Consider the following 57,671-nt stretch of genomic DNA (forward strand, 5'->3'; position numbering starts at 1 on the left):
CTATCAGCAAGTCGCCATGGTTTGGGCGCTCGTAGAGGCATCTACTGGCTCACAGAGCACCGTGGCAGGCCGTATCGCCAGCACTTACCCACTCACGCTTACCATTCGCCGTCGTACAGATGTGGCGGAGGGGTGGCGGGTGGAGCGAGATGGACAGAGCCTCAGGGTAAAAGCAGTTCTCCCACACTCAGAGCAAGCTCCCTTCATGCAGATCCTTTGCGAGCAGGAGGAGGGCGATGATGGGGGAACTTGAATTCCGCAAAGCCCTGTTTCAGGCAATCCATGCCAAGGCCTCCCTGACACCTTATCTGGGAGATCCCAAGCGGGTGTTCGACGGCGTGCCAAGGGGGGCAGCACTACCCTATGCAACGCTGGAAGCCGTCACCACTCAATTGCTGACAGGTCATCTGGACGATGGTGGCAGGCTCACTGGCTCCATCGGCATCTACTCGCGCCATGCAGATCGGGCTCAAACTCAGGAAATCCTGCAGATCTTCAACGAGCTGCTGGAGGCTGGTGTCACGTCATCCGCTGGAACCGAGGCAGCAGGCTTGACCATGACCGAAACCAGCTGCCGCCGCCTGAGTGATGGCCGCACATGGTACGGACGCATCAAGTTCTCCGTCCTGCTGCAACAGACTGCTTAACACCAACCTTTGAGAGGAAAACAGATGGTCGCTCAGGCCGGAAAAGACCTGTTGTTGAAACTGGACACAGTGGGGGACGGCACCTTTGAAAGCGTGGCAGGCTTGCGCTCAAGACGCCTCGCCCTAAATGCCACGCCCATCGATATCACCGATGCAGAAAGCACAGGTCGCTGGCGGGAGCTGCTGGCAGGGGCTTCCACCCGCCACGCCTCACTCTCTGGCAGTGGTCTGTTTCGCGATAAAGCCTCCGCAGAAAAAGTCCGCACCGCTTTCTTTGCTGGAGAGCTGCGTGCATGGCAGATAATCCTGCCCGGCTTTGGAACACTGGAAGGCCCGTTTCACTTGTCTGCATTGGAATACTCCGGCGACTACCGATCTGAAGTCACCTTCGAGATCTCGCTGGAATCCGCCGGTGCTCTCACGTTCACCCCGCTAACTTGAGGAGCATACGATGCCATCAAAAACCTATGACCGGGGCGTTAATCGCAGGCGCGGTGAAGTCCTCGCGGACCTCGGCGGTCAAAAGCACATATTGGTGCTCACACTTGGGGCTCTGGCTGAGCTGGAAGACGCGCTCAGTTGCAGCACATTGCAGCAGCTGAGCGAGCGGTTTTCCTCTGGTCAGCTGAGTGCTGCCGATATCATCAAAGTGCTGGGTGCAGGCCTTCGCGGTGGTGGATTGATCATTGAGAACGAAGAAGTTGCCGAACTCTCCCATGAAGGCGGTGTAGCAGCCCTTGCCAAGCTGGCAGGTGAGCTCCTGGTGGTCACGTTCTCTCCACCTCAGCAGTCTCAATCGTGAAGCATGAGCAATCTGAAAACCAACCGGTGCCCTGGCATGACCTGATGCACAAAGCCTGCCGGGAGCTTGGCTGGTCACCAAACACCTTCTGGCAATCAACACTGATTGAGCTGGAAATGGCCTTCATCCCGCCGGGAAACCGCAGTGCACGCACAATCACGCGGGGCGTGTTGGAGGAGCTGGTATCCCAATTTCCAGACAATGAGGACCAACAAACACCATGACAGATAGTTTTAGTGAAACGCTGAACGTAGAAGATGCACGCGAGCTGGAAACAACCATGCAGGAGGTCAATACCCTTGCCAAAGAATTCTCTTCAGAGCTTGGCAAAGGTCTGCAAAGCGCAGTCACTTCTGGCAAAGACCTGCAATCGATCCTCTCACAAGTCGCGCTCAACATGTCCAGCTCTGCTCTCAACAGTGCCTTAAAGCCGCTTGAGAACCTGCTTTCTGCCGGAATTTCATCAGCCATTGGCAATGTGGCAGGCGTAACGCCCTTTGCAAAAGGCGGTGTCGTTTCCAGCCCAACCATGTTTGCTGCAGGCAACACAGGCTTGGGGGTGATGGGAGAGGCCGGAGCAGAGGCAATCCTGCCTTTGCAGCGCGGCAATGATGGTCGTCTGGGCGTTGCCATGAATGCGGGCAACACGCAGCCCAGCGTCACAATAAATGTGGCGACACAGGATGTGCGCAGCTTTGAAAGATCTCAGGGGCAGATTGCGATGATAATGGCCCGCGCCACCGGACGGGGGCGACGCGGGCTATGACGTCGGCATTGAAGAGGAGGGACTCAAGGACCGACGTGGCTTTGCTACCGGACGGTGGTAGCAAACTTTTTGGAAAAGACCGTTGCTTTGCAAAGAGGGAGGAGCATCGACAACGGGTCTACGCAAATCACGCAGATAACTTTCCCATATCAAATCTATTAGATGCTTCGCGGGCGCCCAGCCTTGAGCCAAGTCAAACAGGAGGGTGAAATGCAACCATGTTTTGTTGATGAATCATTCCCACTTGGAATTTCCCTAGGGGCTTCTGTCAGAGTAGAAAAACGCAGTCAGGTCACAAGGTTACTCAATGGCGCCGAAACCCGAAACGCCATCTGGAAGGGAACGCGACGGCATTTTGATGTGGGGACCGGATTGCGCAGCTCAGCAGACCTGCAACGAGTACTCTCCTTCTTCGAAAAAGTGGGTGGTCGCCTCTGCGGATTCCGGTTTCGTGACCCCATGGACCATAAATCCTGCAGCTTTGACGCAACTCCATCTGCAACCGATGTGACAATCGGAACAGGCGACGGGACAACAACGTCTTTCCAGCTCATCAAACCAGTCGGTGCTGCAAGCGTCACCTGGCAGCGTAGGATCACGAAACCAGTGGCCGGAACCGTGTCTGTTGCAGTCGCTGGTCAACTGAAAACCGTCGGCAGCGATGTGCTGCTCGATCCGTTAACAGGCATCCTGGAATTTCAAGCAGGCCACATTCCCTCAAACGATCAGGTGATCACGGCGGGTTTCCTGTTCGACACGCCCACACGCTTTGAAAGCGATCAGCTGGAAATCAACCTCCTGCACTTCGAAGCGGGGCAGGTGCCGTCCATCCCACTCGTCGAACTTCTCATCTGAAACCAACTCCGCGAGTAAACTCATGTTCAATGCTGCTTTGAAAGAACACCTGACCGGTGAAGGCACAACCGTGGCCTACTGCTGGTGCTTAACCGCCCCATCTGGCCTCAGCCTTGGTTTCACCACACACGACCACTCCATTACATTGCTTGGCAAATCCTATGAGCCCGGCATCGGACTGGATGGCACGCAGGCCATGGCTCAATCCGATTTTCAGGCCGGGCAGGAAGAAGCGCTGGGCTTCCTTTCTTCCGACAGCTTGAGCGAAAAGGAGTTGAGTGCGGGCCTCTGGGACAATGCCGAAGTTGAGGTCTATCTGGTCAACTGGCAAAATCCAGAACAACACCAATTGCTCCGACGCGGCTCTCTTGGCGAAATCACTAGAGATGCTGATGTGTTCCGCGCCGAATTCCGCTCATTGGCTGCCAAACTCTCTGAGCCAAAGGGGCGGCAACTCTCTCACCAATGCCATGCGGATCTGGGAGACGCCAAATGCGGGATCGAGCTGAACACAGCCACCTATTCGAGACAGGTGAGTATCATAGGCAAAGAAGACGGCAATCGGCTGATCATTCAAGCCAACACGGATATCAGCACAAATTGGTGGTCCTTCGGCAAACTCACCTTTCTGTCCGGCCCCTACGCCAATCAACCCCTGCGCATAGCCAGTCACTTCATAGAACAAGGCAAGCACAAGCTCACGCTCTGGGCACCCTTGTTATTGGAGCAAACCTATCCGGTATCTGCATCCGTTTCCGCAGGCTGCGATAAAGGCTGGGGCAGCTGCCAGACGAAGTTCCAAAACACCGAGAACTTCCGAGGCTTTCCTCATATGCCTGGCAACGACTTCATCCTCGCGGGGCCAGAAAGCCAATCGGCTGCCAACAACGGCGAAAAGCTGGTGGGGTAATCATGCAGCAATCTCCCCACACCCTCCTAAGGGAAGCGCACAGCTGGGTTGGAACGCCTTACCAGCATCAGGCAACAACCAAAGGCGCAGGCTGCGATTGCCTCGGTTTTATCCGCGGCCTCTACCGCTTTTTGCATTACACCGAGCCGCCCATTCCCACCAGTTACGCACCAGAATGGGCAGAGCTGAAGGGGGAGGACCAACTGCTCAATGCCGCGCACCAGTATTTGCATGAGATGCAAGGGCTTTTGCAGAAACCAAAACCAGCGGAGGTCATCCTGTTTCGCTGGGTGCCGCAGGTTCCCTGCAAACACCTCGGCTTCATGACAAGCAAAGACCACTTCATCCATGCCTATGAGGCTGTCGGAGTGGTTGAAAGCCCGCTGGTGCCCATGTGGCGCAACAAGATTGCAGGGCGTTTTTCATTCTTCTCAAGTGAGTGATCTGGAAAGGACAGGACCATGGCAACAATGGTGCTTTCAAGCGCAGGTGCAGCCGTTGGCGGTGCACTTGGCGGTCCTATGGGCGCTATCATAGGGCAAACACTGGGCGCTCTGGGAGGAGCATGGATCGACCAGCAAATCTTCGGCGAAAACAGAGAACTCTCCGTCGGTAAGTTAGGTGACCTGCAATTACAGACTGCTGCTGAAGGGGCGTCATTGCCCTTTGTCTATGGCCGCGTGCGTGTCACCGGCAACATCATCTGGGCCACACGGCTGGAGGAGGTCGTCTCCGAAGAAAAGCAGGGCGGAAAAGCCACTGGTTCTTCGACCACAATCACCAGCCACAGTTACTTCGCCAACTTCGCTGTCGCCCTGTGCAAGGGCCCTATCACAGCGGTGCGCCGTGTCTGGGCCAACGGTAAGGAGCTGGACACCAGCGCAATCAATATGAGGGTGTATCTGGGGGCAGAAAATCAACAACCCGACCCACTGATCGAAGCCAAGCAAGGCACCGCGCCAGCCTATAAAGGCACCGCGTATGTGGTGTTCGAACGCCTCCCTCTGGCAGAGTTCGGGAACCGCATCCCCCAACTCGCCTTTGAAGTACTGCGCTCTATTGAACCACTGGAACAGCAGATCAAGGCTGTCACGCTTATCCCCGGAGCCGGAGAGTTTGCCTATCACCCGCAGGAAGTTATCGAGGAGCTCGCTCCCGGCAACACGCGGAGCGTCAACCGCCATGGCAAGGGCGAGGAAACTGATCTGGTCCGTTCCTTGGATGAACTTCAGGCCCTCTGCCCAAACCTAAAAAGCGTTGCGCTCGTCGTCGCTTGGTTTGGTGATGATTTGCGCGCTTCTAAGTGCACCATTCAGCCCAAAGTGACCTACCAGACCACAAAGCATCTACCTGAGAACTGGAGCGTTGCAGGGCTAACCCGAGCTGAGGCGCAAGAGGTCTCCCGCATCAATGACAGACCAGCCTATGGCGGCACACCATCAGACATCTCGGTTACAGAAGCCATCAAAGAACTGAAGCGCCGCAGCCTTGCCGTCATGTTCTACCCCTTCGTGATGATGGACATTCCGGACGACAACCAGCTGCCCGACCCATACGGTGCCACCATGCAGTCCAGCTTCCCCTGGCGCGGTCGCATCACCTCTGACATCGCATTGGGCCAACCCGGAACACAGCAGGGAACCAACGCAGTTACACCGCAGATAGACGCTTTTGTTGGCACAGGCAGCGACTGGCGGTTCCACCGTTTTATCCTGCACTATGCCAATTTGGTGAAGGAGGCAGGCGGAGTAGAGGCGTTCCTCATCGGCTCAGAAATGCGAGGTCTCACCCAATGTTGGGCAGGCGGCAACGCGTTTCCGTTCACTGATCGCTTGCAAACGCTGGTCTCAGAGGTTCGCCAGATCGTCGGCAGCCAGACCAAACTTTCCTACGCAGCCGATTGGAGTGAATATGCGGGCCTCAGTCCCCAATCTGGTGACCTGCGTTTTCCCCTGGATCCGCTCTGGGCACATGCAGACATTGATTTCGTCGGTATCGACAACTACCTGCCCCTAACGGACTTGCGTCAAAGCGACGACCCGCAAACAGCCTACAACCTCAAGGAATTGCGAGAGGGGATAGCCTCGGGTGAGTATTATGACTGGTACTACGCAAGTGACAATGACCGCTCCGCAAAGGCCCGCAGCCCGATTACAGACGGAGCCTACAACAAGCCGTGGGTGTTCCGGCAAAAGGATCTAAAGAACTGGTGGCAAAACCAGCACTTTGAACGCAGTGCAAGTACGCAGCAAAACGCACCAACTCCATGGGTACCTCAATCAAAACCCATCTGGTTCACCGAGCTCGGCTTTCCTGCTGTCGATAAAGGAACGAACCAGCCCAATGTCTTCGTAGATCCTAAATCTGCTGAAAGCGCCTTGCCGCATTTCTCTAATGGGCAGCAAGATGACCTTGTCCAACGGCGCGCGCTGGAAGCAAGCCTCAGTTATTGGGGAGCAGACCACCCGGACTGGCCGCAGGGCGACAACCCAGCCTCAAGCACCTACGCAGGTACGATGGTCGATGCAGATAACTCCTTCCTCTGGACATGGGACGCCCGCCCATTCCCCGAGTTCCCGACATATTCTGATGTGTGGGCAGACGGACAGAACTGGCAGCTTGGTCACTGGCTGACAGGCCGCTTCGGCGCAACCTCTGTCTCAGGCCTTATCCGCGCCATGCGTAATGATTTTGGACACACACAAGAGTTGACAGAGATCGCTGAGCTAGGCGAAACCATCGAAGGCCTGATTGTGACAGGTCCAACCTCCCTGCGTTCAGCCCTCTCTCCCATCCTGCAACTCGCCGGAGGCATCGCCGTTGATCGCGGAACCCATCTGGCAATCCTCCCCAAATTCGCCAAGGCCACCCCCAATGGGAAACTGAGCCTTGCTGACCTGTTGGAAGCTGAAGAGGAGGAAGGCTACATCTCCATCAGCCGCAATGATGGCAGTGATTTGCCAGCAGAACTCCGACTGCGAGGTATGGACCCTAATAACAATTATGAGGCTCTTGTTGTCTCTTCCCGCCGTCTGGAGGGCATGGATCGGCGCACGTCCAACATCCAACTCCCCATCACAACTTCGCTCCCCTCTGCCCAAAAGCTGGTTCAAAAAATGCACCAGGGCTTATGGCTGGATAGGGAGACCCTTCAGTTCAGACTTGCTCTGAGCAAAATCGATCTGAGACCGGGGGATATACTGGAACTTCCTGGCGAGCTTCTGGGTGATGACACGACTTCCTTGCAGTGCCGGATTGATCAGATCTCATCAGGAGCCCATCTGGACGTTCAGGCCGTACGGCTCAATGGACATCCTGTTACAGCCGCAACAGCAATCTCGGATGGGGCATCACAACGCTCTTTCAACGACACCACCTCAGGTCCACCAATTGTCAGCATCTTGGATCTGCCAAGGTTTCACGGTGAGGGAGCGGACGATGGAAGCCCGGTCATCGCTGTCTACAATGCGAACTGGCCGAGTGCCTATCAGCTCTATGCTTCCAGTTCGGGAGAGGAGTTTACGCCGCTATTGCAAGTGACTGAACCCGCCACCATGGGAAATTTGCAAGAGCCTCTCATCTCTGGCCCACTTTGGCGCTGGGATCTGGCCTCCCATATCACGGTAAAACTCTATGGAGGCCAGTTACAAAGCCGAAAGCTGCTCGATGTGCTCTCAGGCGCAAATGCCTGTGCTGTTCGCAAGAATGAGGAGTGGGAAGTGATACAGTTCTGTAAAGCAGAACTGATCGCCCCCATGACTTACAAGCTCACGCAGTTACTCAGAGGGCAATTGGGCACGGAGCATCTGGTTGCTTCGTCGAGCGCTGAGAACGCTGAGTTCATCCTGTTAGATCAATCCCTGCTGAAACTGCCATGGACCAGTGACAAAGCCGATGTTGCCCTCTCATACCGGGTAGTGCCAGCTGGTAAGCCTCTGGGCTTTAAATGGGCAGAGAACACAAGCCATGCTGGAAAACAAAGCTCACTAAAGCCATTCGCACCCGTTCATCTGAGTGCAAGTCAAACAGATAATGGGGATTTGGAACTTAAATGGATTCGCAGAGCCAGATGGGAGGCGGACAGCTGGGCAATTCCAGATACTCCTCTCCAAGAGGATAAACTTCAGTTTTCGGTCACGCTTTATCGTCAGGATAGGAGCGAAAATGAACGGACAGTTTTGCGTGAATACGAGCCGACACAGGAAAGCCTGATAATCCCGCATACCGAGTTACAATCGCTCCTTGACGCAGGTCAGCATCTTCTGACGTGTGAAGTTGCTCAAAACTCAACGAAATTCGGTTTGGGGACAACTTCAGATTGCTTGGTGAGTGTAACACTTTAACAATTGCTTTTACCGGATTATTTGCAAACCAAGCCAAGAAACATCACAGACCCCAGAGAATCTGCTAGGTCTTTGTTTTGAAATAAATAACACCTCGTTCATGTGAGGTTCAGCCAGTGCCAGTTAGAAGACGCCCTATGAGACACCAATTCCACAACCTCTTTTTTCGCTCATTGATGGCACTGGCTTTGGCAGCAACGGTTTTTACATGGTCGGCACCTGCGCAGGCCGCGTGTTTGTCCTCCAGTCAGACAAGGCAGGCTGTCGCCAGCGGTCAGGCGCGGCCTCTGGGCTCGCTGCGGGTCAATGGGCAGATACTCTCAGCTAAGCTCTGTCAGCAAGGAGGGGGATTGGTCTATGTGCTTTCCGTACTCAACAACGGCAACGTCTCGCAAGTGACGCTGGACGCACGAACAGGGCGCCGGTTGTAACCGAGCTGAGAAGAACTCTGGATAGAGATTTTTCTGCCTGAATTTGAACGAATTTTAAAAGCGATATTAGGCAACAAAAGCCTGAGTGTTGGTGTGGGGTAGATCTTATGCGAATGTTGATCGTTGAAGATGATCGCGATTTGAACAGGCAACTGTCTGAAGCGTTGGAAGACGCAGGCTACGTTGTCGATAAAGCATACGACGGCGAAGAAGGTCATTTCCTCGGCGATACTGAACCCTATGACGCTGTCATTCTGGATCTTGGCCTGCCGCAGATGGATGGTCTCAGTGTGCTGGAACGCTGGCGCAGAGACGGCCATTCCATGCCGGTCCTCATCCTGACAGCGCGCGACCGTTGGAGTGATAAGGTCGCTGGCATTGATGCTGGTGCAGATGATTACGTTGCAAAGCCGTTCCATATGGAAGAAGTGCTGGCACGGGTGCGGGCACTGGTCCGTCGCGCAGCTGGCCTGGCCTCAAACGAGATCTCCATTGGCGACATTGTTCTGGACACCAAAGCAGGCAAAGTGACGAAAAACGGCATGTCCGTAAAACTCACTTCACATGAGTTCCGTCTGCTGTCTTATCTCATGCACCACAAAGGCCGTGTAATCTCCAGAACAGAGCTGGTTGAGCATCTGTATGATCAGGACTTTGACCGCGACTCCAATACGATTGAGGTGTTTGTAGGACGACTGCGCAAGAAGTTTGGTAGTTCACTCATCGAAACCGTTCGCGGATTGGGTTACAGGCTACAGGAAGAAAATGCCTGATAAGAACAGCTCAGATACCAACGACCTGCAAGGGCTCCTTAGCTGGAACCCCATCAGGTTCATTCGCAAGAAACAGCAGGCGTCATTGGCATGGCGTCTGATTTTTGTTGCGGGCCTGTGGGCTCTTGTTAGTCTGGTGGTTGCTGGTGCCATTCTTGTTGCTCTGTTTCGCGAAGCAGGTGAAAAGGCACTGGATGAGCGCCTTGAAGTGCATATGACAGCAATTGTCAGTGCGCTTGCGGCGGAAGGCGACCAGCAAAACCCTGCATTACGACGTATCGGTGATCCACGGTTCAACATGCCGCTGTCGGGTTGGTACTGGACCGTGCAACGCGGTGGCAAAGTTCTGTTTGAAAGCGAATCTCTTTTTGGTGACACGCTACGCCTGCAAAACATGAAGGGTGAACTGGAACTCAAGCAAAACGTTACTGGTCCAGCTGGTCGGGATCTGCGTCTGCTGCAAAAACGCATCCAGTTCGGTGGACTTCAGCCGGTGACAATAGCAGTCGCAGGAAGCACCCGCGAGCTGGGCGAGAGTACGGCATCCTTTGCATGGCAAGCGGCGATCACACTTGGTGTTCTTGGGCTTGGGCTTGTCGCTGCCATCTTCTTGCAGGTGCGCTTTGGTTTACGTCCGCTAACTGAACTTCAGGAGAGTCTTGGTCGCGTTCGTCAGGGAAAAGAGGAAGAAGTTCAGGAAGATCTGCCCAAAGAGCTGAAACCGCTTGCTGTTGAACTCAATGCTCTCATCCATTCAAACAGAGAAGTCGTGGAACACTCCAGAACTCAGGTGGGAAATCTTGCTCATGCCCTGAAAACGCCTCTGTCTGTTATTACCAACGAGGCTAGAAGTTCAGATGAACCGCTCGCCCTGAAGGTTTCGGAGCAAGCGGATCTTATGAGAGGGCAAGTTCAGCACTATCTGGAAAAAGCACGGATGGCGGCTCAGCGCCGGGTGATCGGAGTGTCGTGTGAGGCCGCTCCTGTCGTGTCGCGCATGGCACGCGCTATGGAAAAAATCCATCGCGACAAAGAGCCAGAGATCACGGTTGATATGGATGAGACTCTTTTGTTCCGCGGGGAACAACAAGATCTGGAAGAAATCCTTGGGAACTTGTTGGATAACGCCTGCAAATGGTGTGATAAAAAAGTGTCAGTGACGCTGAAAAACAACAATTCCTCTGCGTCACTCATCGCTTTGATCGTAGAAGACGATGGTCCTGGACTGGGTGCTGAAGAGAAAAAACGTGCACTGCGCAGAGGGCAAAGATTGGATGAAACTGTCCCCGGAACGGGGTTAGGTTTATCCATAATTGTTGACATTGCAGGTATTTACGGTGGTTCATTTGAACTTGGCGATAGCGAGTTAGGTGGATTGAAGGCAACGGTGATCTTGCCGTCTCTGACAATCTGATCTGTTTTGGGGCAGGGGTTGCATCTGTTTCAAACAGTACTGATAGTAAGTGTAACTGTGTTTTAAGGGGTTGCTCCACGAAAGTGTTTTCAAGCTAATGACGCTGCTTTGGTTTGAGGCCTTACTGGAAGACCTTGGAAGGGACGAAAGTGCCTTTCCGGAAAACGGATAAGTCGCAGAAGCGACAAAGAGGATGCATGTTGGTGCGAAACTGGAAAAAACTGATGGTCTTACCTGTCGTTGTTGGCGGTTTAGCCAGCTGTGCGACATCCGATCATGTCACCAGTGCTCAAACCGATGCGTCTTCCTCATCGATTTTCGGTTTCTGGTCTTCTGACAGTGAGCAAAACGCGGCCGCCCAGGCTGCAATCGACAGCGCCACAGAAGGCGAGTTGAAGCAGCTGCTCAGAAGCGGTGATCTCGACACTGTCTATAAAGCACAGAGCAAAGCGTTGAATGCGTCTGATGCAGGCAACAAAGTTGTCTGGCGCAACCGATTCTCTGGTGCACAAGGCACAGCTAAGTCTGGTCCCGTTTATTACGTGAATGATCGTCGCTGCCGTGATTTCCAGCATACCATCGCATATGATGAGAAAACTCAGGTGATCAAAGGCGCAGCATGTAAGGACGGTGAGCGCTGGGCAGCGTTGAACTAACCTGAAATCCCTTGCTATAAGCAGTTTTTACTGAAGGAAACGCATCTTTCGCATGCGGAAAGGGACGCTTGTCAAGATTTGATTAAGCAATTCCGCCGATAGTTTTGATCAACAAATACAATTTTAGCAGTTGTCGTCTGCTGCGTGTTGTGAGGGTTGAGCGTGTATGAGTTCAACCAGTGTAAAGCTGAGTACCAGAGAGATTTGGATGCACGAGGTCAACCATAAAGCATTGCAAATGGAGAAGGTGTTAGGAGCCTTGTCTCAATCTGCTTTGCGGATGTTGGAACGGTCCGTCGATGATACCGTGCAAAGCGGAACCTCGGTGCCCAATGCCGAACTCATGCTGCTCACTATCCGCCGGCTCCTTGGTGAAGCCTCCTATATACCTGAGAATAAGCTGTCCCTGGATACTCCACTCAAGCGCGCAATTCTCAGCCCCCTCCAACCGTTCCTCATTCAAATGCCGCTGAGCACGCCGCAACAAGGTCGGATCGATTCAGCCGTAATGGATACACTCTGGGCCTACATGCGCCAGGTTCTTCTCTCTAATGAGTTCACCGAGGCCGTAGAGGCTTTGGAAGAGCTATGTCAGCAACAAGATTTGCCCACAACGCACGAAACCATCCAGAAAGCACTTTATACATGTGCTGAAGGTCTTCGCCTGCGTTTGGTTGCAGCTGCTAAGAAAGAGCTGGAAGCAGCGGATCAAGACATTCAGATAAAGACAAAGCTTCGCCGCAAGGTCGGAGGCCACGTCAATTTTGATTTCCTACGGGATGTCCTGGTGATCTTGGAAAGAGCGCCTGCATGGGAAAAGGTGATGGCAAACACTCCACCTTTTGCAGAAGACATCCTGTCCATGTCTTCCGGTAAAGACTTGCACAACATGCGCGCCCATATGGAGCAGCATAGAACTGAGGCCAATTATCTTGCAGCGCTCTCGTTCCTCCGTCTGGACGAAGCGCCTGTTGAACTCATCAAACTGGCTCAAGCGCTCGCGGTTGTCCCTGCCCTGAAAGATGTTACGGGCACGCCTTATGCGGCCTTCATAGAGTTTGCTTTGTCTTCTTTGGAGCAGAGCGTTTCTGTTGTTGAAGGCTGGCGTATGGAAGAGGAGGCCATTGTCGGACTTCCGGAAGCAGCCAACGCCTGTCTGCTGCATTTTGAGGAACTGGAAGACCTTGAAGGCTTCAGTGCTTGTGGTCAATGGAATCAACGCGCCGTACAGCTCAAAAACCGTTTGTGCGTTCTGCTACGTGATGAGCTGCGCAACCTCCCGGCTCAACTGGAGGAGGCAATTGCCTCCGAAACAAAGCCTGACATTGCAGATTTGCAGGGTGGTTATCGGTTGGACCAGATTCAGCGTGCCTATCACAAATGTTTGAGGGGATTAAAACTCGCCAAGTTAGCGTCGCAATATGCAGGTGTGCTTGGGTTGAACGAGTTACAAATCTCAACCAGAGATCATGTCGAACGTTTCATTGATCGCAACTCCGAGAAGCTTTTGACAGCTCCCAAAGACGAGCAAAACGAGACCGAAAACCTTCCGAATTATGGCGAAATTTCGAGAAAATTGAGCCGTTTAATCTCGATGAGTGAGATCTCTTTAGAGCCGGAAGACACTGCGAACCTCATCCGCAGGCAGAAGACTTATCTGAAAGATGCCGCCTAACCCCCTAGTAGTGCATGCGTCTTTTAGAAAATAAGTGCAACTTCATAGGTATTTTGTGGGTATATGGCTTGTGCGACTGCCCGTCGCAGGGGGGGAACTGTTGCCTTTCACATTTAGAACCTGTCTATTTAAGCCACTATGACATTCTGGTTAGTTCTCGCAATTTTGACGGCGGCGGTCGCATTGGCCGTACTCGTTCCATTGGCTCGCTCTCCCAAGGTTAGTCCTGATGAGCGCAATGATGAAGCTGTGTTTCGCGCCCAGCTCGAAGAAATACAAAAAGATCTTGAGCGCGGTGTAATCGCGCCGGACATGGCAGAAGCCGCCAAAATTGAAGTGTCGCGTCGCTTGTTGGCCGCGCACAAGCAAAACCAGGGAGACCACCAGTCAGCTCCCTCTAAAATGCGCGTGCGCATTGTGCAGCTGACAGCGGTTGTTTTGGTGCCTCTGGCAGCGCTAGGTATGTATTTACAATACGGTTCTCCGGAAATCCCTGACCAGCCAAGAGCCGAGCGCTTGGCTGAAACAGCAGGGCAGGCCGATCTTGAAGTGCTGATTGCCAGGACTGAGGATCACCTCAAAGAGAATCCGAACGACGGACAGGGTTGGGCTGTAATCGCACCTGTTTACATGCGTACCAGCCAATTTGATAAGGCCCGCCGCGCCTATGCGCAGGCGTTGAGCCAGTTCCCTGAAAATCTCGATTTTATGGTTGGTTGGGCTGAAGCAAGCATTTTCGTAAATGAAGGACAAGTGTCCGATGAAGTTGAAAAGGTTTTGCGCAGGATCAATCTTGCTAAGCCTGAAATGCTGCAACCCTACTACTATCTGGCAATGGCTATGGGCCAGAAGGGCCAGATAAACGAAGCGCTGGCTGCCTGGAATGCTCTGCTGAAGACTGCAGATCAAAATGCACCTTGGGTGGATGCTGCAAAGGCACAGCGTGATGAACTGATCGCACGAGGCGCCGTTGTATCTGGTGAGGCTGCGGCAATCCCGGCACTTGGACAGCCTGCAGGACCTTCTGCTGATGAAGTTGAAGCAGCAGCTGAGATGAGTGCGGAAGATCGCAATGAAATGATCAACCAGATGGTTGTTCAACTGGATGAACGCCTTAAGGAACAAGGTGGTTCTGTTTCCGAGTGGGGACGCCTGATACAGGCCCGCATTATTCTCGGGGAGCAAGTGGAGGCCGCAAAAGCAGTCGCCCGCGCAAAGCAAAACCTCAAGGACGATGCAGCTGCACTGGAACAGATCAACCAACTGGCCACGAGCCTGAATTTGAGCCCTGCCGAATAAGGCAGGGGTTGCATATCTCTGATGAATGCCAAGCGGTTTTCGGAAATAAGATATGCCTAGGACAAAGAAATAGAGCTTCTTTTGATGTTCTATTGAGCTGCAGAATACAAACGCCGTAAGGCATTAGTTGGCAACGTATCTACGGAACTGCGAGTATGACACGTAAACAAAAAAGACTCGGGCTTATTGGTCTTGCGGGATTGGTGCTGGGGTCGGCTGTCGGCTTGGTTCTTTATGGACTCTCCAGCAGCGTGACCTATTTCCAGAGTCCAAGTGACATCGCTGAACAGCAAGTCGAAGTTGGGCAACGCATCCGTCTTGGCGGTTTGGTTGAAGATGACTCTCTCGATAAGAGCCAAGGCTCCGTGATCCTCTTCCGTGTAACCGATCAGGCAGAAGCTATTCCGGTTTCTTACAAGGGCATCTTGCCTGACCTGTTCCGTGAAGGGCAGGGCATCATTGCCGAAGGCCACATGAACGAGAAGGGTGTCTTTATTGCAGACACCGTTCTGGCCAAGCATGATGAAAGCTATATGCCGAAAGAGGTCTACGAGACCTTGAAGGAAGATGGCCACTGGATGGAAGAGGAACAGGCCGCCTCCGCAGAGCAAAGCACCAAAGTAAACTAAAAAGTAAAATCAACCGGCTCTGCCCAAAAGGGCCGGTTATCCAGCGCCAAATGGATACTAGGATATCGTAATGATAATTGAACTTGGCCACTATGCACTCATTCTAGCATTGGTAGTCGCGGCTGTTCAGTCGGTCTTTCCAGTGTGGGGTGCAGTGAAATCAGACCACCGTCTGATGGGGATGGCACCTGGCCTTGCCGTACTTATGTTCCTTTTGACTTGCGTTGCCTTCGCCGCATTGACCTGGGCATACCTGAACTCAGACTTCTCGCTTCTGAATACCTACCAGAACTCCCATAGTGACAAGCCGCTGGTCTATAAGATCTCCGGTGTGTGGGGCAACCACGAAGGTTCTATTCTTCTCTGGGTGCTTATTCTGGTGTTGTTCGGTGCGTTGGTTGCAGTGTTTTCACGCAACATTCCGCAGCGCCTCCGGGCTGCTACTCTTGGCGCTCAGGGCTGGGTTTCCTTTGCATTCCTGCTCTTCGTCATTGTTGCCTCTAACCCATTCACCCGTATCAGTCCTGCTCCATTGCAAGGCTCGGGCCTTAACCCAATGCTGCAGGATGTCGGCTTGGCGATCCATCCGCCAATTCTTTACATTGGTTACGTTGGCTTCTCCATCGTGTTCGCGTTTGCGGCAGCAGCACTCATTCTTGGCAAACTGGATGCTGCATGGGCGCGTTGGGTACGTCCTTGGATCCTCGTAAGCTGGATCTTCCTGACCCTCGGCATCGCAATGGGCTCTTACTGGGCTTACTACGAACTCGGCTGGGGTGGCTGGTGGTTCTGGGATCCGGTCGAAAACGCATCCTTCATGCCATGGCTCACCGGTACGGCTCTGCTGCACTCTGCAATCGTAATGGAACGTCGGGATGCTCTGAAGGTTTGGACTGTCTTCCTCGCGCTGCTGACATTTTCCTTGTCGCTGCTGGGTACCTTCCTCGTCCGTTCTGGTGTTCTCACCTCCGTGCACGCATTCGCAGTTGATCCGGCACGTGGTCTCTTTATCCTTGCGATCCTGCTGATCTTTGTCGGTGGATCACTCACACTGTTTGCATGGCGCGCACCATTGCTTCGTCAAGGTGGCCTGTTTGCACCAATCAGCCGCGAAGGTTCACTGGTGCTGAACAACCTGTTCCTGACAACAGCTTGTGCTGCAGTGTTCGTTGGTACGCTTTACCCACTCGTTCTGGAAGCCTTCTCTGGCGACAAGATCTCCGTGGGTGCGCCATTCTTCAACCTGACATTCGGCCCAATCATGGTGCCAGTGTTGATCCTGATGCCATTTGGCCAGCTTTTGGCATGGAAGCGTGGTGATGCGTGGGGTGTTGCCCAACGATTGACCTCGGCTTTTGTGATCGCAATGCTCGCGACTTTCGGTCTGATCTGGTTCATGGGCGTTAGCACAACAAGCATTATGACAGCGCTCGGCTTCGGCTTGGCATTCTGGGCAATCTTTGGCTCCCTCTGGGAAATCATTGAACGTTCCCAGCTGTTCAAAATTAGCTTTGGTCGTTCCATGGCCCGTATCAAAGGCTTTACACCAACTGTCTGGTCTACTGTTCTGGGCCATGCTGGTCTTGGGATTACGGTTCTTGGTATTGTGACAACAATGGCGTTTGAATCTGAACGCGTTGAAGTGATGCGCCCAGGCGAAACGCTGGAACAGAACGGTTACAATGTGACCTATGAGAAGAGCTGGACCCAAAATGGTCCGAACTATCAGGAGATGGTCTCCCAGTATACTCTTCGCAAAGGTGGCAATGTCGTCGGTATCATGGAACCATCCAAGCGTGCTTATAATGCTAGTGGAATGCCAATGAGTGAAACATCCATTGCGACCTTCGGTTTCTCGCAGGTGTACTTTGCGACGGGTGACTCTGACGCAAATGGTGGTATTGTTACCCGCATCTACTTCAAACCGCTGATCACACTGATCTGGATTGGTACTCTGCTTATGTCTCTGGGTGGTTGTATTGCCCTCTTTGATCGTCGCCTGCGTGTTGGTGCTCCTGTTTCAGCCCGCAAGCGCAAAGGCGTAGCAGGCGGTGTTGCTACAGCAACCCCAACTCCGGCGGAGTAATGACCATGAAGATGAAGTTCGTACTGGTATTGATCTCTTCTGTTCTTCTGGGAACTCCAGCTACTTATGCAGTCAACCCGGATGAAGTCTTGAAGGATCCTGTTCTGGAAGAACGTGCACGCGAAATTTCCAAGGAAGTGCGCTGTGTGGTCTGTCAGAACCAGTCCATCGATGACTCCAACGCTAAACTTGCGAAGGATCTGCGCCTGCTGGTGCGGGAGCGACTGGTAGAAGGGGACAGTGACAAGGAAGTCATGGACTATCTTGTTGACCGCTATGGTGAGTTTGTCCTTCTCAAGCCACGCTTTGCGTTCCACACCCTGTTTTTATGGGGCGGCGGACCTCTTGCATTGCTGCTGGGCGGCTTTTTCCTGTGGCGTACATCGCGAAAGAAAAAGCATGCGCCGCTGAAGAGCAGTACAGCGGGCGTCAAGCCGCTCTCGGATGAAGAGCAGGCCGAACTCGACAAGCTCATATCTTCTAAATAAGACTGATTACAGAGCCTCGCAGACACAGTTTGCGGGGCTCACGTTTAATCACATCTTCTTGCAACCAGTTGAATTGTAAACGCGCCTGTAAGCGCGCACTAGATACCTGTCTCTTAATATATATTCCGAATGTGCCAGCTGCGCAGGAAACGACAGGAACAGTTCAAATGGCAAACGATCCCATTAAGTTGGAATTTGAAGGCTCTCAGGGAGCGCATCTTGCAGCGCGTCTGGACACACCAGACGGTGAACCAATGGCCTATGCCCTGTTCGCCCATTGCTTCACTTGTTCCAAGGATCTTTCAGCAGCACGACGCATTGCATCTGCTCTGACCAAAGACGGGATTGCTGTTCTGCGCTTTGACTTTACCGGTCTTGGCAACAGCGGTGGTGATTTTGCATCCACCAACTTTTCATCCAACCTTCAGGACCTTGTTCGCGCCGCTGATTACCTGCGAGAGCATTATGAAGCACCAAAGCTGCTTGTAGGGCATTCTTTGGGTGGTGCAGCCGTGCTTGCAGCAGCCTCAGAGGTCCCCGAGGTAAAAGCAGTTGCCACAATTGGTGCACCAGCCTCAGCAGATCATGTGATTCATAACTTCGGGGCTTCACTCGATGAGATAAAAGAAAAGGGCGAAGCAACCGTCCAGCTAGGTGAACGACCGTTTAAGATTAAACGTCAGTTTATCGAAGATCTTGAAGCGCAGGACGTTCGGTCGCGCGTTGCTGTGTTGAAAAAGGCGGTGCTGGTTCTTCATTCTCCGATTGATGCCACGGTTGGTATCGAGAATGCTGCTCAAATCTTTGAAGCAGCGAAGCATCCGAAATCATTTGTGTCTTTGGATGATGCCGATCATCTGCTGTTTAAATACAAAGATGCAGACTATGCAGCACGTGTGATTGCAGCATGGGCAAGCCGCTACACGCAGGGCTAACAAAAGCGAGGTGGGAGCAACTACGAAGTTTTCCCATCATTACAGAAGATTAATGTGGCAGATAGGTGTTTGTAAGGTTCGCTCTGGCATAGTCATTCTCAACGAAATGCAAAAGCCCCGTTTCCCCAGTTGGGCTGAGATTGACTAAATGGAGTTGAGCCAAATGAAGTTGACCAAGAACGCAAGTTCCAACGTTGTTTCCCTGTCTGCTGCAAAACCCACTTCCAAACGTCGTTCCCGTCTTCTTAATGGCACTATGGCGCTGGCAATTGCAGGTGCAATGGTTGCTCCGCTGACACTTGTTCCAGCAACTGCTCAAGCCGAGCCTGTTCGCGTAAATGCGCCGGCAATGCCAAGCTTTGTTGGTTTGGTCGAAGCCGTTCAGCCAACAGTTGTTTCCGTTCGTGTTCGCTCTGAGGTTAAAGAGAATGATCGTCTGGCGGGCATTCCTCCAATGTTCCGCGATATGCCGGATGATCACCCACTGCAGAAGTTCTTCCGAGAGTTTGGCGGTCCAGGTGGTGAGCAAAAAAAGAAAGCTCCACCACGCAAGCGCTTCGATCAATCTCAGGGGTCCGGCTTCTTCATCTCTGATGATGGCTATGTAGTAACCAACGAACATGTGGTCGAAGGTGGAACTGAGTTCACAATTGTAACCAGTGAAGGCGAAGAACTGGAAGCCTCATTGGTTGGTTCCGACAAGCGTTCTGATCTGGCTCTTCTGAAAGTGGAAAGCGAAGAAAAGTTTGAATACGTCGCCTTTACAGATGATGCACCACTGGTTGGTGAATGGGTCGTCGCAGTTGGCAACCCGTTCGGTCTGGGTGGCACTGTAACGGCGGGTATCGTCTCCGCTCGTGGTCGTGACATCGGCGCAGGCATCTATGATGACTTCCTCCAGATTGATGCTTCTGTAAACCGTGGTAACTCCGGTGGTCCTGCATTCAACGTGAAGGGCGAAGTTGTTGGCGTGAACTCCGCAATTGTGTCTCCGAGCGGTGGCAACGTGGGCATCGCATTTGCCATCCCGGCACAGACTGCGAAAAAGATCATCTCTGACCTGAAAGAAGACGGCGCAGTAACCCGCGGCTGGCTTGGCGTTCAAATCCAGCCTGTTACCAAGGACATCGCTGAATCCCTCGGTCTGGAAAACGAAAACGGCACGCTGGTTGCCGAAGTTCAGGGTGATACCCCTGCAAAAGCTGCTGGCTTCCAGGCTGGTGACATCATCCTCAAGGTAGATGGTGAAGAAGTGAATGGGCCGCGTGAACTGGCAAAGGTCATCGCTGGGTACTCACCAAACACCGAAGTGGAAATTGAATACTGGCGCAATGGCGAAATCGACACCGCGACTGTAAAGCTTGGCACTATTCCTGAAGAGAAAAAACAAGCCTCAGCCAGCAAAAGCAAGGATGCGAATACCGCATTGGTAGACAGCCTTGGCCTGGAACTGGCAACTGCTGAACAGGCAGGTGTTGATGAAGAAGGCGTTGTTGTCACCAAGGTAGATCCGGATGGACCTGCTGCTGACAAAGGCCTCGCACCGGGTGCGATCATCACCGAAGTTGCAGGTGTTAAAGTTGAAACACCAACCGATGTTGCAGAACAGGTTGAAACAGCACGAGAACAAGGACGCAAGGCAGTTCTGCTGCGTGTCACCCGTGGTGAAAACACACTCTTTGTAGCGATCCCGCTGGAGAAGGGTGAGGAATAAGCCACTTACAAGAATGCGGATCACGAGAAACGCCCCTCTCGTGATCCCCTATCGAAGCACCAAGGATACTCTCACACGTGTTTCGGTTGTTTGAGGGGCTGATAGCAAGGGTAGCCCTCTACTTGATGTCAGCTCCAAAAACCAATGCTGGAAGAAAAGGCAGGGACCTTATCATCTGCCAACTTCACCTATAAAACTTATGCAAATGCTGGCGGTTACCCCCAACAGCATTTGCTTTTTTTTATCGTTTCCCGTCAATGTGAGGAAACGAACAATGCCTTGCTCTGGGAAATGAAAAAATGAGAATCTTGATTATTGAAGATGATCGGGAAGCGGCAGACTATCTGCTCAAAGCACTGAAGGAAGCAGGGCACTCTCCTGATCACGCAGACAATGGCGAAGACGGACTTGAGCTGGCAATCTCCAACACGTGGGATGTGCTCGTCGTTGATCGCATGCTGCCAAAACGAGATGGTCTTTCCATCATCGAAACATTGCGCGCCTCTGGCGATGAAACGCCAGTTCTGATCCTCTCGGCGCTCTCGCAAGTAGACGATCGCGTCACCGGCCTGCGTGCAGGTGGAGATGACTACCTCTCAAAACCCTACGCCTTTTCTGAGCTGCTCGCCCGCGTTGAAGTGCTGAGCCGCCGTAAAGCTGGCCCACAAGTGGAAACCAAGCTGCAGGTTGCCAACCTGGTGTTGGATCGCCTCGCTCACTCCGTTGCCCGAGCAGGGCAGGAGATCGTGTTGCAGCCCCGTGAGTTCCGCCTTCTTGAGTACCTCATGAAGCATGCCGGACAGGTGGTGACCCGCACCATGTTGCTGGAAAACGTCTGGGACTATCATTTCGATCCGCAGACCAACGTGATTGACGTCCACATCTCAAGGCTTCGGTCAAAGATCGACAAAGGGTTCGACTTCCCGTTGCTTCATACTGTTCGTGGTGCAGGATATTCCATCCGTGACAGCTCTAACTAGGATCCTCTCAACCACAGCCTTCAAGCTGGCTGCAATCTACCTGACGTCGTTTACGGCGCTCTCTGTGTTTCTGTTCATCTTCATCTCGCAGAACACCGATGACCTGATGAACAAACAGGTGGTGCAGACGGTTGATGCAGAAATTCAGGGCCTTGCCGAACAATATGCCCAAAACGGCATCAACGGGCTTGTTGTCGGTGTAGAGCGTCGGGTCCGAAGCCCGAACTCAAACCTCTACCTCATTCTGGATTACTCCGGAAACGTCATTACAGGCAACATCGCTTACCTGCCTGAGAAAGTCCTCTCAGTCTCCGATGGTCGAATCCAGTTTGTCTCCTACACTCCACTGGGGTTTGCTGAAACGGACCAGAACAAAGCCAAGGCGATCGTCCGCATCTTTGAATTGCCGGGCAACTTCAAGCTGCTGGTAGGGCGTGATCTGGAAGATCAGGTCCATCTGAAAAGCTTGCTGGGTGACGCTTTGACCCTCTGGCTGGTCGGAATGGTTGTTCTAGCCGGCATCACATGGTTCTTCCTCAACCGCCGTATTCTGAAACGCATCGACAACCTTTCCATGAGCTCACGCCAGATTATGGAAGGTGATCTTGCTGGACGCCTTGATGTGACTGGAAACGGTGATGAGTTCGACCGTCTGGCAAGCAACCTTAACGTGATGCTGGATCGCATTGAAGAACTGATGAAGGGCCTCAAGGAAGTCTCCGACAATATTGCTCATGATCTAAAAACACCACTCACACGCATGCGTGGGCGTGTGGAAGCTGCGTTGCGGCAAAACTTGAGTGAAGATGAGGGCAGGGAATGTCTTGAAGAGACACTGGTTGAGACCGACGAGCTGATCAACACCTTTAACGCACTGCTGCGCATCGCACGTGTAGAAGCTGGTTCCACCGGAGCTGAGCTGCAATCAATCAAGCTGGGCAACATCGTCAAGGACGTGTGCGAACTTTATGAGCCCGTTGCCGAAGATGATGGTGTCGAGTTCTCTGTCTCACTGGAAGATGAGCCCGTCATCGAAGGTGACCGGGAGTTATTGGCGCAAGCTCTCGCAAACTTGATAGAAAATGCTCTCAAATACGGTCGCCCAACCGAAGAGAATGTCAAACCCACAATCAAAGTCGTACTGTCTGGAAATGATGAGCAGGCTATACTCAGTATAGAAGATAATGGTGCTGGTATTGCTGCTGCTGATCGTGAGCGGGTGTGTAATCGGTTTGTTCGGCTTGATAGCTCTCGCCATGCACCGGGTTCTGGACTTGGATTGTCACTTATCAAGGCGGTGGTAACTCTCCATCATGGAGAATTGCAGCTAACATCAGCTGGCACAGCAGATGATTCTGAAAGTGATGAGCAATCTGGCCTACGTGCCCGGATTGTTCTGCCCTTAAACAGAGGGCAAAGAGGTGAGGGAGAGGGCAACGAAGCATGGGACAAGGCTCGGAAGAAGAACGCCACCAGCTAAAAAGCAGCATTCTGAAGCGCGAACATCGAGAAGGAGCTCTTGCCCCTTTATTTGAGCGCTTGGAACGCCAACCCATCTGTGAAGATGAAGATCTGGGTGATCGGCACCTGAAAGATCTTATTGAAAAGCTGGAACGTAAGGATCTCATTTCTGAGTTTGAACAGCTCTGTCAGGGCGCGCCTCATCTGCGCAGCTTTATCAAAGGCTTTATGGTCAATGCGCCGTTCTTGCGCGAGACCATGCTGCGCGATGTTCAGCGCTTCCTGCGTATTCTGAACACGCCTCCGGAAGAGACCATTGCGATCCTTCTGCAGGACTGCCTGAATGCCCGCCCTGAAAGCGAAGCGGCGCTTATGCAGTCGCTACGTCTGGCAAAACAAGAAATGGCTCTCACGGTTGCGCTAGCGGATATTGCAGGCGCATGGCCGCTGGAAAATGTAACGGGTGCTCTCACCAAGTTTGCAGATGCATCATTGACCGCCTGCCTACGCTTCTGCCTTCGCGAACTCGAAGCTAGAGGCAAATTTATTCCGGTTGATCATGAAGAACCAGAGAAAGAGGCTGGCTTCTTCATTCTGGCCATGGGCAAGCATGGCGCTGGTGAGCTCAATTACTCCTCTGATATCGACTTGATCGTTCTCTACGATCCGGAGCGCAGTCGCCTGATTGGTGGTGCTGAAGCGCCAGTTGAGTTTGTCCGCATCACCCGCCGTCTGGTGAAGCTCATGAACGAGCGTACCGGGGACGGATATGTGTTCAGAACTGACTTGCGCTTGCGGCCCGATCCAGGAGCAACGCCACTGGCAATCTCTGTTCCTGCAGCGCTGGTCTACTATGAAAGCTTGGGCCAGAATTGGGAGCGTGCCGCGCTTATCAAAGCACGTCCATGTGCAGGTGATATTGAAGCGGGTGAGATCTTCCTTGAAGAGATCCGGCCATTCGTCTGGCGCAAATATCTGGATTATGCCGCCATCTCAGATGTGCACTCCATCAAACGCCAGATCCATGCCCACAAAGGCTTCAGCAAAATCACAGTTGCTGGTCATAACGTAAAGCTGGGACGAGGCGGCATTCGTGAAGTTGAGTTTTTCGCGCAGACCCAACAGCTGATCGCAGGTGGCCGCAACCCGCAACTACGCGACCGGCGAACACTGATCACACTGGAAAGACTGGCTGACTGTGGCTGGATCGACCAATCTGCTGCAGAAGATATGGAAGAAGCCTATCGCTATCTGCGCGAGGTTGAGCATCGCATCCAGATGATTAACGATGAGCAGACCCACATCCTGCCTAAGGATGAAGAGGCATTGGCACGTGTCTATCATCTTATGGGCATTCGAGGCCGGTCCGAGTTTGCTGATATGATCCGCTCTAAGTTTGAGTTGGTGCAAAAGCATTACTCTGGCTTGTTTGAGCATGAGCCAGATCTGGCAACCAACCTCGGCAATCTGGTTTTCACAGGAGATGATGAGGACCCCAATACGCTGGAGACTCTCAGTCAACTAGGCTTCCAAAGGCCCGTTGATGCAATCCGCACCATCCGTCAGTGGCACTACGGCAGATATCCGGCGGTCCGTGCGCCAAAATCTCGTGAACGGTTGACTGAGTTCACCCCAATCCTGCTGGATGCATTGGCCCGAACTGAGAATGCAGATAAGGCGCTGCTAACATTCGACTCCTTCCTCTCCAAGCTGCCTATGGGAGTGCAACTCTTCGGGTTGCTTAAGTCCAACCCGCATCTGTTCAACTTGCTGACGATGGTTATGGGCAATGCACCGCGTATGGCCGAGATCGTCTCCAAACGCGTCCACGTTCTGGATGCGCTGCTTGATCCGGCATTCTTTGGTGGGGCACCTTCCGCAGAGCAGATTGAGACCGCCCTTGCTGTCACGCTCGATCAAGCAGGATACTATGAAGAAGCGCTCGACCGGGCACGTATCTTTGTACAGGAGCAACAATTCTTGCTCGGTCTGCGTTTGATCACAGGAACGATCACAGCAGCTGAATTAGGGCAGGGGCTTTCAACACTTGCAGACGCAGTGCTCTGTCAATTGCTGCCACGTGTTCAGCAAGAGCTGGAAGACGCCCACGGCAAAATTCCGGGTGCTGAACTTGCACTTGTCGCCATGGGCAAACTGGGTGGACAGGAAATCACCTGTGCTTCGGATCTGGACCTGATCCTGCTCTATGATTTCCCTGAGGATGTGGTGCAGAGTGATGGCAAGCGCCCGTTGGCCCCAAGCCAGTACTATAGTCGCCTCACACAGCGCCTTGTTTCCGCGCTGACTGCGCCGACGGCAGAAGGCGTCCTCTACGAGGTCGATTTCCGTTTGCGTCCCTCAGGCAACTCTGGGCCGCTTGCAACACGGTTTGCCTCCTTCAAGGACTATCAGTCCAACGATGCCTGGACGTGGGAGCATATGGCCCTGACACGTGCCCGTGTCATCACCAGCTCAAGTCTTGAGTTCGCTCAGCAGATCGACTGTGCAGTCTCTCAGTTGTTGCAGGACAAGCGAGACGTTGAAAAACTGGCCCGGGATGTCAGCGATATGCGTGCGCGCATCCAGAAAGAAAAGCCGGCAAAAAGCCCATGGCAGATCAAAGGCATTCCGGGTGGTTTGATCGATATTGAATTCATCGCCCAGTTCTTGCAATTGGCTCACGGTGTCGAGCACCCCGAAGTCCTGCAGGCGCGGACAGAAGATGCATTGCTTAAGGCGCGTGACTTTGGCGTGCTGAGTGAAGAGGATGCCGATACGCTCATCCCGGCCCTGCGAAACTATGAAGATCTGACACAGATCCTGAAACTCGCCCAGACAGGCCACTTTGATCCCAAAACAGCACCAGGTGGATTGCTTGATCTTCTCGTAAATGCGGGTGGTGAACCTGATTTTGAGCGCCTGACCATCTACATGCAGGAGCAACAAATCATGGTGCGTAGAACCTTCGAGCATCTGATCGGCAAGGTCGAAGAAGCTGAAAAAACCAGCTGACCTTTTCAAAATGAGACAACAAAAAAGGCCGCTCAGAAAGCGGCCTTTTCCTTCTGGTGATCTGGATTGACTTTAGCTGAAGTATTTTCATCATGATATGCAATTTTAGATTGGTGTATAGCCATTTTACGCCTTAAAATCTAACAATACCCGAAGGATAGTCTTGAATAAGAAGCTTATAAGTTTTCATTCATAGTAATCTCAATTTGATTAATTATTGTGATAATTAGCCTATATAAATCTAAGGAGATTCGAAGTGAAAAAAATTCTGATTGCTACTCTGCTTTCTACATGTATGTCATCAGCAGCACTTGCTGGTGATTTTTTTGTAGAAGCGGGCGTCGGAGGCTCATTTGGTAAGTTTGATGGGCCAGAGTTTTATAATCCCGATGGGGCTTCCAGCTCAAACCTGCAGAGCAAAGCGAGCGGAGATTATATACTTCTCGAAAATGTAGACGATACTGACGCTAGTTTTGCTGGCTCTGTTGCTCTTGGTTACCATGTGACAGATAACTTTTTTACGAAATTATCTTTTCATAGCTTTGGTTCTCTAGAGGCATCAGGTGGAGCGCGCTTTGGTGCTTCTGCTCCAGGGGATAACTACGAGCAGGTTCTAAAAACTGATGCTTATGGCGTCTTTTTAGGTGGTGGCTATCAGTTCTCTGTAACTGAGCAGTTCTTTGTAGAACCCAATGCTGAGATTGGTGTGGCTATAATAAAATCTAAAGGAACTCAAGGGGCGAATTTAGATCTGAGCTCACGTTTCCCTAAAGAGACAAGAACAAACCTGGCGTTTGGTGCAGGTGTTAACTTAGGTTATAACTTAACCGAAAATCTGACTTTGCTTACTGGTGCAAATTATTATTGGTTGGGCAAAGCTGACACTGGCAAAACAAAAGATCCTGAAGCTTCAGCAATGGGTATGAATGTTAATGAGCAGCTTCAGTCAGATCTGAGCACCATTACCGCGAAAGTTGGATTAAGATACAGCTTTTAAAAATTTTGTGTGCGGTTGGGTTTTGGCCCAGCCGCATATTGTGACTGTAAACGGTTAAGCAGCATTCAGATTGTTGATGCCTGTCAGGCGGCCCTTGTCGCGTCCCTTTGCTTTCAGTGGCAGCTTGATTGTCACCTCGGTGCCAGTGCCAACTTCGGAAGCGATTTCCATATATCCGCCATGCAGCTCGCTGAGAGATCTTGCAATCGCGAGACCAAGACCGGAACCTTTGTGCGTCTTGGTGAACTGGTTCTCCACCTGAACAAATGGCTTGGCAAGCCGGTCGATATCTTTCTTGGAGATGCCGATTCCGTTGTCAGAGATCTTGAGTTCTGCAAAGGCACCAACCTTACGAGCAGAGACCCGAACCTCACCATTGTCTGGTGTAAATTTGATAGAGTTTGCAAGCAAGTTGAGCAAAATCTGTTTAACAGCGCGGCGGTCAGCCTGCAGATGCATGTGAGGCAGATTTTCGCTGACAACCTTGATGTTTTTCTCAGCAGCAGTTGCAGAGATAATCCGGGCTGCATCCTGAACAATCTGCTGGATCTGAACATCTTCGACAGACAATTCAATCCGGCCTGCTTCAATTTTGGACATATCCAGAATGTCGTTGATCACGTTCAGCAGGTAATTCCCGGAGGAATGAATGTCCTTGCAGTATTCTTTGTACTTGTCAGAACCAAGATCACCAAACATGCCTTGATCCATGATCTCAGAGAAGCCAATGATCGCGTTCAGCGGTGTTCTCAACTCGTGGGAGATGTTGGCAAGGAATTCAGACTTTGCCTGGTTTGCATCTTCCGCGCGGGTTTTCTCATCTGCATACTTTTCGGTCAGTTCGACTAGCTGTTGAGCCTGTAGCTCAAGCTTCTGACGAGACTGACGCAAGTCGGCAATGGTCGCCATATGACCGCGCTCAGACTCAAGTAATTTCTCTTCTTTACGTTTCAGTTCTGTAATGTCGGTGCCAACGGAAACGAAGCCACCATCTTTGGTACGGCGTTCCGATACCTGCAACCAGCGGCCACCCTCCATCTCAACCTTGTAGGAACTCCCCATATCGCTGTCGATGTGGTCGCCTTCCTCAGGCTCGGAAATAATCGGTTGGCTCGCAGAGGACATAACAGTGGCGTAAGGCGTACCTGACTGTACAACATGGTCTGGCAACTGGTGCAGCTTGCGGTAGTTGGAGTTACACATCACCAGATGGTTGTCAGCATCCCACAAGACAAAGGCCTCGGAGATGTTTTCAATCGCATCACGCAGGCGTAGATCCGCGGTACGGCTCTGTTCCGCCAAACGCTTCTGCTCAGTTACATCCATACAGATGCCGATCAGATGAGGTTCGTTGGTGCCTGCATCGGTTTGAACTTCAGCGCGAACACGTAGCCAGACCCAGGAACCGTCAATGTGACGCATGCGCCATTGACGATCCACATTGCTCTTACCGGTGTCCAGCAGGCTCTTTGCAAGATCATACAGATCAACGTCATCCGCATGGGTTAGCGACTGGATTTCTGCAAAGCCCATAATATCATTGCGCGGATCCATGCCCAGCATCTCATAGAGCGAGGCGGACCAGAACACGCGGCCACGAGAAAGATCCCAGTCAAACAGACCACAGCGACCACGGTTAAGGGCGGCGTCTATGCGAGAGCGCGTCGCCGAGTAAATGCCATCTGCCTGCTGCGCTCGGGTTGCCTGCGCAAAATAAGCGTAGATGATGACCAGCAGCACCATGGAGGTTGCGACGAAGATCGTGACATTGGCGGAAAGTTCAGCGCGCCAAGAGGAGAAGATCGCGTTTTCTGGCTGCATGATAGCAACCATGCCAAGTTTGTTAGGTAAATGATGAACCGTTGCGCGGGTTGCGTCCTTGGTGCCCTCATTGAGCGTTAAAACGCCAGCGCGCTTTCCAAAGAATGTCATCGGCTGAGTGTCACCGAGGAAACTGGTGATCTTCAGCCCTTCCATATTGGGACGGGTTGGAGCGCTGGCAACAATGGTGCCGTTCGGATCAGTCAATAGAATCTGGCGGCTTTGGCTGGTGGCCCGCGGGGGAAGGGCCTCAGAAAGTGCACGCTGCAAAGCAGAAGTCAGGCCGGCGGAGCCTTTTTCTTGCTCAGAAATTTCAATGCTGGCGGTCAGGGCAGTTGCAATAAGTGTGAGATCGTCTTGAGCTTTTTGGCTGACATTCTCATAATTGTAAGCAATCTCAAGTCCGCGGAAAATAGCGGTACACGCAATGAACACGATGCAAAGAGCAGGAATAATTCTGCGCATCATTGGTTCCGTGGTTAAGAGACGTTGGTAGGCTGGTTGAGCGAGCAACTTAATATGTCCGGTCAGAGCGTCTTTTTTGCCTGTCCGTTTGGTCGAACTCAAGAATCGTCGAGCGGTCGCGCCCCCCGCAAAGGCTCGTGCCATGAATGCCCCCATGTGTCAGATTCCGCCGTAAATAACTCGGGTTGCAATTCACCCGAATCACATTCATTTGAATCTATCCGAATCAACTTGTCCAGAGTCTCGACACAAAAAAATGGTTAACGGCAGCACTTTTTGCTGCCGTTAATTTTCATAGGACTCTCAGAGACTTCGTAGGATGCAAAGTAGACTGTCTTAGTCTAGGCACAGTTCAACTATTTCTTTGACGTCAGTAGAGAGTTGCTGGTCAGCTTCAAGAATTCGCTTTAAAGCGGCTTCTGCCTTTACTCTGCGATCTGCATTCATATTCTTCCAGGTGCCAAAGCTTTTGACCATTCTGGAAGCAACCTGAGGGTTAGTCTTGTCCAATTGCAACGTGATGTCAGCAAGATAATCATATCCTGAGCCATCAGCTGCATGGAAACCTCTTGTATTGCCACCCAGGAAGCCACCAATAAGCGCATAGATACGGTTTGGATTATCCCAAGAAAATGCAGAGTGTTCTGTAAGAGTACGTAGGGCGCCAATGGTGTCTTTGCTTGGTGCACTAGCCGCAACACCCAGCCATTTATCCATGGCAAGAGCAGTACCGTTGTGGCGTTCCTCAAAGGAAGCCATCGCTTCTTGTGCTCCTGCCAGCTCGAACTTAACTAGACAGTTCAGGGCGCTGATCCGGTCAGTCATATTATCAGCAGCATCAAAATGCGCTTTAGCCAGAGCAGCGCTGCCTTCACCTGCACTTGCTGCTATGTAAGTCAAACAACGCAGCTTCAGTGCACGCTTCCCAGCAGATAGAGCATCCGGGCTAAACGTTGCAGGCATCTCCAATGCATCATAGATACGTTTGAAAGTATCATAGAGTGCAACGCCGATCTCTTTGGAAAACGCATCACGTGCATTGCCGATCGCATCTGTGTCGACATCTTTGCCGATTTCAAGCGCGATTGCCTGCTCGCTAGGCAACATCAGGCCAAAACCACGGAATGCATGATCAAGGTTCTCATCCGCTGCCATGTGACCGAGCGCTTCAATAAAGGCGTCCTTGCCTGTCGGCTCTGAACCGTTGGTCAGCTCAATAAGCAGCTCAGTCATCAACGTCTGAGCGGCCTGCCAGCGATTGAACGGGTCGATGTCGTGGCGCATCAGGAAGATCTGATCTTCACGGGGCAAGCCTGTTTCCAATTTAACTGGAGCAGAGAACTCGCGCAGCAGGGAAGGAACTGGTCTACTGCCAATACCATGGAAGATAACGGTTTGTTTGTTGTCGCTTAGGCACAGCAAGTCGCCATCGACTTGAGCACCTTCGGCACTGGAATAAGCGAGATCGTCCCCATTCGGGCCAACCAGGCCAAAGCGAATAGGAATGAAGAATGGTTTCTTTTGGTCTTGTCCAGGTGTTGGAGCATTAATCTGCTCAAGATCCAAAGTGAAAGTCTTTGCGGCCTCGTCGTAAGAGCCCTTTGCTTTCACAACTGGCGTACCGGACTGGTGGTACCACAGGCTGAAATGAGATAAATCGATCTGGTTGGCATCTTCAAAGCATTTGATGAAGTCCTCAATGGTTGAGGCATCTCCGTCATGTCGCTCGAAATAAAGGTCCATCCCTTTTCTGAAGTTGTCCGCACCAAGAATAGTCTTGATCATACGAACAAGTTCAGCGCCTTTGTCATAGACAGTCGCTGTATAGAAGTTGTTGATCTCTTTGTATTCTGTTGGGCGGACTGGATGTGAAAGTGGCCCCTGATCCTCAGGAAACTGGCGGGATTTCAAGCGGATCACATCTGCAATGCGCTTCACAGGGCGGGAACGTTCATCAGAAGAGAATTCCTGATCGCGGAATACTGTGAGGCCTTCCTTCAGGCAGAGCTGGAACCATTCGCGGCATGTGATGCGGTTGCCAGTCCAGTTGTGGAAGTATTCGTGGGCAACAACGGTCTCAATACCCTCATAGTCTGAGTCCGTAGCTGTGTCGCTATCTGCCAGAATGTATTTGTCGTTGAAGATGTTGAGGCCCTTGTTCTCCATCGCGCCCATGTTAAACGCAGAAACAGCAACAATATTGAACACATCCAAATCGTACTCGCGGCCAAACACTTTCTCGTCCCAACGCATTGAACGGATCAAGCTGTCCATGGACCAGTCTGCGCGTTCCTCATTGCCCTTTTCGACAAAGATGTTCAGATCGACTGGTGTACCGGAAGCCGTGGTGTACTTCTCTGAAATGCAGGCAAGGTCGCCAGCAACGAGCGCAAACAAATAAGCTGGCTTCGGGTGCGGGTCATGCCACACTGCAAAATGACGATCAGTTCCTTCAATGTCACCTGAGGCCTGCGGATTGCCATTACCCAGCAAGATCGGACTAGATGCTTTGTCAGCTTCAATACGTGTGGTGAATACGGAAAGCACATCCGGGCGGTCATAGTAATAAGTGATCCGGCGGAAACCCTCTGCCTCACACTGAGTGCAGTAGATGCCCTGAGAAAGGTAAAGCCCCTCCAGCTTGGTATTTGTGGTTGGGTTCACCTTGGTGACAACTTCCAACTGGAAGCGATCAGCAGGTGGTGCATGAACCACCAACTTCTTTGGGGTGGCTTCATAGTCACTCTCCGCCAGAGCCGCACCATCGATTGCGACGGAAGTAAGTGTGAGATCATCTCCATCAAGCTCAAGAGCAGTTCCTGCTTCGGCGCCTTCGCGTTTGGAGAGGGTTAGGGTGGAGATCACCTCGGTTGCTTCCGGTTGAAGCTTGAAGACCAGAGAAACATTCTCAATGACGTAGGGTGTTTCTTTGTAGTCTTGCAGTTTGATGAGCTGAGCTGTCTCAGAGCGCATACCGGTTCTCCCAAGAGGTGTTGAAGCAGCTTTATCGCCCCTTGGCGTAGCGCTTCCAAATTTTTATGTAGATCGGCGGTACCGTTGAAAACGGTTCCGGTCAAATACAGGGAATGAAAACCTCATCACTTTTGCACCCAAAAATCAAATTATCAAGCAAGGGAAGGACTGGAAGGAGGTCATGACAGATCCTCGTAAGCACTATCCCGAAAAAACAGGTAGCACTGGGCTCTTGAAACCGATCTATACAAAAAGCTGAGGTTGCTTCCGTGACGGCTCCCCTGGAAAACATAAAAGTATTGGAACTGGCGCGTATTCTGGCAGGCCCATGGATTGGACAAACCCTCGCAGATTTGGGGGCGGATGTCATCAAGGTAGAAAGCCCGCGCGGTGACGATACCCGAACCTGGGGCCCTCCGTTTATTGAGGAGGAAGGTGGCAGCAAAAGTGCGGCCTACTTCCACGCTTGTAACCGTGGTAAGCGATCCATTGCAGCCGACTTTTCAAAGCGGGAAGACCTTGAACTGATTTATGATCTGGTACGCCAAAGTGACGTGCTGATCGAAAACTTCAAGGTTGGCGGATTGGCCAAGTTCGGCCTTGACTATGACAGTCTCAAGAAGATCAATCCAAAGCTGATCTATTGTTCTGTGACTGGGTTTGGTCAGGATGGTCCGTATGCCCACCGTGCAGGGTACGATTTCATGATCCAGGGCATGGGTGGAATTATGGACCTGACTGGCTCTAAAGGCGGCGAGCCACAAAAAGTAGGTGTTGCATTCGCCGATATCTTCACGGGTCTTTACGGCGTCATCGGTATTCAGGCAGCTCTGCGCCGTCGTGATCTGACCGGTGAAGGTGAATGGATCGACATGGCTTTGCTGGATGCTCAGGTCGGTGTTTTAGCCAATCAAGCGATGAATTATCTGAGCAGCGGCAATGTCCCCAGCCGTATGGGGAATGCTCATCCAAACATTGTTCCATATCAGGTCTTCGAAGTGAAAGACGGTCATCTCATTGTGGCAGTTGGCAACGACACCCAGTTTGCGAACTTCTGCAGGATTCTCGGGCAGGAAGAACTATCTGAGGACGAACGTTATGCCACCAACCCATCTCGGGTGAAGCACCGTGAAGAATTAACAGAAAAGCTTCAGGCACTGGTTCTGAACTTCAACCGAGATGAACTCCTGTCAAAAATGGAAGAACGTGGCGTTCCGGCAGGTCCGATCAATACAGTTGGCGATGTTTTACAGGATCCTCAAATTGAACATCGGCAAATAAAGGTCAACTTGCCAACAACCTCTAAGGATCAAGGCGAGCAAACCTATGTGCGCACGCCAATTCAATTTACTAATTCTAAGCTGAAACTAGAGAAGGGTGCACCAGCTCTCGATGAACATAGAAATGAGATATTGAGAGAATTAGGCAAAGAAGCAGTAGAATAAAGACTAGCGACACCATGTGCAGGAAGGCAGTTTGACCCTCGGTCCGGGGAGTGGTTTAACGGGCTGGCATTCCTCACACAGGTGGGTCACGGTTTGAAGCTTTGGAATAGGATCAGACGTAAAGCAATCGGCATTCGGCGATGCTATTACAAGCTATCACTGACATGGCTAGTGAGTTTGACCTTCGTGACTGTAGTGACGTTGTGCGGCGGTATTGTGCTGTACATGTCGGTTCATACCAACCTGAAGAATACCCGGAGCCTTATCGAAAAAGCTTCGATTATGTCCACCGAGGCAATCAACAACGCCTTAGGTGCCTACATGACTCCGGCATTCTCCTCGGTACACGCAATCAAAGTTTATGCGGAAGAACAGCCAACAGCGCAAAATGCGATCTTTCGTGCACGCCAGACTTTTCGCGGTGTTTTGTTCGGCGTAAAAAGTGTCGAAGGCTTGGTGTTGTCATTGCCCAACGGAACTGTCTGGGGCTTACGTCACGCCGAAAATCGGCAAGATCTGGTCTCATTCCACCCAGAACAAGATCTGTTTGAATTCTCCAAAATGCAAAGCATTGATGCGCAAACCGATGAAGACCCATTCTGGGGGGACTTCTACGCATCTGGTGAAGATCCTTTTGCGACGGCCACAAGCGCAATTGAGTTCGATGGAGAGACGATCGGCTACGTTTCCGCAATCATCACGATGAAGGGAGTTGGCTCGGTCCTCGCCTCTTCGAATGAGGATGGTCTTGGAAATGAAATTGGCGAAGAGGATGTCACTCGATTTATCCTGACCGACAAAAATCGAGTGCTCGCATACTCCTCACCAACCAATGAGCTACAGCAACACAATCTCCTGGCTCATGTTGAAGAATTTGGGGATCCCGTTCTTGCTAAGTTCGAGGGGAGTAAAGCTCAGCCTTTTAGCCAGCGTGCGCGCAAACGTGGCGTGGAACTGCATCTGATTTATGACGGTGAGGACATGTATGTTCTTGTCTCACAAAAGCTTGTTTCACCGGATGGTGAAGTCTACTACGTCGGGGAATACCAGCTGGCAAACTCGCGCTATGATGAATTCACTCGCCTGATCAATTCGGTCTTTGCAGGCGTAGCTGTTGTATTCCTGTCCGCACTTGTCGCGATCTTCTTTGCGCGGCGTTTATCCTCTCCGTTGAAAGGTATCGCTGCACGCGCTCAAAAGTTCGGTGCTCTGGAGTTTGAGCATCTCGAACCGTTGCCGCGCAGTCACATTCGTGAAGTGGATCAGATCACGTCCGCAATGAATGCCAGCACCAGTGGCTTGCAGGCGATGAGTAGGTATATCCCGAAGTCGCTCTATTCTAAATTGATGGCTATGGGCATCGACCGGGCGGCCAAAGCGAAAGAAGCTGAACTGACAATCCTGTTTACGGACATCGAAGGCTTCACGTCGATCTCCGAACATAGAAGCGCAGGTGAAGTCGCTGGTCTGCTTAATGACCACTTCAAATTGCTGGTATCTGCTGTCGAAGCTCATCAGGGTACAGTCGATAAATTTGTCGGTGATGGGATGCTCGCTTTCTGGGGTGCTCCAAATGAGATGGAAGACCATGCCCGACGTGCGATCTCGGCTGCAGAAGATATGGTCAGAGCTATCCAGCAGGCCAATGAAGCTGCGCCCGAGAATGCTTTGAACGTTCGGATTGCCATTCACACAGGCCCAGTAATTGTTGGCAATGTGGGGGCCGTAGAGCGTTGGAATTACACCATTGTTGGCGATGCCGTGAATGTGTGCAGTCGCCTGCAAGGCCTTGGCGGCACCATCTCCTCCGTTAAAGGAGCATGTGTGGTGTTGAGTGGTGAAACTGTCGAGAAAGCGGGCAGACCAGAAAATGTAACCCATCGTGGAAGCCATGATATTCGTGGCCGGAAGGGTAAGGTCGAGGTTTGGCAGCTCAACTCGACCATATGCGACGACTAAGAATCCCGGCATTGTCTTCTAGTTTAATTTAAGTGTGCTGCGTAACCCAACCTCATTGAAAGAAAGCCCTGTTCTAGTGTGGAAGCCGCGAAAGGTTTTCTCGCGTGCACTAGCAACAGATCAGTGAGGAAGGGACGCACGTGAACCTGCTTGACGTCAAAGGGTTGTCAGTAGAGTTTCATGGAGATGAAGGGCATCACCAAGTTGTCCGCGATGTGTCTTTTAGTGTCCCGGAAAACAAGTGCGTCGCTTTGGTAGGTGAGTCAGGGTCTGGTAAGACCGTGATTTCCAGAGCAGTGATGGGTATACTTCCTGCAAAATCTCGTATCACTGCCGGGCAGATCTTGTTCCGAGACAATCGTAAAAACGGTGAGCAAATAGATATTGCAAAGCTGCCTCCAGCTGGGCCTGCCATGCGTGCTATTCGTGGTGATCAGATTGCGATGATCTTTCAAGAGCCAATGGTCTCGCTCTCTCCGCTGCACACGATTGGAGATCAGATCAGCGAAGCGGCAAAACTCCACCGCTTTGTTGGATCAAAAGAAGCGCAGGAACTGACCAAGGATATGCTTCGTTTGGTTCATTTTCCTGAGCCTGAGCGAGCAATCCGTGCTTATCCATTTGAGCTCTCTGGCGGCTTACGGCAACGGGCACTCATCGCAATGGCGATGATCTGCCGGCCCACACTTCTTATCGCAGATGAACCGACCACTGCATTAGATGTCACCATTCAGGCCGAAATTCTGAAGCTGATAAAGGAAGTGCAGGCCGAGCTGAACATGACGCTGCTTATGATCACGCATGACTTTGGTGTGGTCACAAACATGGCCGATGAAGTTGTCGTGGTTTACAACGGTGAGGTCATGGAAAAAGGCAGTGTTGAAGACCTTTTCCTAACCCCGCAACATCCTTATCTGAAGGCTCTGCTCAACGCGGTTCCATCGCTTTCCATGGAACCGGATGAGCGTCTTGTTCCAATCCGCCCAATCAAACCACGCACTCATCACTCCGATTTGCAGCCACAACCGGTTGGTAAGACACATGCGTTTCGAGGAACAGCCCTCATAGAGCTTGAGGGAGTTTGTAAGAACTTCACATTCAAGAACCTGCGTGGCAAAAAACGCAGAGGTATGACAACAGCGCTCGACAACGTATCTTTGACGGTCCGCAGAGGTGAATGCCTTGGCATTGTTGGAGAGTCTGGTTCCGGAAAGACCACTGCGTCTCTTGCAATGCTGCGAGCCTTTCCTCTGACACGTGGCAAGATCTCCTACACCACAGAGGATGGACCACGCGACATTCAGGGCTTCTCTGAAAAAGAGCTATTCCAATACCGTAAGAAGGCTCAAATTATTTTTCAAGACCCGTTCTCTTCGCTAAACCCACGCCGAACACTCAACGAGATCTTGCAGGAACCACTCGTCATACATCGAATGGGCGACAGTTTGAGTCAGGGCGCCCGTATTCGAGAGCTGATCGACCTCGTTGGCCTGTCGCCGAGGTATCTACGCCGCTACCCACACTCCTTCTCCGGTGGTCAACGTCAACGTATTGGGATTGCAAGAGCGCTGGCGCTAAACCCGGAGTTCTTGATTTGCGATGAGCCGACATCAGCGCTTGATGTGTCTGTACAGGCACAGATCCTGAACCTGCTCAAAGACCTGAAAGACGAGCTGGGCCTCACTTATGTTTTCGTCAGCCACAACCTTGCTGTGGTTGACTACATTTCCGATCGCGTTGCAGTCATGTGCAAAGGCAAGGTTGTTGAAGTCGGACCAACGCGGCAGATCATAGACAATCCCATTCACCCCTATACGCGCGCACTCCTCAAAGCGGTACCGGAACCCTCATTAGATCACAAACTGGATTTCTCTTCTCTGGCAGGAACGGCAAGCTCAGACCCGACACAATGGCCGTCACCCTACCGGATGCGCTACACGACCGTTCCATATTTGGTTGAAATAGAAACAGACCATTGGGTGTGTGCTCCGGGTATGGAGAGCATGCGTGATATTGTTGGTTTGGGAGGCAGCCACATATGACAAGACTTAGCCTCCTTACTTCCACGATCATGTTTATCAGCCTAGCAGTACCCACTGCCTCGATGGCTCTGATCCTCAAGGAAACACCGGGGATTCCACCGGGCCTGCCATCCGTGGTGGATCGTGTGCCCAAAGAACCACTGGTGACGTACCCCGATGATATTGGCCGTGTAATCGGCGTGCAGGGCGGTGCGCTGCATACGCTTATCTCACGGCCTAAAGACGTTCGCCTGATCAATGTGTGGGGTTATGCACGGCTGGTCGGGTACAATGAAAATCTCGAGCTAAATCCAGATATCTTGGAAAGCGTAGATAATCACTACGATAAGGTCTTCACTCTAAATCTGCGTGAAGGCCATAAATGGTCTGACGGCAGTTCCTTCAATTCAGAAGATTTTAGGTTCTGGTTTGAAGATGTTGCCTTAAATGAGGAACTTAACCCCATCGGTCTGCCGGGGTTCATGTTGGTGGATGGAGAAGGCCCCGAGTTCTCAGTTATCGATGAGACCACAGTTCGCTTTGAGTGGCATGAGCCAAACCCTTTGTTTTTACAGGAACTTGCAAAAGCGCGCCCGCCGTTCATTTACCGGCCAGCGGCCTATATGAAGCAGTTCCATGAAGAATACGGAAACCCGGAGTTTATCCGCCAGATTGCCCGTATCGAGAAAGTGCGTGGGTGGGCACCTTTATTCAACCGTATGGACGACATGTACGGGGCATCCAATCCGCATATTCCTACATTACAGCCATGGGTGCCACGTAACACCTCGGGTGACCGCCGAGCAGTCATGGAACGAAATCCGTTTTTTCACCGGGTAGACAGTGCAGGCCAGCAACTTCCTTACATCGACCGCATCATTATGGATGTGGTCGATGGAAAACTCATCCCAGCAAAAACGCTGGCAGGCGAGAGTGATCTGCAAGCGCGTGGACTAGGCTTCTCTGATATTTCCGTGCTTAAACGCGGTGAGCAAACACAGGATTACGACACGCGACTTTGGCTCAACTCAAAAGGCTCTGAGATTTCGATCCTGCCTAATCTCAGTGTTAAAGACCCGGCATGGCGCAAACTCATGCAAGATCGTAGATTTCGCCACGCGCTTTCATTGGGCATTGATCGCGAACTCATAAACAAAGTGCTCTATTTTGGTTTAGGTCGAGCGGGCAACGACACTGTTCTCAACATTTCTCCGCTGTATCAGCCAGATTTTCAAACGGCCTGGGCGGAGTTTAATCCAGATCTTGCCAACCAGTTGCTGGATGATATCGGACTGACAGACAGACGAGGAGACGGCGTTCGCTTGTTGGAAGACGGGCGCCCACTGCAACTCATCATTGAAATCACAGGTGAGAGTACTGAACAGGATGATGCGCTGGAACTTGTCGCCGAAACATGGAAGGAGATCGGCGTCTCTGCCTTCATCCGACCAAGCCAGCGCGATACGATCCGGGCCCGTGCCCTTTCTGGCGCTTTAATGATGTCGGTTTGGTCCGGTTTTGAAAATGGCGTGCCAACAGCAGATATGCCGCCTATAGACTATGCTCCCACGCGTGAAGACTTTCTCTCATGGGCTCCCTGGGGCAATTATTATGAAAGTGACGGCCATGCAGGTGTGAAACCTGACTGGCCCCCAGCAATCCGCTTGGTGGAGCTCTTCGACCAATGGCTGGTGAGCAGTAGTTTTGAAGAACGAGACATGATCTGGGAGCAAATCTTGCAGATCCACGCGGATGAGACAATTCATATTGGTCTGGTTAACGCAGTCCGACACCCGGTTGTTGTTAAAGGATTATTGAACGTACCTGAAATGGGCATTTATGGTTGGGATCCTGGAGCACAGTTCGGCATCCACCGTATGGATCTCTTCTTCTTTGAAGACCTCTTGCCTGATGAAGATGATCTGTCTCGTTGATTTTCTCACTTGCCTTAAGCGCGGACTAATAGGGCTTCTCAAACCTGATTAGATTTTCTCAGAGAAAGCCAAGAGAGCTCCTTTAGACTTCTCCCACGAGTGGTGTGAGAAAAGAAAGGGAAGCGGGTGCTCAATTACATCCTGCGGCGACTGTTGGTGATGATACCAACGCTTGCTGCCATCAGTTTCCTGATTTTTTTCATCATCGAATTGCCAGAAGGGGACTATATCTCCAATCAGATCTCCATGCTCCGCTCAACCGGAGAAAGTGCTTCCATTGGCAGATTGGAGTTTCTGCGCAAAGAGTTTGCTCTCGATCGGCCATTTGTGGAACGCTACGGCATATGGGTAGGGCTCTGGCCCGGACCCAATGGATTTGATGGGTTAATTCAGGGCAATTGGGGATGGTCCTTTGAGTATGACCAACCAGTTGGCGAAGTGGTCGGTCCAACATTACCGCTCACAGTAGCGCTCAATCTGGCCACAGTCCTTTTTATTTACTGTGTTGCCTTTCCCATCGGCATTTACTCCGCAACGCACCAGTATTCGGTCGGAGATTACACCTTTACGCTTATTGGGTATCTCGGCCTCGCAACCCCGAACTTCCTCTTGGCATTGGTTTTAATGTACCTGGCGAACAGTTGGTTCGGGCTGACGGTAGGCGGCATCATGGAGGAGCACTACATCGGCGAGCCCATGAGTGGTGGCAAAGTTCTGTCTATTGTGGCGCATTTGATTGTTCCGGTGATCGTCATCGGAACATCTGGCACTGCTGCGATGATCCGTCGACTACGCGCCAATCTATTGGACGAAATCTACAAGCAATACGTCACCACTGCCCGTTCCAAAGGAATGCGAGAAAGCAAACTCCTCGTCAAATACCCCCTTCGTGTCGCACTCAACCCCTTCATCGCAGATATAGGCAACCTTATCCCTTCGCTTGTGTCAGGTTCGGTTATTGTTTCTGTCGTTCTCAATCTTCCCACTGTCGGTCCTGTCCTTCTTGGGGCGCTTCAATCGCAGGACCAGTTTCTTGCAGGGTTTATTCTCCTCTTCGTCTCCATCCTCACATTGATTGGCATGTTGGTCTCTGATGTCTTGCTTGGTTATCTGGATCCACGAATTCGCCTTGGAAAAGAAGGGGCGAGACAATGAGCCCGGGCGAACGTGGAGAGGACAAAGCAGAGCACTACGTCAACCCTAAGGGCTTTGATCCTAAAGATGTTGAGATACTAACCCGAGAGCAAGAGAGATATTATCAGGCTCCTCAATGGAAGATCATCTGGTGGAAATTCCGCAAGCACAAACTGGCAGTTCTCTCCGCGATCATCCTCTTCTTTTTCTACTTGTGCGTCCCTTTTGCCGAAATCATTGCACCGTATCCGGTGGCAAAACGAAACGTAGACTTCCTCTTTGCCCCACCACAAGCCATCCACCTGTTCCATGAAGGCAAACTGGTAGGACCCTTTGTGTATGGCCTAAATCCTTCAGTTGATCTGGAAAATCTGAAGTGGGTCTATGAGACAGACACCACAAAAGTCCAAAAAATCCGGTTCTTCTGTAAAGGAGAACCCTACAAGTTCTGGGGGCTGTTTCCCGCAAGCTTTCACGTCATTTGCCCCGCGAAAGACGGCACGCTTTTCATCGCAGGAACGGACAGATTGGGGCGAGATCAATACTCTGGGCTCGTCTATGGAGCACGGCTGTCTCTTACAATTGGCCTTGTCGGAGTAAGCATATCCATGGTGCTTGGCGTCTTGTTGGGCGGACTTGCTGGCTTCTTCGGTGGGTGGATCGATAGCTCAATTCAACGCGTTATAGAAATTATGCGCTCGCTGCCAGAACTCCCGCTCTGGATGGCTCTGTCTGCGGCCTTGCCGATAACATGGTCGCCGGTTTGGATTTACTTTGGCCTGACCGTCATTCTGGGTCTGCTGGACTGGCCGGGCTTAGCGCGTGCTGTCAGATCAAAATTGCTCTCACTGCGAGAAGAAGAATATGCCAAGGCCGCGGCGCTCATGGGTGCTAGCCCTAGTCGTATTATTGTCAAACATCTGCTCCCCGGCTTTACAAGCCATCTGGTTGCTTCTGCAACGCTTTCTGTACCTGCGATGATACTCGGTGAAACGGCACTTTCTTTCTTGAATCTTGGATTGAGAAGGCCTGCGGTCTCATGGGGTGTTCTTCTCAATGAAGCTCAGAATATTTCTGTCGTTACCATTTATCCGTGGTTGATGGCGCCGGTTATTCCGATCATCATTGTCGTGCTTGCCTTCAACTTCATGGGCGACGGGCTGCGCGATGCAGCTGATCCTTACAAGTAGCTGGAGTTTCACAGATAATGGAAGAACTCTCAGATGATTGGGATCGTCAGTACGAGGCAGGCCGTTGGCATTTTCTGAATGATATCAAAGAAGCAGCTCGCTACGGAATCCTCTCCGCGTGGCTAGGGCAGACAGGAACCACGCGGGCAGTACTTGATGTCGGCTGTGGTGAAGCAATTTTGTATCACTATCTCAAATCATCAGGCCTGCAACGATACTGTGGTGTAGACCTCTCAGAAATTGCTCTAGGCAACGCTAATGTGGCAGAGGAATGTGTGCAGCTTGTGCAGTCTGACCTTGAGAGTTTCAACGTTAAAACGGCGGATAAATTTTCAGCAATTGTCTTCAATGAAGTGCTCTATTTCTGCGAGGAACCAGAGTTACAGCTCAACCGTTACGCAAAATTTCTTGAAGACAATGGCGTTATCGCAATCTCCATGTACACACCTGCACGAGAAAAATCGGGAGCAAACAGATCTATCCAGAAGGTTTGGAGTGAAACAGACAAATCTGACCACTGGAAGGTGCTAGATGATTTGGAGCTGAAGTCATGTTCAAAGAATGTCGGTTGGAAACTCCGGCTCGTCAGACCTGTCCGTTAGCCAAAGTAAAATCGCGTTTTGCCTCATCCAGAAGGTCTTGAGAACTAAGCCACCTAACTGCGGGGTGAGCAGAGGTGAGCTTGAAAAATACCTCCAAAAATTCAGAGCACCCCTCACCGTGGTCAAGGTGATGTGTCAGTAATCCAATCGGCTCACTTGTATTGGTTCGCCGTCGGCAAAGCTGCAGGTCTAGCCGTCTACGAGCTGCATCCCAACCGATAAAGCGCTTGTTTTTCTTCCATTTAATGATGTCGATATGGCTTTGGAGACGTGGAAGGCGAAAATGATTGATCCAGGTGAATGCGGATAATCCGTAGTCTCCTTGTTGCCTGAGAAGTTGCACTGCACGCGGTGCAATCCGGTTCCACGGAGGCACAAATAAAGGCACAAAGTGCTTTCCAAATAAATTTTGTAGGATCACCCGACCTTCTGCTAATTCTTTTGCCATCTCTTTTGATGTTCGTCGCCACCCAAACTCACTGGCCTTCTCGCCGTACGATTTCATCTGATAATTCTTGTGTTGCCAACCATGATGAACGATATGAACCTCTTGCGCCGTGACAAGACGCTGGGCGAGTGCTTCTGTCGCAAATTTTGGAATAACGGCAAGCGAAAGCGGAATACCGAACTGGCCAGAGAACGCAAGTAGCTCTTCAAGTGCAGGTGTTGGCGAAACAGCGTCATCATCCCGCCACCAGAACTTCACTGTAAGGCCGCGCTCTTCGAACCAATTGAGGTGCTGGCTGAGGTGCTGTTCAAATGCCTCTTGATCGTTGCCAGCAATATATCCTGTCTCCGGAACAGACTTAATGACAGGGGCAGAACTAGAGATCACGAGAAACGTTCCTTTCCCAGATAATTCCGAGCGCGTGATCCATCGGCGTTTCCATGCCAAGATCTGCGGCCAGCACCTGAGCTGAAATCTCCGCCCCATTGAGTGCCACATGTAAATCTGGGGCGGGAAGGGAGAGTGCTTTTTGTGCTGCTTGTGCAAGCGTATTAGCACTAAGCACTTTTTCGGGAACGGCGACGGCTCGATGATGTTTCATAAGGCTGAGTGCGCGTTGTGTCTGTTCGGTCTCAGCTTCTTGCGCAAAAGGAACAAGAACGGATGGAATGCCTGCGCGTAGAATATCGACAACCGTGTTGTAACCAGCTTGAGAAATGGAAAGTTTGGCGTTCTTTAGAAGCGCGGGGAAGTCTTTGCGAGCTCGCTCAATAATGAGCTGTGATGAGGAGTGTTTGGAAAGCTGGCGGAACTCAGCGTCGGGAACGTCCTGTCCAACGAGCACGCGCCACCGGTGACTGATGTTGGGCGACATATGGTTGGGAGCAGAAAGCGCGGCCCGTAACAAAGCAGAACCGACAGCCCCACCTCCACATGAAACGATAATTTCGTCCACCCCGTCAGTTGACGTTGCAGATGTTGTACGGTCATCACTGATGTAACCCGTGTAGCGGATATGTGAGTTCACCTTGTTGGAGAATGGAAAACTCTCGTCAAACGTAATGAGTTGCGGGTCTGAATGGACAAGGATCCGGTCATAAAAGGCAGAGGCTTGTGAAGCCATCCATTCTTCTTTCCAAAGCTCGTCCTTGCGCACCAGAATATCACGCACGGAGCAAACGACCCACGGTGGGGTGAGCTTGCTACCAGCGCACTCAAGAAGACGCGTCATCTCAGCTGCAAACATCCTGCGCCCAAACGGGTAGGTTTCCGTGATCAGCAGGTCAAAATGCTCGGAGGAAAAAGCAGAAAGCGTAGCCGTGATGCGCTTTTCCCACCAGGCTTCATCAATCGGGTTATTATGTTCGTCCAGCAAAACATCAAACTTCGCGCTGGCAGCACGCACAGCAGGTAACCGGACAACAGAAAGGCCATCGCAATTAAGCGTGTCAGGAATACGGTTCCCAGTTGCCAGTGTCACTGCAATGCCTTGACGAACCAGCGCCTTGGCGAGCGCCACAGCCCGAACGATATGGCCCGAGCCAAGCAAATGCTGAACATGGATGAAGGCTTTCATCATCGGCCTCCGTGAACTCTCCGCTTAAACTGGTGATGTTCAAGAGCAGCATTGAGCACCCTGTCCAGCCCTCTTGCTCCAGCTTCAAGACTATGGTTTTTGTGAATGTTCTCTATGGCTGCAAGGCCCATATTCTCGCGCTTGTGTGTGTTTTTTATGAGAGACATTAGGTTCTGAGCCAAAGCAGAGGCGTCGCCTTCATCTGAAAGCAATCCACTGGTGCCTTCCTCCACGATGTCAGGCACACCAAACACCCGCCCGCCAACCACCGGTAGACCGCAGGATTGAGCTTCCAGAAACACAAAGCCGAAGGCCTCACGAATGGCAGGCCAAACAAAAATGTCGTGAGACCGATAGAGACGCGGCATTTCCTGCCATGGAATAAGCCCGACAAACTCGGTGCGTTCCCGATCAAACAGCGGTTCAATCTCGCCTCGTGCCGGTCCGTCTCCGGCAATGGTCAGTCGCCATGGCAGATCAGCAATTTGCTTGAGAGCAGCAGCTAGCACCATGTACGAAAACTGCTTGTCTCCTTCACGCATCATGCCTGCGCAAAGCAGTCGGATCTTTCCATCAGCCGAGCCCTTGGTGACACTGTGACTGACTTCAAATTTTGCCGTCTCCAAAAACGGAGGCAAAACCGTGAGAACGTCTTCATTCAAGACTTCCTTCAGGCATTGAGCATCAGATTTCGTCAGAGCGACGACTTGGCTGGCCTGAGCAAGAGCTGCATCAGCTGCATTGAACCCAAGAGCCCAATTGCCTGCCTGTCGTTTGGGCGCACGGCTGGCTTCCACGACCACATAAGGAATGTTGAACTTGGCGCAGAGATAGGGCCCAATCCAATCAGGTGCCTTGTGATAGAGATGATACGTGAGAAATACATCGGGCACGTCACTGTGTTCAATCCAGCGCTCGGCGATTGCTTTCGCCTCTGCAAGCGCAAGCTCTTTCACGTCGCGTGTCACGTCCTCACCACCTTCAGCGCGCCAGCTGCGAAAAGTGGAGGCAATCTCAACCTCGTGCCCCGCCAAATGCAATGCTCGTACGATCAATCGCCCCATGGTTCGGTCTCCCGAAGGCACAGGGTGGTCAATAGGCTTCATGGGCGCTGTAAAGGCGACTTTCATCAGCAGGGCTCCAAACTTCTCGAGAACTTCTCCTCCAGAAAATCCAAACCGGGCGAGGCACTGAACCGGCGATGAACGCTTTCAAATGCATTGGTTCCAATGCGCTCTCGCTCAGAAGGGTGTGTGATCAGAAGCTGCAGTGCCTCTGATAAGGCTGAGATGTCTTCAGCAGGGCAAAGAAGGCCAGTTTCATTACTTTCAATGATCTCAGGAAGAGCAGATACCTCTGTTGAAATACACGGCAACGCCATAGCTTGTGCTTCCATCACCACGTTCGGTAGACCGTCCCGGTCACCTGACTTTGAGACACGGCAGGCAAGAGCGAAAATATCGGCGTTTCCCATCTCTTCCAACACCAGCTTCCTCGGTTGGGCTCCCAGCCACGATATACGGTCATCCAAACCAAGTTGCACACCAAGGTCCTTGAGTGAACATGACAGCTCACCTCCACCAATGTGGGTGAAGTGCCAGTTCAGGTCCTTTGGAAGTTTGCTGAAAGCGTGCAGCAAGTTGTCATAACCCTTCTTGTCTACCAGTCGCCCGACGGAGATAATCCGAACGCCATCTGCTCCTGTTCCATCCCGTAACGTGGCAGGACGGGGAGCCTCAGGAAATCCGCAAAAATCGAGACCATGATAAACAAGACTGATTTTGTCAGGTTCCTTGCAAAGTGAACGCAGATAAACAAGGTTTGCTTTGGTGCAGGTTACTCCCCAGGCAGCATCAGTAAGTTTTGCCTCAAGCTCCCATCGCTCCGTGGTCCATATGTCTTTTGCATGGGCGGAAAACGACCAGCGACGATCAGAAAGCAAAGCTGCATAGCGTGCAACCGTGCAAGGACTGTGGAGGTAGTGCGTGTGTATCCAAATCACATCCTCTGGCAACTCATGAGCCATCACGCAAGCTTGCCCCCATCGGCGGAAGCGTTCAGCATTTTTTTTGTGTTTCAGATCGTTCTCAAAGCATGCTCTGGCGGATGCGTATGTCGGTTGTTTTTTCGCCCATGCCATAGCTTTCTGGACACGAGGAGGATCATCCTTGAGATACTCGGTAAGGTAAAGCACATCGGAAGTGATCTTTTCGTGGACGTCATGCACATAGGGATCATAAGGGTGACGCAGCGCAACAATGAGCTGACCTATCCCACGCTCCTGTAGGCCATAAATCTCTTGGGCAATAAAGGTCTCGGAAAGACGGGGATACCCTTTAACAACCACAGCAATGCGTCCAGCTTCCATCGTTACCCCGCATTATATGTGAGTTTGACATCGCCACGTGAACCAAGACGTTGTGATAGCTGCTGCTCACGCATGCCAAGAATCTCAGCAGTTCGCAGATTGATAATATCCAATCCGCCCAGATAGTTTTCTGAATGGGCGTGAGATGGCGGTGCGATAAACGGAAGGTTCGCCAATGCTTTCACCATCAGCTCAACACTTGGGTATGAGTCAATCGGAAGCATCTGCGCAAGGCCCAGTCGCTGGGCTTGCTCTGCTCGAATAGCCTGCTCTCTGCGTGGCACCACACGTGGAACCAGAAGGGCTGGATTATCAAAGGAGAGGATCTCGCAAAACGTGTTGTATCCCCCCATGCCGATCACTGCAGTTGCATTGGCCATGTAAGGTTCAATTTCGGGGGTAAATCGCAGGATCTCAACATCCCGTAAATGAGATGCACGCGTTGAAAACGCTTCCACATCTGCCTTGCTCATGAAGGGGCCAAGGACAATGAGAGCTGGGAATAAGGGGCGCAAACGTGCCTCATAGGCCCGTATGACCCAATCGACAAGCTCAACACCGTCACCGCCACCGCCCGGGGTCACCAATACATAAGGGGCACCATCAAAGGGCGCTGTGAAATCCTGAGCTGAACTTGGCATTGACCGGCGCAGGTAGCCAGTAAAGAGTGTCTTTTCAATCACAGACTGGTCAAAGCCAAGCCCATCCAATGGATTGTTCATCACTGAAGGGCCGTAAACCCAGATCTCATCATAAAGATCATTAAGGGCAGGGTAGGCGCGTTTGCGAAGCCACTCCTCCTTCAGAACGTGCGGGTCATCCATCACGTCACGAAGACCCAAAACCAGCCGCGTTTTTTGCCCCTTGAGGTATTGAAGCGAAGGCAAAACTTCGCCGCGCAGCCCAAGTGGCTCCTTATCGACGATGAAGATGTCAGGCTTAAACACCTTGGCTGTGTGCTCGATGATCGAAGATCGGATGGCGATCGTCTCGTTGATATCAAGCTGTAGCGACAGCGAAGTGTATTCACCACTGCGTAGTTTGATCACGCCCGGAATACGGACAAAGTCGACCCGAGAGCGAAACTCAAAACTACCAATGATGGGAGATCCTGAAAGGATGAGGACGGACATTTCCGGGAAGGAGCCAACCAAAGATTGTGCGATTGTGCGGCACCGCCGCAGATGGCCCAATCCAAAGGTGTCATGGCTATAAATCAGAATTTTTGGCGTCATTACCGTCATGCGCTTCTTATTCCATCTGCTGCGCATAAACCTCAGCATCAGATCAGTTTGGCGGAGGAGGGCCACCAATCAACGGTCAAACCTGCTTTGTTGCGTTTAAACGCCAAAGTAGTACCCCCATAAATCCAAGGGATCTGGCGGGTTTATGCCGTTTTTTAAGATCTTGAAGCGTAAGATTCCCTTGCGTCAGTTAGAGCGTAAATCGCATCGCCTTAGTTTGGGTTAGCCTGATCTGAGCTTAATCGGAGTGGACATGGAAAAATCGCTTTTCCAATTCATCTGGAAGAACTCATCCCGCTATCAAGTGGCGATTCTTCTAGTCACCATATTGTCCTATCCGGTGAGTTACATCCTGCTGGATCTACCTAAGACAATTACCAATGAAGCAATTCAGGGTAGCAATTTCCCAGTAGAACTTTTCGGAGTGCAACTCGGGCAGATTCAGTATCTGGCGGTGCTGTGTATTTTGTTTTTGGTTCTTGTTGTTGTTAGCAACTGCATCAAACTCTACCTCAATGTCTACAAGGGTAGACTGGGTGAGAGGATGCTACGCCAGTTGCGGTTTGAGCTGTTTCAGCGCGTACTTCGCTTCCGCCTGCCTCACTTTAAGAAGGTCAGCTCCGGCGAGATCATACCAATGATTACCGCCGAGGTCGAGGATGTTGGTGGTTTTGTTGGCGAGGCCTTCGCTTTGCCTGCCTATCAGGGCGGCATGCTAGTCGTTCAGGTCGGCTTTATTTTCATGCAGGACCCGCTGCTTGGGCTGGCCGCAATCTCCCTTTACCCGGTGCAGGGATACATCATTCCCAAGCTTCAGCAGAAGGTGGTTCGCCTGTCTCGCCAGCGTGTGAAGAATGTGCGCGTGATCGCTGACAAGGTTGGAGAGAGCATCTCCGGTATCTCCGAGATTCATAGCAACGACACCTCGGCGTGGCACTCGGCAGACCTCTCAGATAGGCTTTATCGGAACTTCCGCATCCGCTTTGATATCTACAATCGCAAGTATTTCATCAAGTTCGTCAATAACTTCATGAACCAACTGACGCCGTTTTTCTTCTACTTTATCGGTGGCTATCTGGTCATCAAAGGACAGCTCAGCATCGGTGCGCTGATCGCGGTGATTGCAGCCTACAAGGATCTGGCAGGTCCATGGAAAGAGCTGTTGGCCTACTACCAGATGACGGCGGATGTTTCAGTCAAATACCAGACGGTGGTTGAGAACTTCGATCCACCTGATCTTTACGACAAACAACGCCTGCTTGATGATGAATCTCTGGTACTCAAAGGCCCTCTCACATTAGACAAACTCGGGCTTTCAGGAGTAGGGACCGGGCAGGAAGTACATGGCGTTTCACTTAAGGTTGAACCGGGTAAACCACTAGCCATATCTGGTGTGGACGGTTCTGGGCGTGCTGAACTATTGCAGATGGCAGCTGGATTGCTGAGCCCCACGTCAGGGTCGGTCAGCGTCAACCAAACCAGTTTTGAGAACATGTCGGAGTCCACGCTAGGCCGGCAGATCGCTTATGTTGGTGGACACTTGCATGTCTGGACTGGGACAATTCGTGATAATCTGTTCTATGGGTTGCGTCACCGACCTCAGGAAAAGGTCGAGTACGAAGGCAGTGATTTGAGAAAGCGGCAGCGCCAGTTGAAAGAAGCTGCAATGACGCTAAACCCATATTTTGATTTGAAAGCGCGTTGGGAAGATTACGAGTTGGCCGATGCCGGTTCCATGCAGGAGTTGGAAGACAAGGCCCTCGAGCTTTGTAAACTCGCAGGTTTCTCGCGTGATCTTTATCTTTTGGGTGTCGAGACAGTTATAAACCCAACCGAGACAGAAGAACTCAATGGCGGCCTCATGCCCAAACTGGTTGAGGCGCGCAAAGCTTTGCGTGAGAAAATCCAGAATGATGTGAAACTCCAGAACCTCGTCGAGTTCTGGGACCCAGAAAAATTCAACATGTCCGCCAATTTGGCGCAAAACCTGTTCTTTGCTAGCCCCAAAGAACACTTCATGACCATTGAGCATGTCCCGAATGACCCGCAGATTTCAGCTTTTCTAAAAGAGACCGGCTTCGATGTTCTCCTGACGGACATCGGACTGCAAATTGCGAAGACCATGGTCGAGCTGTTTGCTGATGTGAGTGCAGACAGTGAGTTGTTGAACAGGTACTCCTTCATTAGCCGTGAGGATCTGCCGGAATTCGCCCGCATAGTGAATGAGCAAAAAGGCGAACAGCGGCGTAAACGGCTCAAAGATGTAGACCGGGCTCGTTTGATTGCATTGGCACTCAAACTCATCCCTGCCAAACACCGTCTTGGTGTTCTGGATGATGATATGCGCGATAAGGTCGTCGCAGCGCGAGCAAAATTCATGGAAACAGTGGGCAGAGACAATGAGCGGTTCGAGTTCTTCGATCCAGACACCTATCTCACCACGCTGAGCATCGAGGACAATCTGGTCTTCGGTCATGCAAGGTTGGATCGCAGAGATGCCCGACAGAAAATACAACAAGTCCTGCAAGAGCTTGTGCGAGAGCGAGACCTGATCGGCCCAATCCGCCGTGCTGCCTTTGACTATCAGGTGGGCGTTGCTGGGGCGAAGTTATCCTCCCATCAGCGCAGATTGATCTGTTTGGTTCGTGCTCTGTTGAAAAATGCGCACATCTACGTTCTGGATGAGACTGCAAACAGCGTGAGCGAAACGGATAAGACCCTGCGCGAAGACCTCAGGAAGCTCATGTCTGATAAAATTCTCATGTTTGGAGTAAGTAATGAAAGCGTTGCTGAGGAGTTTTCTACGACGGTTCACCTAGAAAATGGGAGGGTTATCGAAAGATAGTCTTGGGAACTATGGTGAAACAAAGGCGAGATGATGTGAGCTGTAACACAGTTTGCTGGGAGAACTTCAGCTATGCTCATCAAGTTATTGGGAGTGAAATGTGACTATTGATGCAGAAGTCCAAGCTTTAAGCCGAGTCCCTCTCTTTCAGGGGTTGGAACCAAGCAAACTGCGTCTTCTTGCGTTCATCAGTGATCGCATGGAGTTTCAGGATGGAGAGCATTTGTGCCATCAGGGAGATGATGGTGACAGTGCATTTGTTGTCCTTTCCGGTGAAGTTGCTGTGTTTGTTGATGAAAATGAGGTTGCACGGGTCGGTCAATATGCCATCATTGGCGAAATTGCGATCCTGTGTGATGTCCCAAGAACAGCGACCTTACGGTCAGTGGGGACAACTCACATTTTGGCAATATCAAAAGACGATTTTTTGAAGCTCATCGCAGAGTTTCCGAAAGTTTCACTCGAGATTATGCGTGTATTGGCGTTGCGATTGGAAAAAACGACCAGAGAACTTGCGCAGGCACGCCCTGCGTCCACTTGAAAGGCCGGATTACTTGAACGAGTTTTCGCTTAAAATTTGGGGTGTTCGCGGTTCAACAGCTGCAGCTGGTCCCGAAACTCTTAGATATGGCGGAGAAACAACCTGCTTCGAAGTTCGGGCGGGGGATGTTCTGTTGATGGTTGATTGTGGTTCTGGCGCTCGGAACCTTGGCAGCGAAATGATGAAGGGTAAAAACCGAGATATCGACCTGCTCTTCACCCACACGCATCTGGATCATATCTGCGGTCTTCCTTTCTTCGAACCTGCCTATGACCCAAGCTTCCGTATTAATGCCATGGCCGGCCATTTTAATGACCCGTGTGATTTGAAGGACATTATCTGTCGGATCATGTCACCCCCTATTTTCCCGGTAGGGGCGAACACGCTAAGTGCTGTTTCCTTTAAAAGTTTCAAGGCAGGGGACACCCTGAAGAAAGACAATGGGCTGATAATCAAAACTGTTGCGCTAAACCATCCTGGCGGTGCCTGTGGCTACCGGATGGAGTTCAATGGTAAGTCCATGTGCATTATCACAGATCACGAAATGGGGAGCGAATCTCACGATGCAGCTGTCCTAGAGTTTATCCGTGATGCAGATGTTGTGATCCAGGATGGGATGTACACCTGTGCCGAATACCCTAAGTATAAGGGTTGGGGACATTCCACATGGGAGCATGTGGTCGGAATATGCCAGCGCGCCAACGTGAAAACGCCCGTGATTTTTCATCACGATCCGCGTCGCACGGATGATGAACTGGACGAGATAGGTTTGGCTGCCCAGCAGATGCATCCACGAGCAATCGTGGCCTCTGAAGGGATGGTGTTCAAACCTTAAGTTCATTCACCCGTCGCTCGCAACAGATCTGATGAAACTGCGAGCAAACCAGCAACACCTGTTGAATGGTGTGACGGGAGACAAGTGTGGCAGTTGGAAGTGGTCCAGAAAATTCCGATCCTTCAAAAAAGCGTGGATCTGAGAAAAAGCCGGATGTGGACTTGAGCGAAAAGTTCCATGGCATCTCTTACCAGAAGAAAGCTGAACCTAACTTCTACCAGCAGCTGAAGCGCGGTGTTTTAGGGCCAAAAGCTCCGGAAGGGGACTTGCCTTTACGTGTACGTAGTGAAGTAGCGCGTCAGGAAGCGGCTTCTGAGCGACTGATTGGCATTGTCCAGCTCGGCGTCATCATCTTCTTCGCGGTTCTCTATGCCCTCGCTCCGAGGGCTGAAGGCACAATGGGTTTCAACTTCGTTCCCATCGCCTTTTCTTGTTATCTTGTCTTTACGCTCATTCGAATTTACGTCTCTTTCAGGACCATACTGCCGGTCTGGTATCTGGTCTTGTCCATCATGGCAGATGTGGCACTTTTGGTTGGGCTGATATTCTCCTTCCACATCCAATACGCCCAGCACCCCACCTTCTATCTCAAAGCCCCGACCTTGATGTACTTGTTCCTGTTCATCGCTTTGAGAGCGCTCCGCTTTGATCCTCGGTATGTAATCCTCACTGGGGTCTTCGGCGCCCTGGGCTGGTTGGGGTTGGTGTTCTACGCTCTGACGTATCAGGGTGGCTCGACGCTCATCACTCGAAACTACATTGAGTATCTAACAGGCGAAGCGGTTCTCATCGGAGCCGAGCTGGACAAGTTGATCATCATTCTGTCAGTGACAGCGCTTCTTGCCCTTTCAATCTTTAGAGCTCGCCGTACCTTCTTCTCAGCCATTCGCCAAAAGAATGCGGTGAAAGACTTGAGCCGCTTTTTTACGCCGGAAGTTGCAAGTTCCATTGTGGAATCTGAAAGCAGGCTCATGGCTGGAACAGGAGAAATCCGGGACGTTGCCATCCTTCTTGTAGACATCCGGTCTTTCACAAAAACTGCCGCCAAATTGCCGCCAGAGACCACCATGCGTGTTCTGAGTCTCTATCAAAAGAAGGCTGCAAAGGCGATTTTGGGAGAGGGAGGCAAGATCGACAAGTTCCTCGGTGATGGTATCCTCGCAACCTTTGGCGCTGTGTCAGACAGCGAAACATATGCGGCCGATGCGCTGCGTGCAGGTGTCGAGCTGGCTCACATTCTGGAGGAAGAGTGCGCTGATCTTGAAGCCGCAGGCTGGCCCACAAAGTTTGAAGTTGGTGTAGGTGTGGCAGCAGGACCCGTCAGTGTTGGAGTTGTTGGAGTACGGGACCGATTGGAGTTCACGGTGATTGGTGACGCTGTAAACCGCGCAGCAAAGCTGGAAGCTGCCAACAAGGTTCAGGGCACCCGGTTCCTGACGGATGGTGCAAGTTATTCCATGGCCCTACGACAAGGGTATAAGGGAAACATGATAGATTTAAAGTCTGAGTGTGTTGCGGGAATCAATGGAAAAGTAGACCTTGTGGCTTTGGCGTGAGAATGATTTTCTCATGCCGACCCGCAATCCAGCATTTTGCTGCTTTCAAAGAATTTTGGCGGGAGCTTTGAAAGACAGCGGGGCAAACAAAATGAATCGGGATGGGATTCCATGCAACTTAATAAAGAAATTGCAGCCGTTGTAACCGGCGGCTCATCAGGTCTTGGCGCGGCAACCGCACGGAAATTGGCTGGCCATGGCGTGAAAGTAACTCTTTTCGACGTAAATGAAGAAGCAGGTAACGCACTGGCACAAGAAATTGGTGCTCAGTTTGTAAAAGTTGACGTCACAAGCGATGACAGCGTGAAAGCTGGTCTGGATGCAGCTGAAGCAGCGCACGGCCCAACACGCATTCTCGTCAATTGTGCAGGTATCGCACCTGTTGCAAAAACCACCTCTCGTGGCGAACCGCACCCAATGGATATGTTCCAGACGGTCATTAACGTAAATCTCGTTGGCACGTTCCGCTGTATGTCATTTGCTGGAACACGCATGGCAAGTCTTGATCCACTGACAGAAGACGGTGAGCGCGGCGTGATCATCTCCACTGCATCTGTGGCGGCATTTGATGGTCAGATTGGCCAGGCAGCTTACGCGGCGTCCAAAGGCGGCATCGCTGCTTTAACACTGCCTGTTGCACGTGATCTGTCTAAGTCTGGCATTCGTGTAATGACTGTTGCACCGGGTATCTTCGAAACTCCAATGCTTCGTGGTCTCTCTCAGGAAGTCCAGGACTCACTTGGTCAGCAGGTGCCGTTCCCGTCTCGTTTGGGTCGCGGTGATGAATACGCGCAGCTGGTGGAAGCAATTTGCACCAACCCAATGCTGAACGGTGAAACCATCCGCTTGGATGGCGCAATCCGTATGGCTCCGCGCTAAGCAATGTTCTGGCCTGAGAGCATTGGGCTCTCAGGCTGGTTTCAGGTTGAGAAACAGCCAGACCTACCAATATGGTCTAATCCAAAGGTCGACTAAGTGCTTAGGCACTCCCTCGTGCAGTGATATCTTAGTCCTGCTAAGTTCATCGGATTGTAGTTTACAGATCCGATTCCTAGAGGCCTTCATGGCGACCTATACCAGCTCCACTCCCCAACAGTTTTTCGGCGACCTTCCAGAACAGACTGACGTTCTGATCATTGGCGGTGGCGTGATTGGCACCTGCACAGCTTATTGGCTGGCACAAAAGGGTGTGAATGTGACACTCTGCGAAAAAGGCCGCGTTGCTGGTGAGCAGTCGAGCCGCAACTGGGGTTGGGTTCGTCAGCAAGGCAGGGATGCTGCAGAACTTCCCATATCCATGGAAAGCAGCAGGCTCTGGCAGCAGCTGATGAAGGAGACCGGTAAGGATCTCGGGTTTCGCCAGGAGGGTGTTTATTATCTGGCAGAAAAAGAAGAGGACCTCAAAAACTACGAGGACTTTCTTGAACTTGCCAAACAGCATCAACTTGACACCAAACTCCTCAGTAAAGACGAAATCTACGCCAAAATTCCGGGGCGTGACGGCAAATGGATTGGCGGCATGGTCACACCAAGCGATGGCCGCGCTGAACCATGGATAGCTGTACCTGCGATTGGCCGGGCGGCTGAACGGAACGGTGCTGTCATTGTTGAAGACTGTGCAGTACGCACGCTGGAATTCGAAGGTGGCAAGCTCACCGGTGCTGTGACCGAGAAAGGTGCGATCAAAGCAAACCGCGTCTTGATCGCCGCGGGTGCGTGGTCCTCACTCTTTGCGCAAAATCTCGGCGTGTCCATGCCTCAGCTGTGCGTACGGGCAACTGTAGCTGCGACCAAGGCTGTACCTGATCTTTTCAATGGCAACGCAGCAGACGGCACATTTGCGTTCCGTAAAAGAGTAGATGGCGGCTACACGCTTGCGGTCAGTGATATTCATGACCACTACATCGGTAAAGACTCATTTCGTCATCTCTTCAAGTGGCTTCCTGCTGTGAAAGCATCCTTCAAAGGCATTTCTTTTGGCATGAACCCACCCAAAAACTATCCAGATTCATGGGCACATAAACGCCATTGGTCTGGAGATGAGATCACACCGTTTGAAACATGTCGTGTGCTAAACCCTGATCCAAGCCCGAAAGCTCTCAAACGCATTCAGGCTCGTCTGGTTGACCGCTTCCCACAGCTCAAAGGGCTGCAAATGGAAGAAAGCTGGGCTGGAATGATTGATGCAATGCCGGATTTTGTTCCGATCATGGATGAAGTTCCAACGCAAAAGGGCGTGTTTATCGCAACAGGTTTTTCCGGGCATGGGTTCGGTATAGGGCCAGCTGCTGGGCGCATCATGGCAGATTTGCTCATGGATAAACCCGCGCGCTACGACCTGACGCGCTTCCGTTATTCGCGGTTTTCCGATGGCTCTAAGATCGAGCTCGGACCCTTTATCTAACCTCCTTGAGTAAGTGACGTGATTTATTCAGAAAATACACCGCAGCAGTTCCATGGAGAACAGCCGCAGGAAACTGACGTGCTCATCATCGGCGGCGGCATCATTGGTGTTTGCACTGCGTATTACCTTGCTAAGAAGGGCGTAAGCGTCACCCTTTGCGAAAAGGGGCGTGTTGCAGGCGAGCAGTCCAGCCGCAATTGGGGCTGGATCCGCCAGCAAGGACGTGATGAACCGGAGATCCCGCTCTCGATTGAAGCACGCTGCCTATGGGCCGAGCTCAGCAAAGAGACAGAGGAGGACCTCGGCTACAGCGCGACTGGCGTCTACTACCTTGCTGAGAAGCATGAGGACTTGGAAAATTTCGAGAAGTTCGTCGAGCTTGGCCGGAAATATGATCTCGATACCTGCATGATCTCAAGAGCGCAGGTTCATGAAGACATCAAAGGTAAAGATGGGCGTTGGATTGGCGGAATGCATACTGCCAGTGATGGTCGGGCTGAACCCGGACAAGCAACACTCGGCATTGCAAAAGCTGCAGAGCGTCTTGGAGCTGTCATCTGCGAAAACACTGCTGTTCGTACATTGGTAAAATCTGGCGGTGAAGTCGTTGGTGCTGTCACAGAGCAGGGCGAGATCAAGGCGGGGCAGGTAATGCTGGCAGGTGGGGCATGGTCTTCTCTATTCGCCGCCAATGCAGGTATTAAACTGCCTCAGCTTTCCGTGGAGCTGACTGTTGCAGCAACGCAAGTCGTGCCGGATGTCTTCCCGGCAAATGCCTCAGACAACACCTTCGCCATGCGCCGTCGTCAGGATGGTGGCTACACGCTGGCACTCAAGAACAACCAGACCCACCATATCGGTCTGGATTCTTTTAAGTTCTTGAAAGAATGGCTGCCCAACATGGCCGAAAACTTAAAAGGCACCAGCATCAAGCCGTGGTCTCCCAAAAACTACCCTGACCACTGGATGCAAAAACGGCGCTGGACCGGAGCGGACATAACGCCATTTGAAGCCATGCGCGTTCTTAACTCCAAGCCTGATCAGAAAGAGCTGAGAGCTTTAACCGAGGCTCTTGTCGATCGCTTCCCTCAGCTCAAAGGAACGAAACTGCAATCCGCCTGGGGCGGTCTCATTGATGCTATGCCAGACTTTCTGCCTGTAATCGATAGAGCACCAAATCAGAACAACCTGCATATCGTGACTGGTTTCTCTGGTCATGGATTTGGTATTGGACCATCCATCGGACGCCTAATGGCAGACGTGCTCATGGGAAAAAATGCAGGTCATGATCTCTCCAGTTTTGCCTTTAACCGGTTCTAAAAACAGCAAGACTTGAGCCTCTGACAGGTGACACCCGAGAAATGCTCAAGCGATCAGAAGGGGAGAGGCGTACCCGCGGGTACTCTTTTTCTCATTAGTGGTGTAAGCTGAAGAAAA

General features: G+C 51.7%; 45 protein-coding genes and 1 pseudogene (1 of these 46 cut by a window edge). 39 read left to right on the forward strand and 7 right to left on the reverse strand.

Annotated features, from left to right (window positions below; all coding sequences use genetic code 11):
• The 25 genes and pseudogenes from BM231_RS19700 to BM231_RS19820 form a co-directional block, all read left to right on the forward strand.
• Window positions 1-253, forward strand: the 3' portion of a protein-coding gene (locus tag BM231_RS19700; protein ID WP_093522056.1) for a phage head closure protein. 86 nt of this gene lie to the left of the window's left edge; the window shows 253 of its 339 coding nt (coding positions 87-339); the start codon falls outside the window, past its left edge; it ends in the stop codon at window positions 251-253.
• Window positions 240-647, forward strand: a complete 408-nt coding sequence (locus BM231_RS19705; protein ID WP_208860520.1) for a DUF3168 domain-containing protein — start codon at window positions 240-242, stop codon at window positions 645-647. The genes BM231_RS19700 and BM231_RS19705 overlap by 14 nt, the downstream gene beginning before the upstream one ends.
• A gap of 24 nt (window positions 648-671) precedes the next feature.
• Entirely contained in the window at window positions 672-1,088 is a 417-nt protein-coding gene (locus tag BM231_RS19710; RefSeq protein WP_093522058.1) for a phage major tail protein, TP901-1 family, read from the forward strand.
• Window positions 1,089-1,098: 10 nt separating this feature from the next.
• Window positions 1,099-1,449 (forward strand): gene transfer agent family protein, encoded by a 351-nt coding sequence (locus BM231_RS19715; protein ID WP_093522060.1) that lies wholly within the window; start codon window positions 1,099-1,101, stop codon window positions 1,447-1,449.
• The gene (locus tag BM231_RS19720) at window positions 1,446-1,673 is read left to right on the forward strand and encodes a phage tail assembly chaperone (RefSeq protein ID WP_093522062.1); all 228 of its coding nucleotides are present in this window, start codon (window positions 1,446-1,448) and stop codon (window positions 1,671-1,673) included. Before BM231_RS19715 ends, BM231_RS19720 begins: the two co-directional genes overlap by 4 nt.
• The gene (locus BM231_RS19725) at window positions 1,670-2,215 is read left to right on the forward strand and encodes a phage tail tape measure protein (protein WP_093522064.1); all 546 of its coding nucleotides are present in this window, start codon (window positions 1,670-1,672) and stop codon (window positions 2,213-2,215) included. Before BM231_RS19720 ends, BM231_RS19725 begins: the two co-directional genes overlap by 4 nt.
• Before the next feature lie 210 nt (window positions 2,216-2,425).
• Window positions 2,426-3,070, forward strand: a complete 645-nt coding sequence (locus BM231_RS19730) for a DUF2460 domain-containing protein (protein WP_167550319.1) — start codon at window positions 2,426-2,428, stop codon at window positions 3,068-3,070.
• Between the two features lie 22 nt (window positions 3,071-3,092).
• Window positions 3,093-3,980, forward strand: coding sequence for a DUF2163 domain-containing protein (locus BM231_RS19735; RefSeq protein ID WP_093522068.1), 888 nt, complete (start codon window positions 3,093-3,095; stop codon window positions 3,978-3,980).
• A gap of 2 nt (window positions 3,981-3,982) precedes the next feature.
• Window positions 3,983-4,423 (forward strand): C40 family peptidase, encoded by a 441-nt coding sequence (locus tag BM231_RS19740; protein WP_093522070.1) that lies wholly within the window; start codon window positions 3,983-3,985, stop codon window positions 4,421-4,423.
• 18 nt (window positions 4,424-4,441) lie between these two features.
• Window positions 4,442-8,323, forward strand: a complete 3,882-nt coding sequence (locus BM231_RS19745) for a baseplate multidomain protein megatron (RefSeq protein ID WP_093522072.1) — start codon at window positions 4,442-4,444, stop codon at window positions 8,321-8,323.
• A gap of 137 nt (window positions 8,324-8,460) precedes the next feature.
• On the forward strand, window positions 8,461-8,754 hold the full coding sequence (locus BM231_RS19750) for a PepSY domain-containing protein (protein ID WP_208860521.1): 294 nt from the start codon (window positions 8,461-8,463) through the stop codon (window positions 8,752-8,754).
• A gap of 107 nt (window positions 8,755-8,861) precedes the next feature.
• Window positions 8,862-9,527 (forward strand): response regulator transcription factor, encoded by a 666-nt coding sequence (locus BM231_RS19755; RefSeq protein ID WP_057465896.1) that lies wholly within the window; start codon window positions 8,862-8,864, stop codon window positions 9,525-9,527.
• Complete coding sequence (locus tag BM231_RS19760; protein ID WP_208860522.1) at window positions 9,520-10,941, forward strand: ATP-binding protein; 1,422 nt, start codon at window positions 9,520-9,522, stop codon at window positions 10,939-10,941. Before BM231_RS19755 ends, BM231_RS19760 begins: the two co-directional genes overlap by 8 nt.
• Before the next feature lie 224 nt (window positions 10,942-11,165).
• The gene (locus tag BM231_RS19765) at window positions 11,166-11,597 is read left to right on the forward strand and encodes an RT0821/Lpp0805 family surface protein (RefSeq protein ID WP_208860523.1); all 432 of its coding nucleotides are present in this window, start codon (window positions 11,166-11,168) and stop codon (window positions 11,595-11,597) included.
• A gap of 208 nt (window positions 11,598-11,805) precedes the next feature.
• A complete protein-coding gene (locus BM231_RS19770; protein ID WP_093522185.1) occupies window positions 11,806-13,272 on the forward strand; it encodes a hypothetical protein in 1,467 nt (488 codons plus the stop codon).
• A gap of 138 nt (window positions 13,273-13,410) precedes the next feature.
• The gene (ccmI, locus tag BM231_RS19775; protein ID WP_093522074.1) at window positions 13,411-14,571 is read left to right on the forward strand and encodes a c-type cytochrome biogenesis protein CcmI; all 1,161 of its coding nucleotides are present in this window, start codon (window positions 13,411-13,413) and stop codon (window positions 14,569-14,571) included.
• A 155-nt stretch (window positions 14,572-14,726) separates the two neighbouring features.
• Window positions 14,727-15,200 (forward strand): cytochrome c maturation protein CcmE, encoded by a 474-nt coding sequence (gene ccmE / locus BM231_RS19780; RefSeq protein WP_084403756.1) that lies wholly within the window; start codon window positions 14,727-14,729, stop codon window positions 15,198-15,200.
• A 70-nt stretch (window positions 15,201-15,270) separates the two neighbouring features.
• Window positions 15,271-17,286, forward strand: coding sequence for a heme lyase CcmF/NrfE family subunit (locus tag BM231_RS19785; RefSeq protein ID WP_093522076.1), 2,016 nt, complete (start codon window positions 15,271-15,273; stop codon window positions 17,284-17,286).
• A 5-nt stretch (window positions 17,287-17,291) separates the two neighbouring features.
• Complete coding sequence (locus tag BM231_RS19790; protein WP_244527194.1) at window positions 17,292-17,774, forward strand: cytochrome c-type biogenesis protein; 483 nt, start codon at window positions 17,292-17,294, stop codon at window positions 17,772-17,774.
• 167 nt (window positions 17,775-17,941) lie between these two features.
• A pseudogene (locus BM231_RS19795) lies at window positions 17,942-18,697 on the forward strand (alpha/beta hydrolase family protein); the annotation flags it as partial.
• Between the two features lie 175 nt (window positions 18,698-18,872).
• Window positions 18,873-20,423, forward strand: coding sequence for a Do family serine endopeptidase (locus tag BM231_RS19800; protein ID WP_093522187.1), 1,551 nt, complete (start codon window positions 18,873-18,875; stop codon window positions 20,421-20,423).
• Between the two features lie 299 nt (window positions 20,424-20,722).
• On the forward strand, window positions 20,723-21,403 hold the full coding sequence (locus BM231_RS19805; RefSeq protein ID WP_063311959.1) for a response regulator transcription factor: 681 nt from the start codon (window positions 20,723-20,725) through the stop codon (window positions 21,401-21,403).
• A complete protein-coding gene (locus tag BM231_RS19810) occupies window positions 21,387-22,883 on the forward strand; it encodes a sensor histidine kinase (protein WP_093522082.1) in 1,497 nt (498 codons plus the stop codon). Before BM231_RS19805 ends, BM231_RS19810 begins: the two co-directional genes overlap by 17 nt.
• Window positions 22,847-25,876, forward strand: coding sequence for a bifunctional [glutamine synthetase] adenylyltransferase/[glutamine synthetase]-adenylyl-L-tyrosine phosphorylase (locus BM231_RS19815; RefSeq protein WP_093522084.1), 3,030 nt, complete (start codon window positions 22,847-22,849; stop codon window positions 25,874-25,876). The genes BM231_RS19810 and BM231_RS19815 overlap by 37 nt, the downstream gene beginning before the upstream one ends.
• A 256-nt stretch (window positions 25,877-26,132) precedes the next feature.
• Window positions 26,133-26,873: an outer membrane protein gene (locus BM231_RS19820; RefSeq protein ID WP_139226376.1), complete on the forward strand. Its 741-nt coding sequence runs from the start codon at window positions 26,133-26,135 to the stop codon at window positions 26,871-26,873.
• Between the two features lie 54 nt (window positions 26,874-26,927).
• Here BM231_RS19820 and BM231_RS19825 read toward each other — a convergent pair whose 3' ends face one another.
• Both BM231_RS19825 and pepN read right to left on the reverse strand, forming a co-directional pair.
• Window positions 26,928-29,303, reverse strand: a complete 2,376-nt coding sequence (locus tag BM231_RS19825) for a PAS domain-containing sensor histidine kinase (RefSeq protein ID WP_167550320.1) — start codon at window positions 29,301-29,303, stop codon at window positions 26,928-26,930.
• Window positions 29,304-29,495: 192 nt separating this feature from the next.
• A complete protein-coding gene (pepN, locus tag BM231_RS19830; RefSeq protein ID WP_093522088.1) occupies window positions 29,496-32,132 on the reverse strand; it encodes an aminopeptidase N in 2,637 nt (878 codons plus the stop codon).
• A 269-nt stretch (window positions 32,133-32,401) separates the two neighbouring features.
• On the opposite strand from pepN, the gene BM231_RS19835 reads away from it, so the two are divergent.
• From BM231_RS19835 to BM231_RS19865, 7 genes are all read left to right on the forward strand, one after another.
• Window positions 32,402-33,577 (forward strand): CaiB/BaiF CoA transferase family protein, encoded by a 1,176-nt coding sequence (locus tag BM231_RS19835; protein ID WP_093522090.1) that lies wholly within the window; start codon window positions 32,402-32,404, stop codon window positions 33,575-33,577.
• Window positions 33,578-33,763: 186 nt separating this feature from the next.
• Window positions 33,764-35,536, forward strand: a complete 1,773-nt coding sequence (locus BM231_RS19840) for an adenylate/guanylate cyclase domain-containing protein (RefSeq protein ID WP_208860524.1) — start codon at window positions 33,764-33,766, stop codon at window positions 35,534-35,536.
• Window positions 35,537-35,676: 140 nt separating this feature from the next.
• A complete protein-coding gene (locus BM231_RS19845; protein ID WP_093522094.1) occupies window positions 35,677-37,578 on the forward strand; it encodes an ABC transporter ATP-binding protein in 1,902 nt (633 codons plus the stop codon).
• Complete coding sequence (locus BM231_RS19850) at window positions 37,575-39,491, forward strand: ABC transporter substrate-binding protein (RefSeq protein WP_093522097.1); 1,917 nt, start codon at window positions 37,575-37,577, stop codon at window positions 39,489-39,491. The genes BM231_RS19845 and BM231_RS19850 overlap by 4 nt, the downstream gene beginning before the upstream one ends.
• 126 nt (window positions 39,492-39,617) lie before the next feature.
• Window positions 39,618-40,646: an ABC transporter permease gene (locus BM231_RS19855; protein ID WP_093522099.1), complete on the forward strand. Its 1,029-nt coding sequence runs from the start codon at window positions 39,618-39,620 to the stop codon at window positions 40,644-40,646.
• A complete protein-coding gene (locus BM231_RS19860) occupies window positions 40,643-41,815 on the forward strand; it encodes an ABC transporter permease (RefSeq protein WP_063296305.1) in 1,173 nt (390 codons plus the stop codon). The genes BM231_RS19855 and BM231_RS19860 overlap by 4 nt, the downstream gene beginning before the upstream one ends.
• 17 nt (window positions 41,816-41,832) lie before the next feature.
• Entirely contained in the window at window positions 41,833-42,417 is a 585-nt protein-coding gene (locus BM231_RS19865) for a class I SAM-dependent methyltransferase (RefSeq protein WP_093522101.1), read from the forward strand.
• Here BM231_RS19865 and BM231_RS19870 read toward each other — a convergent pair.
• Genes BM231_RS19870 through BM231_RS19890 form a run of 5 tightly spaced genes read right to left on the reverse strand, consistent with a single transcriptional unit; the run spans window position 42,401 to window position 48,053 of the window.
• The gene (locus BM231_RS19870) at window positions 42,401-43,252 is read right to left on the reverse strand and encodes a polysaccharide deacetylase family protein (RefSeq protein ID WP_208860525.1); all 852 of its coding nucleotides are present in this window, start codon (window positions 43,250-43,252) and stop codon (window positions 42,401-42,403) included. The two genes, BM231_RS19865 and BM231_RS19870, sit on opposite strands and share 17 nt — an antisense overlap.
• A complete protein-coding gene (locus BM231_RS19875; RefSeq protein ID WP_093522191.1) occupies window positions 43,242-44,441 on the reverse strand; it encodes a glycosyltransferase family protein in 1,200 nt (399 codons plus the stop codon). The genes BM231_RS19870 and BM231_RS19875 overlap by 11 nt, the downstream gene beginning before the upstream one ends.
• Window positions 44,441-45,571, reverse strand: a complete 1,131-nt coding sequence (locus BM231_RS19880) for a glycosyltransferase family 4 protein (protein WP_093522105.1) — start codon at window positions 45,569-45,571, stop codon at window positions 44,441-44,443. The genes BM231_RS19875 and BM231_RS19880 overlap by 1 nt, the downstream gene beginning before the upstream one ends.
• Entirely contained in the window at window positions 45,571-46,809 is a 1,239-nt protein-coding gene (locus BM231_RS19885; RefSeq protein ID WP_093522107.1) for a glycosyltransferase family 4 protein, read from the reverse strand. Before BM231_RS19885 ends, BM231_RS19880 begins: the two co-directional genes overlap by 1 nt.
• Window positions 46,810-46,811: 2 nt before the next feature.
• Complete coding sequence (locus tag BM231_RS19890; RefSeq protein WP_063312026.1) at window positions 46,812-48,053, reverse strand: glycosyltransferase family protein; 1,242 nt, start codon at window positions 48,051-48,053, stop codon at window positions 46,812-46,814.
• A gap of 253 nt (window positions 48,054-48,306) precedes the next feature.
• On the opposite strand from BM231_RS19890, the gene BM231_RS19895 reads away from it, so the two are divergent.
• The 7 genes from BM231_RS19895 to BM231_RS19925 all read left to right on the forward strand — a co-directional run bounded on the left by BM231_RS19895 (window position 48,307) and on the right by BM231_RS19925 (window position 57,554).
• Complete coding sequence (locus BM231_RS19895) at window positions 48,307-50,898, forward strand: ABC transporter ATP-binding protein/permease (protein ID WP_093522109.1); 2,592 nt, start codon at window positions 48,307-48,309, stop codon at window positions 50,896-50,898.
• Between the two features lie 100 nt (window positions 50,899-50,998).
• A complete protein-coding gene (locus BM231_RS19900; RefSeq protein ID WP_181952087.1) occupies window positions 50,999-51,439 on the forward strand; it encodes a cyclic nucleotide-binding domain-containing protein in 441 nt (146 codons plus the stop codon).
• Between the two features lie 13 nt (window positions 51,440-51,452).
• The gene (locus BM231_RS19905; RefSeq protein WP_093522111.1) at window positions 51,453-52,274 is read left to right on the forward strand and encodes an MBL fold metallo-hydrolase; all 822 of its coding nucleotides are present in this window, start codon (window positions 51,453-51,455) and stop codon (window positions 52,272-52,274) included.
• 86 nt (window positions 52,275-52,360) lie between these two features.
• Complete coding sequence (locus tag BM231_RS19910; protein WP_093522113.1) at window positions 52,361-53,830, forward strand: adenylate/guanylate cyclase domain-containing protein; 1,470 nt, start codon at window positions 52,361-52,363, stop codon at window positions 53,828-53,830.
• 111 nt (window positions 53,831-53,941) lie between these two features.
• Entirely contained in the window at window positions 53,942-54,709 is a 768-nt protein-coding gene (locus BM231_RS19915; protein WP_093522195.1) for an SDR family NAD(P)-dependent oxidoreductase, read from the forward strand.
• 184 nt (window positions 54,710-54,893) lie between these two features.
• Window positions 54,894-56,234, forward strand: a complete 1,341-nt coding sequence (locus tag BM231_RS19920) for an NAD(P)/FAD-dependent oxidoreductase (RefSeq protein ID WP_093522115.1) — start codon at window positions 54,894-54,896, stop codon at window positions 56,232-56,234.
• Between the two features lie 18 nt (window positions 56,235-56,252).
• Window positions 56,253-57,554 (forward strand): NAD(P)/FAD-dependent oxidoreductase, encoded by a 1,302-nt coding sequence (locus BM231_RS19925; protein WP_093522117.1) that lies wholly within the window; start codon window positions 56,253-56,255, stop codon window positions 57,552-57,554.
• Window positions 57,555-57,671: the final 117 nt, after the last annotated feature.

The sequence above is a fragment of the Pseudovibrio ascidiaceicola genome (assembly GCF_900114245.1).
Lineage (GTDB): Bacteria > Pseudomonadota > Alphaproteobacteria > Rhizobiales > Stappiaceae > Pseudovibrio > Pseudovibrio ascidiaceicola.

What these genes read in the sequence shown, in the direction of transcription:
- BM231_RS19705 (WP_208860520.1), top strand. Translation starts at nt 240, where the DNA reads ATGGGGGAACTTGAATTCCGCAAAGCCCTGTTTCAGGCAATCCATGCC.
- BM231_RS19730 (WP_167550319.1), top strand. Translation starts at nt 2,426, where the DNA reads ATGCAACCATGTTTTGTTGATGAATCATTCCCACTTGGAATTTCCCTA.
- ccmI (WP_093522074.1), top strand. Translation starts at nt 13,411, where the DNA reads ATGACATTCTGGTTAGTTCTCGCAATTTTGACGGCGGCGGTCGCATTG.
- BM231_RS19725 (WP_093522064.1), top strand. Translation starts at nt 1,670, where the DNA reads ATGACAGATAGTTTTAGTGAAACGCTGAACGTAGAAGATGCACGCGAG.
- BM231_RS19825 (WP_167550320.1), bottom strand. Translation starts at nt 29,303, where the DNA reads ATGGCACGAGCCTTTGCGGGGGGCGCGACCGCTCGACGATTCTTGAGT.
- ccmE (WP_084403756.1), top strand. Translation starts at nt 14,727, where the DNA reads ATGACACGTAAACAAAAAAGACTCGGGCTTATTGGTCTTGCGGGATTG.
- BM231_RS19865 (WP_093522101.1), top strand. Translation starts at nt 41,833, where the DNA reads ATGGAAGAACTCTCAGATGATTGGGATCGTCAGTACGAGGCAGGCCGT.
- pepN (WP_093522088.1), bottom strand. Translation starts at nt 32,132, where the DNA reads ATGCGCTCTGAGACAGCTCAGCTCATCAAACTGCAAGACTACAAAGAA.
- BM231_RS19800 (WP_093522187.1), top strand. Translation starts at nt 18,873, where the DNA reads ATGAAGTTGACCAAGAACGCAAGTTCCAACGTTGTTTCCCTGTCTGCT.
- BM231_RS19860 (WP_063296305.1), top strand. Translation starts at nt 40,643, where the DNA reads ATGAGCCCGGGCGAACGTGGAGAGGACAAAGCAGAGCACTACGTCAAC.
- BM231_RS19850 (WP_093522097.1), top strand. Translation starts at nt 37,575, where the DNA reads ATGACAAGACTTAGCCTCCTTACTTCCACGATCATGTTTATCAGCCTA.
- BM231_RS19735 (WP_093522068.1), top strand. Translation starts at nt 3,093, where the DNA reads ATGTTCAATGCTGCTTTGAAAGAACACCTGACCGGTGAAGGCACAACC.
- BM231_RS19895 (WP_093522109.1), top strand. Translation starts at nt 48,307, where the DNA reads ATGGAAAAATCGCTTTTCCAATTCATCTGGAAGAACTCATCCCGCTAT.
- BM231_RS19750 (WP_208860521.1), top strand. Translation starts at nt 8,461, where the DNA reads ATGAGACACCAATTCCACAACCTCTTTTTTCGCTCATTGATGGCACTG.
- BM231_RS19885 (WP_093522107.1), bottom strand. Translation starts at nt 46,809, where the DNA reads ATGGAAGCTGGACGCATTGCTGTGGTTGTTAAAGGGTATCCCCGTCTT.
- BM231_RS19715 (WP_093522060.1), top strand. Translation starts at nt 1,099, where the DNA reads ATGCCATCAAAAACCTATGACCGGGGCGTTAATCGCAGGCGCGGTGAA.
- BM231_RS19920 (WP_093522115.1), top strand. Translation starts at nt 54,894, where the DNA reads ATGGCGACCTATACCAGCTCCACTCCCCAACAGTTTTTCGGCGACCTT.
- BM231_RS19745 (WP_093522072.1), top strand. Translation starts at nt 4,442, where the DNA reads ATGGCAACAATGGTGCTTTCAAGCGCAGGTGCAGCCGTTGGCGGTGCA.
- BM231_RS19760 (WP_208860522.1), top strand. Translation starts at nt 9,520, where the DNA reads ATGCCTGATAAGAACAGCTCAGATACCAACGACCTGCAAGGGCTCCTT.
- BM231_RS19875 (WP_093522191.1), bottom strand. Translation starts at nt 44,441, where the DNA reads ATGAAAGCCTTCATCCATGTTCAGCATTTGCTTGGCTCGGGCCATATC.
- BM231_RS19790 (WP_244527194.1), top strand. Translation starts at nt 17,292, where the DNA reads ATGAAGATGAAGTTCGTACTGGTATTGATCTCTTCTGTTCTTCTGGGA.
- BM231_RS19765 (WP_208860523.1), top strand. Translation starts at nt 11,166, where the DNA reads ATGGTCTTACCTGTCGTTGTTGGCGGTTTAGCCAGCTGTGCGACATCC.
- BM231_RS19805 (WP_063311959.1), top strand. Translation starts at nt 20,723, where the DNA reads ATGAGAATCTTGATTATTGAAGATGATCGGGAAGCGGCAGACTATCTG.
- BM231_RS19915 (WP_093522195.1), top strand. Translation starts at nt 53,942, where the DNA reads ATGCAACTTAATAAAGAAATTGCAGCCGTTGTAACCGGCGGCTCATCA.
- BM231_RS19880 (WP_093522105.1), bottom strand. Translation starts at nt 45,571, where the DNA reads ATGAAAGTCGCCTTTACAGCGCCCATGAAGCCTATTGACCACCCTGTG.
- BM231_RS19890 (WP_063312026.1), bottom strand. Translation starts at nt 48,053, where the DNA reads ATGACGGTAATGACGCCAAAAATTCTGATTTATAGCCATGACACCTTT.
- BM231_RS19770 (WP_093522185.1), top strand. Translation starts at nt 11,806, where the DNA reads ATGCACGAGGTCAACCATAAAGCATTGCAAATGGAGAAGGTGTTAGGA.
- BM231_RS19740 (WP_093522070.1), top strand. Translation starts at nt 3,983, where the DNA reads ATGCAGCAATCTCCCCACACCCTCCTAAGGGAAGCGCACAGCTGGGTT.
- BM231_RS19710 (WP_093522058.1), top strand. Translation starts at nt 672, where the DNA reads ATGGTCGCTCAGGCCGGAAAAGACCTGTTGTTGAAACTGGACACAGTG.
- BM231_RS19815 (WP_093522084.1), top strand. Translation starts at nt 22,847, where the DNA reads ATGGGACAAGGCTCGGAAGAAGAACGCCACCAGCTAAAAAGCAGCATT.
- BM231_RS19755 (WP_057465896.1), top strand. Translation starts at nt 8,862, where the DNA reads ATGCGAATGTTGATCGTTGAAGATGATCGCGATTTGAACAGGCAACTG.
- BM231_RS19785 (WP_093522076.1), top strand. Translation starts at nt 15,271, where the DNA reads ATGATAATTGAACTTGGCCACTATGCACTCATTCTAGCATTGGTAGTC.